General features: G+C 55.7%; 56 protein-coding genes (2 of these 56 cut by a window edge). 36 read left to right on the top strand and 20 right to left on the bottom strand.

The genetic code is table 11. The features are described from left to right. Both ACOT0L_RS09380 and ACOT0L_RS09375 read left to right on the top strand, forming a co-directional pair. Positions 1-2,158, top strand: the 3' portion of a protein-coding gene (locus ACOT0L_RS09380; protein ID WP_126503037.1) for a type I secretion system permease/ATPase. Its footprint begins 8 nt before the window's first position; only the last 2,158 of its 2,166 coding nucleotides appear in the window; its start codon lies off the left edge, out of view; it ends in the stop codon at positions 2,156-2,158. Further along, positions 2,155-3,330 (top strand): HlyD family type I secretion periplasmic adaptor subunit, encoded by a 1,176-nt coding sequence (locus ACOT0L_RS09375; RefSeq protein WP_126503036.1) that lies wholly within the window; start codon positions 2,155-2,157, stop codon positions 3,328-3,330. Before ACOT0L_RS09380 ends, ACOT0L_RS09375 begins: the two co-directional genes overlap by 4 nt. Positions 3,331-3,363: 33 nt before the next feature. On the opposite strand, the gene ACOT0L_RS09370 is transcribed toward ACOT0L_RS09375, so the two are convergent. Beyond that, positions 3,364-4,248: a hypothetical protein gene (locus ACOT0L_RS09370; RefSeq protein WP_048966891.1), complete on the bottom strand. Its 885-nt coding sequence runs from the start codon at positions 4,246-4,248 to the stop codon at positions 3,364-3,366. Positions 4,249-4,534: 286 nt separating this feature from the next. On the opposite strand from ACOT0L_RS09370, the gene ACOT0L_RS09365 reads away from it, so the two are divergent. Then, positions 4,535-5,992, top strand: coding sequence for an EAL domain-containing protein (locus tag ACOT0L_RS09365; protein WP_126503035.1), 1,458 nt, complete (start codon positions 4,535-4,537; stop codon positions 5,990-5,992). Between the two features lie 85 nt (positions 5,993-6,077). Here the strand turns inward: ACOT0L_RS09365 and ACOT0L_RS09360 are convergent, their stop codons facing one another. The 5 genes from ACOT0L_RS09360 to ACOT0L_RS09340 form a co-directional block, all read right to left on the bottom strand. After that, positions 6,078-6,356, bottom strand: coding sequence for a biofilm development regulator YmgB/AriR family protein (locus ACOT0L_RS09360; protein WP_075208094.1), 279 nt, complete (start codon positions 6,354-6,356; stop codon positions 6,078-6,080). 23 nt (positions 6,357-6,379) lie between these two features. Then, positions 6,380-6,679 (bottom strand): hypothetical protein, encoded by a 300-nt coding sequence (locus ACOT0L_RS09355; RefSeq protein WP_126489976.1) that lies wholly within the window; start codon positions 6,677-6,679, stop codon positions 6,380-6,382. Between the two features lie 112 nt (positions 6,680-6,791). Continuing rightward, positions 6,792-7,031 carry a regulatory protein YcgZ gene (gene ycgZ / locus ACOT0L_RS09350; protein WP_003857265.1) on the bottom strand — a complete coding sequence of 80 codons (240 nt, stop codon included), beginning with the start codon at positions 7,029-7,031 and terminating at the stop codon, positions 6,792-6,794. Between the two features lie 192 nt (positions 7,032-7,223). After that, positions 7,224-7,496: a DUF883 family protein gene (locus ACOT0L_RS09345; RefSeq protein ID WP_003857263.1), complete on the bottom strand. Its 273-nt coding sequence runs from the start codon at positions 7,494-7,496 to the stop codon at positions 7,224-7,226. 186 nt (positions 7,497-7,682) lie between these two features. Further along, entirely contained in the window at positions 7,683-8,288 is a 606-nt protein-coding gene (locus ACOT0L_RS09340) for a transporter (protein ID WP_126503034.1), read from the bottom strand. A 243-nt stretch (positions 8,289-8,531) separates the two neighbouring features. Between ACOT0L_RS09340 and ACOT0L_RS09335 the strand changes: the two genes are divergently transcribed. From ACOT0L_RS09335 to ACOT0L_RS09325, 3 genes are all read left to right on the top strand, one after another. Beyond that, entirely contained in the window at positions 8,532-8,807 is a 276-nt protein-coding gene (locus tag ACOT0L_RS09335; RefSeq protein WP_003857256.1) for a metal/formaldehyde-sensitive transcriptional repressor, read from the top strand. A 32-nt stretch (positions 8,808-8,839) separates the two neighbouring features. Then, positions 8,840-9,958, top strand: a complete 1,119-nt coding sequence (locus tag ACOT0L_RS09330; RefSeq protein WP_017693450.1) for an S-(hydroxymethyl)glutathione dehydrogenase/class III alcohol dehydrogenase — start codon at positions 8,840-8,842, stop codon at positions 9,956-9,958. A gap of 159 nt (positions 9,959-10,117) precedes the next feature. Further along, on the top strand, positions 10,118-11,806 hold the full coding sequence (locus ACOT0L_RS09325; RefSeq protein ID WP_126503033.1) for a methyl-accepting chemotaxis protein: 1,689 nt from the start codon (positions 10,118-10,120) through the stop codon (positions 11,804-11,806). Between the two features lie 41 nt (positions 11,807-11,847). Here ACOT0L_RS09325 and ACOT0L_RS09320 read toward each other — a convergent pair whose 3' ends face one another. Continuing rightward, complete coding sequence (locus ACOT0L_RS09320; protein ID WP_022648073.1) at positions 11,848-12,771, bottom strand: LysR substrate-binding domain-containing protein; 924 nt, start codon at positions 12,769-12,771, stop codon at positions 11,848-11,850. 227 nt (positions 12,772-12,998) lie between these two features. Between ACOT0L_RS09320 and hglS the strand changes: the two genes are divergently transcribed. Beyond that, a complete protein-coding gene (hglS, locus tag ACOT0L_RS09315) occupies positions 12,999-14,342 on the top strand; it encodes a 2-oxoadipate dioxygenase/decarboxylase HglS (protein ID WP_022648074.1) in 1,344 nt (447 codons plus the stop codon). A gap of 42 nt (positions 14,343-14,384) precedes the next feature. Further along, complete coding sequence (locus tag ACOT0L_RS09310) at positions 14,385-15,890, top strand: carboxylesterase/lipase family protein (protein WP_126503032.1); 1,506 nt, start codon at positions 14,385-14,387, stop codon at positions 15,888-15,890. Here ACOT0L_RS09310 and ACOT0L_RS09305 read toward each other — a convergent pair. Then, a complete protein-coding gene (locus tag ACOT0L_RS09305; protein WP_022648076.1) occupies positions 15,877-16,719 on the bottom strand; it encodes a LysR family transcriptional regulator in 843 nt (280 codons plus the stop codon). The two genes, ACOT0L_RS09310 and ACOT0L_RS09305, sit on opposite strands and share 14 nt — an antisense overlap. Positions 16,720-16,832: 113 nt before the next feature. Between ACOT0L_RS09305 and ACOT0L_RS09300 the strand changes: the two genes are divergently transcribed. The 4 genes from ACOT0L_RS09300 (at position 16,833) to rimL (ending at position 21,317) form a co-directional block, all read left to right on the top strand. After that, positions 16,833-18,002, top strand: coding sequence for a pyridoxal phosphate-dependent aminotransferase (locus ACOT0L_RS09300; RefSeq protein WP_023306171.1), 1,170 nt, complete (start codon positions 16,833-16,835; stop codon positions 18,000-18,002). 10 nt (positions 18,003-18,012) lie between these two features. Further along, the gene (locus ACOT0L_RS09295) at positions 18,013-18,786 is read left to right on the top strand and encodes an ABC transporter substrate-binding protein (RefSeq protein WP_038416033.1); all 774 of its coding nucleotides are present in this window, start codon (positions 18,013-18,015) and stop codon (positions 18,784-18,786) included. A gap of 230 nt (positions 18,787-19,016) precedes the next feature. Continuing rightward, complete coding sequence (locus ACOT0L_RS09290; protein WP_126503031.1) at positions 19,017-20,672, top strand: glucan biosynthesis protein D; 1,656 nt, start codon at positions 19,017-19,019, stop codon at positions 20,670-20,672. A gap of 105 nt (positions 20,673-20,777) precedes the next feature. Beyond that, positions 20,778-21,317 (top strand): 50S ribosomal protein L7/L12-serine acetyltransferase, encoded by a 540-nt coding sequence (gene rimL, locus ACOT0L_RS09285; protein WP_063152179.1) that lies wholly within the window; start codon positions 20,778-20,780, stop codon positions 21,315-21,317. On the opposite strand, the gene ydcK is transcribed toward rimL, so the two are convergent. Continuing rightward, the gene (gene ydcK, locus ACOT0L_RS09280; RefSeq protein WP_045308099.1) at positions 21,312-22,292 is read right to left on the bottom strand and encodes a YdcK family protein; all 981 of its coding nucleotides are present in this window, start codon (positions 22,290-22,292) and stop codon (positions 21,312-21,314) included. The two genes, rimL and ydcK, sit on opposite strands and share 6 nt — an antisense overlap. A 121-nt stretch (positions 22,293-22,413) precedes the next feature. Here ydcK and tehA point away from each other — a divergent pair, with 121 nt between their 5' ends. Both tehA and tehB read left to right on the top strand, forming a co-directional pair. Then, positions 22,414-23,409: a dicarboxylate transporter/tellurite-resistance protein TehA gene (gene tehA / locus ACOT0L_RS09275; protein ID WP_126503030.1), complete on the top strand. Its 996-nt coding sequence runs from the start codon at positions 22,414-22,416 to the stop codon at positions 23,407-23,409. Then, the gene (gene tehB / locus ACOT0L_RS09270; RefSeq protein ID WP_126503029.1) at positions 23,409-24,002 is read left to right on the top strand and encodes a tellurite resistance methyltransferase TehB; all 594 of its coding nucleotides are present in this window, start codon (positions 23,409-23,411) and stop codon (positions 24,000-24,002) included. Before tehA ends, tehB begins: the two co-directional genes overlap by 1 nt. On the opposite strand, the gene pepT is transcribed toward tehB, so the two are convergent. Then, entirely contained in the window at positions 23,999-25,228 is a 1,230-nt protein-coding gene (gene pepT, locus ACOT0L_RS09265; protein ID WP_023306176.1) for a peptidase T, read from the bottom strand. The genes tehB and pepT overlap by 4 nt on opposite strands. Before the next feature lie 111 nt (positions 25,229-25,339). On the opposite strand from pepT, the gene ACOT0L_RS09260 reads away from it, so the two are divergent. After that, the gene (locus tag ACOT0L_RS09260) at positions 25,340-26,935 is read left to right on the top strand and encodes an ABC transporter substrate-binding protein (RefSeq protein WP_022648085.1); all 1,596 of its coding nucleotides are present in this window, start codon (positions 25,340-25,342) and stop codon (positions 26,933-26,935) included. A gap of 134 nt (positions 26,936-27,069) precedes the next feature. Beyond that, positions 27,070-27,744: a DUF3313 domain-containing protein gene (locus ACOT0L_RS09255; RefSeq protein WP_022648086.1), complete on the top strand. Its 675-nt coding sequence runs from the start codon at positions 27,070-27,072 to the stop codon at positions 27,742-27,744. Between the two features lie 33 nt (positions 27,745-27,777). Here ACOT0L_RS09255 and ACOT0L_RS09250 read toward each other — a convergent pair whose 3' ends face one another. Beyond that, positions 27,778-28,674 (bottom strand): DMT family transporter, encoded by an 897-nt coding sequence (locus ACOT0L_RS09250; protein WP_022648087.1) that lies wholly within the window; start codon positions 28,672-28,674, stop codon positions 27,778-27,780. A gap of 174 nt (positions 28,675-28,848) precedes the next feature. On the opposite strand from ACOT0L_RS09250, the gene ACOT0L_RS09245 reads away from it, so the two are divergent. Further along, positions 28,849-29,721: a helix-turn-helix domain-containing protein gene (locus ACOT0L_RS09245; protein ID WP_022648088.1), complete on the top strand. Its 873-nt coding sequence runs from the start codon at positions 28,849-28,851 to the stop codon at positions 29,719-29,721. Here ACOT0L_RS09245 and ACOT0L_RS09240 read toward each other — a convergent pair. Then, positions 29,701-30,867: a benzoate/H(+) symporter BenE family transporter gene (locus ACOT0L_RS09240; RefSeq protein WP_126503028.1), complete on the bottom strand. Its 1,167-nt coding sequence runs from the start codon at positions 30,865-30,867 to the stop codon at positions 29,701-29,703. The two genes, ACOT0L_RS09245 and ACOT0L_RS09240, sit on opposite strands and share 21 nt — an antisense overlap. Positions 30,868-30,959: 92 nt before the next feature. Here ACOT0L_RS09240 and ACOT0L_RS09235 point away from each other — a divergent pair, with 92 nt between their 5' ends. Continuing rightward, on the top strand, positions 30,960-31,487 hold the full coding sequence (locus ACOT0L_RS09235) for a helix-turn-helix domain-containing protein (protein WP_032624275.1): 528 nt from the start codon (positions 30,960-30,962) through the stop codon (positions 31,485-31,487). A gap of 80 nt (positions 31,488-31,567) precedes the next feature. Beyond that, positions 31,568-33,532, top strand: a complete 1,965-nt coding sequence (locus ACOT0L_RS09230) for a peptidase U32 family protein (RefSeq protein WP_126503027.1) — start codon at positions 31,568-31,570, stop codon at positions 33,530-33,532. Here the strand turns inward: ACOT0L_RS09230 and ACOT0L_RS09225 are convergent. Next, a complete protein-coding gene (locus ACOT0L_RS09225) occupies positions 33,529-33,762 on the bottom strand; it encodes a DUF2554 family protein (RefSeq protein ID WP_126503026.1) in 234 nt (77 codons plus the stop codon). The genes ACOT0L_RS09230 and ACOT0L_RS09225 overlap by 4 nt on opposite strands. A gap of 242 nt (positions 33,763-34,004) precedes the next feature. Here ACOT0L_RS09225 and ACOT0L_RS09220 point away from each other — a divergent pair, with 242 nt between their 5' ends. Next, on the top strand, positions 34,005-34,367 hold the full coding sequence (locus tag ACOT0L_RS09220; protein ID WP_015570547.1) for a hypothetical protein: 363 nt from the start codon (positions 34,005-34,007) through the stop codon (positions 34,365-34,367). A 148-nt stretch (positions 34,368-34,515) separates the two neighbouring features. Here the strand turns inward: ACOT0L_RS09220 and ftrA are convergent, their stop codons facing one another. Next, positions 34,516-35,514, bottom strand: a complete 999-nt coding sequence (gene ftrA / locus ACOT0L_RS09215) for a transcriptional regulator FtrA (protein ID WP_368995259.1) — start codon at positions 35,512-35,514, stop codon at positions 34,516-34,518. Between the two features lie 73 nt (positions 35,515-35,587). On the opposite strand from ftrA, the gene ACOT0L_RS09210 reads away from it, so the two are divergent. The 8 genes from ACOT0L_RS09210 (at position 35,588) to zinT (ending at position 43,595) form a co-directional block, all read left to right on the top strand. Beyond that, a complete protein-coding gene (locus ACOT0L_RS09210) occupies positions 35,588-35,998 on the top strand; it encodes a rhodanese-like domain-containing protein (RefSeq protein ID WP_023300088.1) in 411 nt (136 codons plus the stop codon). A gap of 156 nt (positions 35,999-36,154) precedes the next feature. Continuing rightward, positions 36,155-37,258 carry a cobalamin-independent methionine synthase II family protein gene (locus ACOT0L_RS09205; protein WP_023306183.1) on the top strand — a complete coding sequence of 368 codons (1,104 nt, stop codon included), beginning with the start codon at positions 36,155-36,157 and terminating at the stop codon, positions 37,256-37,258. Between the two features lie 199 nt (positions 37,259-37,457). After that, positions 37,458-38,729: an urea ABC transporter substrate-binding protein gene (gene urtA, locus ACOT0L_RS09200; RefSeq protein ID WP_045622754.1), complete on the top strand. Its 1,272-nt coding sequence runs from the start codon at positions 37,458-37,460 to the stop codon at positions 38,727-38,729. Between the two features lie 22 nt (positions 38,730-38,751). After that, entirely contained in the window at positions 38,752-40,326 is a 1,575-nt protein-coding gene (gene urtB, locus ACOT0L_RS09195) for an urea ABC transporter permease subunit UrtB (RefSeq protein WP_023306185.1), read from the top strand. After that, positions 40,326-41,399, top strand: coding sequence for an urea ABC transporter permease subunit UrtC (urtC, locus tag ACOT0L_RS09190; RefSeq protein ID WP_045622751.1), 1,074 nt, complete (start codon positions 40,326-40,328; stop codon positions 41,397-41,399). Before urtB ends, urtC begins: the two co-directional genes overlap by 1 nt. Continuing rightward, entirely contained in the window at positions 41,399-42,196 is a 798-nt protein-coding gene (gene urtD, locus ACOT0L_RS09185; protein WP_022648099.1) for an urea ABC transporter ATP-binding protein UrtD, read from the top strand. Before urtC ends, urtD begins: the two co-directional genes overlap by 1 nt. Positions 42,197-42,205: 9 nt before the next feature. Further along, positions 42,206-42,904 carry an urea ABC transporter ATP-binding subunit UrtE gene (urtE, locus tag ACOT0L_RS09180; RefSeq protein WP_023300094.1) on the top strand — a complete coding sequence of 233 codons (699 nt, stop codon included), beginning with the start codon at positions 42,206-42,208 and terminating at the stop codon, positions 42,902-42,904. A 52-nt stretch (positions 42,905-42,956) separates the two neighbouring features. After that, entirely contained in the window at positions 42,957-43,595 is a 639-nt protein-coding gene (zinT, locus tag ACOT0L_RS09175; RefSeq protein ID WP_023306187.1) for a metal-binding protein ZinT, read from the top strand. A 46-nt stretch (positions 43,596-43,641) separates the two neighbouring features. Here zinT and ydeE read toward each other — a convergent pair whose 3' ends face one another. Continuing rightward, a complete protein-coding gene (gene ydeE / locus ACOT0L_RS09170) occupies positions 43,642-44,859 on the bottom strand; it encodes an efflux MFS transporter YdeE (protein WP_038416049.1) in 1,218 nt (405 codons plus the stop codon). A 193-nt stretch (positions 44,860-45,052) separates the two neighbouring features. On the opposite strand from ydeE, the gene eamA reads away from it, so the two are divergent. Further along, positions 45,053-45,952, top strand: coding sequence for an O-acetylserine/cysteine exporter (eamA, locus tag ACOT0L_RS09165; RefSeq protein ID WP_126503024.1), 900 nt, complete (start codon positions 45,053-45,055; stop codon positions 45,950-45,952). Positions 45,953-45,990: 38 nt separating this feature from the next. On the opposite strand, the gene marB is transcribed toward eamA, so the two are convergent. The 3 genes from marB to marR are packed head-to-tail and all read right to left on the bottom strand — an operon-like array spanning position 45,991 to position 47,074. Further along, a complete protein-coding gene (marB, locus tag ACOT0L_RS09160) occupies positions 45,991-46,206 on the bottom strand; it encodes a multiple antibiotic resistance protein MarB (RefSeq protein ID WP_003857184.1) in 216 nt (71 codons plus the stop codon). 32 nt (positions 46,207-46,238) lie between these two features. After that, complete coding sequence (gene marA / locus ACOT0L_RS09155) at positions 46,239-46,619, bottom strand: MDR efflux pump AcrAB transcriptional activator MarA (protein ID WP_001303241.1); 381 nt, start codon at positions 46,617-46,619, stop codon at positions 46,239-46,241. 20 nt (positions 46,620-46,639) lie between these two features. Next, positions 46,640-47,074: a multiple antibiotic resistance transcriptional regulator MarR gene (gene marR / locus ACOT0L_RS09150; protein WP_020884159.1), complete on the bottom strand. Its 435-nt coding sequence runs from the start codon at positions 47,072-47,074 to the stop codon at positions 46,640-46,642. 256 nt (positions 47,075-47,330) lie between these two features. Here marR and ACOT0L_RS09145 point away from each other — a divergent pair, with 256 nt between their 5' ends. Beyond that, the gene (locus tag ACOT0L_RS09145; RefSeq protein ID WP_022648105.1) at positions 47,331-47,996 is read left to right on the top strand and encodes a MarC family NAAT transporter; all 666 of its coding nucleotides are present in this window, start codon (positions 47,331-47,333) and stop codon (positions 47,994-47,996) included. A gap of 93 nt (positions 47,997-48,089) precedes the next feature. On the opposite strand, the gene ACOT0L_RS09140 is transcribed toward ACOT0L_RS09145, so the two are convergent. After that, positions 48,090-49,286, bottom strand: coding sequence for a sugar transporter (locus ACOT0L_RS09140; protein ID WP_046621560.1), 1,197 nt, complete (start codon positions 49,284-49,286; stop codon positions 48,090-48,092). A 176-nt stretch (positions 49,287-49,462) separates the two neighbouring features. On the opposite strand from ACOT0L_RS09140, the gene ACOT0L_RS09135 reads away from it, so the two are divergent. The 3 genes from ACOT0L_RS09135 to ACOT0L_RS09125 all read left to right on the top strand — a co-directional run bounded on the left by ACOT0L_RS09135 (position 49,463) and on the right by ACOT0L_RS09125 (position 51,631). Further along, the gene (locus tag ACOT0L_RS09135; RefSeq protein ID WP_022648107.1) at positions 49,463-50,251 is read left to right on the top strand and encodes a PhzF family phenazine biosynthesis protein; all 789 of its coding nucleotides are present in this window, start codon (positions 49,463-49,465) and stop codon (positions 50,249-50,251) included. Positions 50,252-50,273: 22 nt separating this feature from the next. Continuing rightward, entirely contained in the window at positions 50,274-51,086 is an 813-nt protein-coding gene (locus ACOT0L_RS09130; protein ID WP_126503023.1) for a PhzF family phenazine biosynthesis protein, read from the top strand. Positions 51,087-51,148: 62 nt separating this feature from the next. Beyond that, positions 51,149-51,631 (top strand): GNAT family N-acetyltransferase, encoded by a 483-nt coding sequence (locus tag ACOT0L_RS09125; RefSeq protein WP_032622224.1) that lies wholly within the window; start codon positions 51,149-51,151, stop codon positions 51,629-51,631. Here ACOT0L_RS09125 and ptrR read toward each other — a convergent pair. After that, positions 51,585-52,463 carry a putrescine utilization regulator PtrR gene (gene ptrR / locus ACOT0L_RS09120; RefSeq protein WP_045622741.1) on the bottom strand — a complete coding sequence of 293 codons (879 nt, stop codon included), beginning with the start codon at positions 52,461-52,463 and terminating at the stop codon, positions 51,585-51,587. The genes ACOT0L_RS09125 and ptrR overlap by 47 nt on opposite strands. Positions 52,464-52,562: 99 nt before the next feature. Between ptrR and sad the strand changes: the two genes are divergently transcribed. From sad to glsB, 3 genes are all read left to right on the top strand, one after another. Further along, the gene (gene sad, locus ACOT0L_RS09115) at positions 52,563-53,945 is read left to right on the top strand and encodes a succinate-semialdehyde dehydrogenase (RefSeq protein WP_126503022.1); all 1,383 of its coding nucleotides are present in this window, start codon (positions 52,563-52,565) and stop codon (positions 53,943-53,945) included. Between the two features lie 127 nt (positions 53,946-54,072). Next, positions 54,073-55,662, top strand: a complete 1,590-nt coding sequence (locus ACOT0L_RS09110; protein WP_126503021.1) for a methyl-accepting chemotaxis protein — start codon at positions 54,073-54,075, stop codon at positions 55,660-55,662. A 62-nt stretch (positions 55,663-55,724) separates the two neighbouring features. After that, positions 55,725-55,970 carry the start of a glutaminase B gene (glsB, locus tag ACOT0L_RS09105; RefSeq protein WP_003857165.1) on the top strand. Its footprint extends 681 nt past the window's final position, so only the first 246 of its 927 coding nucleotides appear in the window; the start codon lies at positions 55,725-55,727; its stop codon lies beyond the right edge, outside the window.

Raw genomic sequence — 55,970 nt, 5'->3', positions numbered from 1 at the left:
ACATCCACAGTACGAACCCTGGTTGCAGGGCATGCTCATCATCGCTAAGCACTATCGGCTGGATTTTTCGGCGGAGCATGTTCGGGTCACGATTAACCATGAAAGCCAGTCTTCGCGCCAGCTGGTGCTGGAGGAGATGGCGCGCCAGCTTGGGCTGGGGATGCGTTGGGTAGCGGCGGAAGCCGTATCGCTCGACCCGTGGCGCTTACCGCTGCTGGCGGAGTTCACCGGCGGGCAAATCGCGGTCATCAACCGTATGGACAACGAAGGGAACATCAGCGTGCAGTTCAGCGGCGACGGCGGCCTGGAGACGACGCTGACGCGTGACGAACTCGGTTCGCGGTTAAAAGGGCTGATGGTGCTGCGTCCCCTGGAGTCCACGCCGGATGCGCGCGTGGATGATTACATCAAACCCTATGAGAAAAACTGGTTCTGGCAGCTGGCGCTGAAAGACTGGCGTCGTTACAGCGATATTATGCTGGTGGCGCTGGTCGCCAACGTGCTGGCGCTCTCCGGCATGGTCTTTTCCATGCAGGTGTATGACAGGGTGGTGCCGTCCCAGTCGGAAGCCACGCTGTGGGTGCTGTTTGGCGGCGTGATGATCGCTATCGTGTTTGAATTCATCATGCGCATGCTGCGGGTGCATATTTCGGATGTGGTAGGGAAACGCGCCGACCTGCGTATTTCCGAGCGCGTGTTTGCCCACGCCCTGAGGATTAAAAACGGCGCACGGTCGAAATCGACCGGGTCGTTTATCGCCCAGATCCGCGAGCTGGAGTCGGTGCGGGAGCTGATCACCTCCACCACCATTGCGGCCATCTCCGATCTGCCGTTCTTCCTGCTGTTCGTCTTCATTCTGTGGATGATTGGCGGCCCGCTGGTGCTGGTGGTGCTGCTGGCCGTGCCGCTGCTGCTCATTCCCGGCCTGCTGGTGCAGCGCCCGCTGGGAAAACTCTCCAGCGAAGGGATGCGTGAATCGGCGATTCGTAACGCCACGCTGGTGGAAGCGGTGCAGGGGCTTGAGGACATCAAGCTGATGCGCGCCGAGCAGCGGTTCCAGAACCAGTGGAATAACACCAATGACGTTGCCGCCAGCGTCGGCATGAAACAGCGCTGGCTGACGGGGCTGCTGCTGACCTGGACCCAGGAGGTGCAATCTATCGTCTACGCCGTGGTGCTGCTGGTGGGCTGTTACCTGGTCATCAGCGGCGACATGACCACCGGTGCGCTGGTGGGCACCTCGATTCTGGCGTCCCGCACCATTGCGCCGCTGTCGCAGATTTCCGGCGTGCTCTCCCGCTGGCAGTCAGCAAAGGTGGCCCGCAAGGGACTGGATGACCTGATGCAGCGTCCGATTGACGATCCCCAGCACGGCAAAAAAGTGCATAAAGCCCACCTGCGCGGTGATTATCAGCTGGACGACGTCGGGTTTTATTACGACGAAGAAGAGAAGCTCACCGTGCTGAACGTCAGCAAACTGCACATTCGCGCCGGGGAGCGCGTGGCGGTGCTCGGGCGGAATGGTTCGGGGAAAAGCACCTTGCTGCACCTGCTGGCGGGAATGCAGGAGCCACAGCAGGGCAGCATTTTGCTGGACGATATTGCTCTCAATCATCTTGACCCGGCTGACGTACGCCGCGATATGCAGCTGCTCAGTCAGCAGGCGAGGCTGTTCTTCGGCTCCGTACGCGACAACATCCTGATGGGTAATCCGCTGGCGACAGACGAGGAAATCCATCAGGCGCTGGTCAACAGCGGCGCGCTGGAGTTTGTGCGCAAGCAGAAAATGGGGCTGAACACCATCATCAACGAGGGCGGAATGGGGCTTTCCGGCGGGCAACGTCAGGCGCTGCTGCTGGCCCGCGCGCTGATCACCTCGCCGAATATTCTGCTGCTGGATGAACCCACTGCCTGGCTGGATGAGGTCAGCGAGAAGCAGTTTATCCAGCATCTGCACCAGTGGCTCGGTAAGCGCCGGACGCTGGTGGTGGCGACGCATCGTCTGCCGATTCTGGACCTGGTTGACCGCATCATCGTGCTGGAAAACGGCAAAGTGGTGATGGATGGCCCTCGTGATGCCATTTTACGCCAGCACGGAATGGCCCCGCAGCAGGCGCCGCAGCGCACGGTTAAACTGAAAACGGAGGGCGTGGCATGAATGATTTCTCCCGCTTTAATAGCCGACTGAAGGAGCCCCGCCTGCTGCGATCGTCGCTGGTGGCATGGTCGCTGTTTGCCCTGCTGGTGGTGTTTATTACCTGGGCCAGCCTGTTCCAGCTGGATGAGGTCACTACGGGCAGTGGCAAGGTGATCCCTTCCTCCCACGAGCAGGTGATCCAGTCCCTGGAAGGGGGGATTATCCACAGTCTGATGGTGCGCGAAGGCGATATCGTCGAGCGTGGTCAACAGCTTGCCCAACTGGACCGGACGAAAACCGAGTCAAGCGTGCTTGAGAGCGAGTCTCGATTAAATGCTGCGATGGCGACAGCCGCGCGTCTGAATGCTGAAGTGAACGACACCGGGCTGACATTCCCGGCAGAGCTGGATGACGACGTTGAGCTGGTTAAACAGGAAACGGCGCTTTACCAGTCTCGTCGCGAAAGCCTTGAAAAAGGGCTGGCGGGTTTACGCCAGGGAGCGGATCTCGTGCAGCGTGAACTGGCATTAACGCGCCCGCTGGTGACGCAGGGGGCGGCCAGTAAGGTCGAAGTTTTACGCCTTGAACGCCAAAAAAATGAGCTGGAGAGCAAAATCACCGAGATGAAAAACCAGTACTACGTTCGCGCCCGCGAAGAACTGGCGAAAGCGAACGCGGAAATCGAAGCGCAGCGTTCGGTGATGAAAGGGCGCGAAGACTCACTCACCCGCTTAACGTTTAATGCGCCGGTGCGTGGCATCGTGAAAGACATTGACGTGACGACGGTTGGCGGGGTGATCCCGCCGAACGGCAAACTGATGAGCCTGGTACCGCTTGATGACCAGATGGTGATAGAAGCGAAAATCTCGCCGCGCGATGTCGCGTTTATCCATCCCGGGCAAAAAGCGCTGGTGAAAATCACCGCTTATGACTACTCCATTTACGGCGGGCTGGAGGGGGAGGTGACGATGATTTCACCGGATACCCTTCAGGACGAGGTGAAACGGGATGTTTATTATTATCGCGTTTATATCCGTACAGACAGTAACCATCTGACTAACCGGCAGGGCAAGGAATTCCCGGTGTTTCCGGGCATGATAGCTACGGTTGATATCAAAACCGGCAGTAAATCCGTCATTGATTATCTGCTGAAACCGTTAAATAAGGCAAAAGAGGCGCTGCGCGAGCGATAAAAAAGGCGCTCAGCAAGCCGAACGCCCGTCAGATCAGAGTGTAGACGTCATGTTGACAGCATGGCGTCGTTCTTTTGGCACCACATTGATGTAATGTGTGACATAGGCAAAATATAAACCGGCATAATTTTCGACAAGTTCGATAAATGCCGGGTAAATGGACATCCGGCCATCGCCGCGATCTTTAAGATAACCTGCCTCCTGTGCCGATTTGATAATGCGGTTGACGTGAATACGCGAGACGAAAAATTCTTTTGCAAGTGTGCTGGCTGAATACGCTATTATGGCACCGTATGCTGTTTTGTTTTTAATGGCCTGCAAATAGAGATAGAGCATAATCATTCGGCCACCATCCTTATCAATAAATAAACCCACCTCCGGAAGTACTTTACTGAATGTTAATCCGCGGAAAAGGTATTCTGCGGCGCGCCGGAAAAAGTTGTGCCTGAGAGTGTCATTGTCCAGAAGATTAACATTAATGTTGAATGTCGGATAAAGAATGCTAACAGGCGTGAACGCCCCGGACATATAGCGTTTAAGCTCATCCAGTCCTTTTTCCGTAGGCGCGATTTTTGTTTTTCGCCGATCTTCGGTACAGCGCCAGGTCTTAATTCGCCCGGTGGTTTTAAGTATGGTGATGATCGCAATAACGCTGTTAGGGCTGGCGATATTATAGCGTGAGCACAGTGCCTTAATCTCCGAGACCGACTCAGCCTGATTGCCAAAAACAAAACAACATATTGAGAGTATTATATTGAACCGTGATTCCTGAAGCATCGTTTTGTAGAACAGGGGTTGTTTTTTATAAATGGCGTCATTGATTCTGTAATGTTCTGTTATAGCTTCACTAAATCGCGGGTTGTTTTTAATGACATCCCGTCGATGTAGCAAAGCTCTGGATGAGATGTGATTATCCATAGCATTTTCTCTTTTTTGTCTGAGCCGATGAGAAGAAGTGTCCGGACTTCTTTTTCGGAATTTTCATTATACCTTGAGAAAGTCCTGGTTACTGTTGTTATATGAAAAGAAAATGATATTTATGCTGCATATGGATGAGTCGGTTGATTAACGCAAAGATGTTCATGTGCATAACATTGATAACGGTTTATTAACCAAATGGGGTGCGGTAAAATTATTCAATGCGACAAGAAATATTGGCTTTAATTACATATGGGAATGATGTTTGTATTCTCAGGAGCAGGTTATGTCTCAAAATTTACCTTCTGTGCAAGGTACTTCCTACAAGCAACGGTTTGTTATTTCAGCCTGCGGTTTCACCTTTGAAGGGTATAGCCTGCTTCTGAAATCTCGAGGCGTACACGCCACGCGACTCCATTTTGAAGAGGATGAAATATGTTCCGTTGACGTTGAAAAAATGATGGAAAATCAATCGCCCGAGGTTTCGGTTTTCCTTGGTCGTGACGTTGCTACTTTTCTTGAAAGCCTGAAGCGCTTGGTATCCGTTCTGAATGCACTGCCGGTGATTTGCAGGGTCACCCTGTATGGTGCACTACCTGAGCGATGGCTTAATGCAACATTGAGAAGTCTCGTTAATAATACAAAAAAGCTTTCCACGATCAGGGTAGAGAATATTACAGAAATAATGGGCTTTGTAAAAAATGAGACAGATGAGCGTGCTGGCCCTTCACGCTTGTTGCGTAACGTACCGGACAAGGAGGTTAAAGAAAATTTGCATGGGTTAACACATCGCGAGTTAACCGTGCTACTGAATTTCTATCGGGGTATTTCCATAAAAGAGCAGAGTAAGAGGTTAGGGCTGTCAGATAAAACTATTTATACCCATCGCAAGGTGGGTTTGGGTAAATTATATATTATCAGAGTATGGTTTAGCGACTCTCGCGTTTTCAGAGATGAGGTTTGTGCAGGAAAAAATAAAACAAAAGTGTTTTCGGAAACGGAAATAGATATATTACAAGCGTTACATAAACGGGAAATCTTTGCGGCTTATCAAATTATCACTGATAGTGATAAAAAAGGAGTTGGATTTGAAATCCTGCTGCGCTGGCATAAAAAAGGTGAGATCCTGAAGCCAGCCTATTTTCTGGGAGGGATAAAAAATAGTGAAATATGGCTCAAGCTAACGGCGTTAGTCATCCATGCGGCCGTATCAGGTATCAATAAATACAATGGAAAATATTATTTTTCAGTTAACATTCCTCCTCAACTTGCTTCGGGAAACGCGCTGCCGGGGATGGCCAAAAAGGCCGTCGAAATGTTACTCAAACCGCAGTGGGCCGGGAAACTAGTCTTTGAACTAGCTGAAACGATTGACGTAACAAAGGATAAAAATATTCCCGAAACACTCCAGCGTTTACGCGCCGAGGGATGTCGGCTTTTTCTGGATGACTGTTTTTCAAAATATCATGCTATGCTGCCCATCAGACTGATTAATGTTGATGGACTAAAGCTTGATCGCGATATTGTTGAGCACTTTGTGGCTAACGACAAAGACTATAGCATTATTAAAGCGATACAGGTTTACAGCGACATGACGGGGACCGAATGTGTTGCGGAAGGCGTCGATAGCGAAGAAAAATTTGAAAAACTTGTCGCGTTAGGGGTTAAGCGATTCCAGGGTTATTATCTTTCCCGCGCGGTTAAAGAAGAAGAGTTGGATCGAATGGTACGGCTATTTAGTTAACGGCTTCACTATGCTGGTGGTCCGACAGACTACAGTATTCGACCACCAGTAAAAAACACTCACTCACCGTCGCAATAGTGTATTCTCAGATATCATCACGCGTAAAGCCGACAACAATTTCAAGTGTGTTGCGAATGACATCGCAGGCTTCAGGCTCCTCGGTAATTTCAAGGGCGTGAATCAGTTGCAGGATGATCTCTTTATTCGAAAGGTTGTCACCGGTCAGCATAATACAGCGTATTGCCGAGCCTAACACTTCAACTTCACCACTGAGATGCTTTCCAGCATTAAGAAAGTGTTCCGCCAGTCCTTTATCGTGCAGGGCTTCAAAATTATACGTCTGGTGCATAGTCGCTTTACTCATGGTGGTCACCGTCTCGGTTAAAATTAGTGTTTCTTATTTGGGCTCAGAAGCGTGTTGTGAGTAAAGAGAGAGCGCATGCGGCCAATTTCATAATCGCTCATCACTCTTCCCCGGTCGTGCGATACGCCGGTTACACGCTGGCGCACTTCATCTTCAGCGGCAATCAATGCATTTTTACGCTCATCATTTGATTCAACGTTAGCCATCGCCAGCAGGCGATTAGCAAGAGACGCAAAGGTAATAGGCCCGTTCTCTTTCAGTATGGATAATACGGCCTCACCGATAAGGTCATCCTTAAGTCGTTCAAATTTAGTTCTATGCATAGCTTAATCTCACTCTGCTACACGCGGCTGTAGCATGGGGTTAGTCATCGCATCCAGATGCTCTATTCTCACTCAGCATGACTAACTTAGTAAGTTAAAAACAGTGTTCAGGTTAACGCTCGAAGAAGAGGGCTATCAAACCGTTATAGTGCGCTTTCTCAACGTCAGACGTTGATTCTTCAATTCTGCGCAACAGCTTTGTACAAATTGTCATTCTGCTCAGTTGTACATTTTCTTTGATGATCTCACTGACGATGGCACCAAGGGTTTCCTGCTGTGTTGGGACGTTATCCTTGTTAAAATACAAGGTTATAGCGCTTTCTGCTGTAGAGGGAGCATGGTTGCGACGCATAATTTTCCACCGTTGACAAACAATTTTGTAACATCACTGGCATCGAATTTATACTATCCGGTCAAATCTGTACATCTAAATTGTACAAGTTTTTCGTGCGGTTCGGGGATTTGTCATAAGAACTATCAAAATTAGGGGGGGAAGAGAGGGAGAAAAACGTGGGGCATAGAAAAGGCCCCGGAGGGCCTGAAATTATTTCCGTCCCAGCAGAAGTCCCAGAACGATGCCTACCGCACCCGCAGCGATTAAGCCCGTTAACGGGTTATTTCTGACGGCTTCAGTAACATCCGAGACGGCATCACTGGCCTGGGCTGCATATTTTTTCGCTGCACCTTTCACCTGATGTTTAGGGGAATCAACGAATTCACCAAACTGCTGCTGCGCAGAGCCGGATAATTCATCAAGTTTGTTTTTGGCTTTATCGCCAGCGTATTGTGCATTTTTATCAGTGTCGAAATCAGACATTCCAGCCTCCTTTTGTTGATAGTCTAAGGATAGACGCTGATGGCAAGAGTGAGAGAGAATTCGCTAAAATCGACGCCTGATTACCTCTTTTTAGGATATGTCTTTCTTACATGTCCACCATAACGCCCTAAGGATGGAGTGGATAAATATTTCCCTCGCCGTCTCTGTCTACGTAGCGGGAAGAGACTATTTCTCTCGTGCGTTAGCGCGAAAGGTAATGTAATAGCCAAGGGATGCGGCCAGGCACAGCATATAGCCGAACGATTCCGAACCTTCCTCCACGGCGTTTTTCAAGACACGCATATAGCCATGCTCCAGGATGGCGTGCCACAGCACCTGCATTCCAAAGAGGCGGGAGAAGACCAGTACAGCCAGCAGGCCGCTCAACAGAATACCGTACCAGGGGGATTGGGTATATTTTGCCAGCTGTTCCAGGGTAGCGCGAAAATGCATAACGGGGCGAATTAACGCCAGCAGAGCGGTAATCAGCGCGAACCACACCCAACTCCCATGAGAAATGAGATCAAAAAGCGCGTCCAGCTCACGAATTAGCATTGTCAGGAAAAATCCACCCACCAGAATATTGCAGTAACGCATGGATTCGTTCATTTTCGCCAGACGAAAATGGAGAAAAACGATAGTCGCTAATACCGTTTCCTGCATAATTTCGGTCAGTGATAATTCCGGAATATCATGGCCGACAAACCGCATATCAACCCAAAGACAAAGTATAATAAGCGCGCATGCGACCGCCGCGCCAACAAAGAATAAAAAGCTCTTTAGTACAATCATTAACACCACCATTTTGTTTGTAGCAGTATGTTAGGTGACGAGAATGTTATTTCTGTTCACATCGTGCCATATAAGTGCGGAATTTTAACATTACGAGCTAAATAGGATTCGTAGCGGCCAGAATAAACCCTAAATATCTTTTGTTCCTTGCCGGCGATGTGCTCATTGCAGCGTCTCTATCTTGTGGTTTACAGAGCAATAACATACGAGGTACCATACCCCCCTATAGTATCAGGAGGGCGTATGCCGCATTCACCCGAAGATAAAAAACGTATTCTGACCCGCGTCCGCCGCATTCGAGGCCAGGTTGATGCCCTTGAACGCGCCCTGGAGTCGGGCGATCCCTGTCTCGCCATTCTGCAGCAAATAGCCGCCGTGCGCGGTGCTGCCAATGGCCTGATGGGTGAAATGGTTGAAATTCACCTCAAAGATGAGCTGGTGACGGGGGAGACCACCCCGGATCAGCGGGCAGTGCGGATGGCGGAAGTCGGCCATTTGCTGCGCTCTTATCTAAAATAAACCCACACACCTCACAACAAGGGAAAGACATCATGAAATCTCGCGCAGCTGTCGCGTTCGGCCCAGGCCAGCCGCTGAAAATCGTTGAAATTGATGTTGCTCCGCCGAAGAAAGGCGAAGTGCTGATCAAAATTACTCACACCGGCGTCTGCCATACCGATGCGTTTACCCTGTCCGGTGACGATCCGGAAGGCGTATTCCCGGCGGTGCTCGGCCACGAAGGGGGCGGTGTGGTGGTGGAAGTGGGTGAAGGCGTTACCAGCCTGAAGCCCGGCGACCATGTGATCCCGCTCTACACCGCAGAGTGCGGCGAGTGTAAGTTCTGCAAATCCGGCAAAACTAACCTCTGTCAGGCCGTGCGCGCCACGCAGGGCAAGGGTCTTATGCCGGACGGCACAACCCGCTTCTCCTATAACGGCGAGCCAATCTATCACTACATGGGGACCAGCACCTTCAGCGAATACACGGTGTGCGCCGAGATCTCACTGGCGAAAGTGAATCCGCAGGCCCCGCTGGATAAAGTCTGTCTGCTCGGCTGCGGTGTCACCACCGGTATCGGCGCGGTGCATAACACGGCGAAAGTGAAAGAGGGTGACACCGTGGCGGTGTTCGGCCTGGGCGGGATCGGTCTGGCGGTCATACAGGGCGCGGTACAGGCGAAAGCTGGGCGTATCATTGCTGTGGATACCAACCCGGAGAAATTTAAGCTCGCAGGTGAGATGGGTGCGACCGACTTCATCAACCCGAAAGACTACGACAAACCGGTTCAGGACGTGATCGTTGAGCTGACCGACGGCGGCGTGGATTTCAGCTTCGAATGTATCGGCAACGTCAACGTAATGCGCTCAGCGCTGGAGTGCTGCCACAAAGGCTGGGGCGAGAGCATCATTATCGGTGTGGCCGGCGCGGGTCAGGAGATTAAAACCCGTCCCTTCCAGCTGGTGACAGGGCGCGTATGGCGCGGGTCGGCATTTGGCGGCGTGAAAGGCCGTACACAGCTGCCGGGCATGGTTGAAGATGCGATGGTCGGCAAAATTCAGCTCGACCCGTTCATTACGCACCGCCTGCCGCTGGAGCAGATCAACGAAGCTTTCGATCTGATGCACGAAGGAAAATCCATTCGTACCGTCATCCATTTCGGCGACAACTGATTATTCTGCCAGCGGTTTTTCCCGCTGGCATTTCTTCCCTGATCTTCTCTAAAGTGTGACCTGTCTGGCGCTTTTAGGCGTAATCTAATTCCCCGCTGTGCCGATGACTCTTTTACAGGCGTGTTTTTACGCATCTTACCTATAAGAGAGTCGACGGTCATGGACAACACAACATCGATGCAGGCGCAGCACAAGCTGAGTTTCTTGCATCACATCCGGCTGGTTCCGCTGTTTTCCTCCATTCTCGGTGGCATTATTCTCCTGTTTGCCTTGAGCTCGGGTCTGGCAGGCTATTTCCTGCTCCAGGCCGATAACGATCAGCAGGATGTCACAGCAGAAATCCAGGTGCGCACCGGTCTGTCAAACAGTTCCAACCATTTACGCACCGCCCGTATCAACATGATCCACGCGGGGGCGGCGAGCCGCATCGCGGAGATGGAGGCGATGAAGCAAAACATCGCTGAGGCTGAGACCCGCATCAGGCAGTCGCAGGATGGATTTGCCGCCTATATGAAGCGCACCGTTCGCACTCAGGCTGATGAAGCGCTGGATGGCGATCTGAAAGCCCGCTATGACGCCTACATCGCCGGTATGCAGCCGATGCTGAAATATGCCAAAAACGGCATGTTTGAAGCCATTATCAACCATGAAAATGAGACCGCGCGTCCGCTGGACGATGCCTATAACGCGGTGTTGCTGAAGGCGATAAAAATCCGCACCGAACGCGCGAACGCACTGACGGCGCAGGCTCACACCCGCACCCGGCTGGGGCTGATGTTTATGTTCGGCGCGTTTGGCCTGGCGCTGGCGCTGGCGGTGATCACCTTTGTGGTGCTGCGCCGTACGGTGATAAACCCGCTTCAGCGAGCCGCTACGCGTATCGAAAATATCGCAAAAGGCGATTTGACCATGCCGGACGAACCGACCGGGCGCAGCGAAATTGGCCGCCTGACGCGCGATCTGCAAACAATGCAGCACGCGCTGGTGACAACCGTGGGCACAGTGCGGCAGGGGGCGGAGGAGATCTACCGGGGAACCAGTGAGATCTCCGCGGGTAATACCGATCTCTCATCCCGAACCGAACAGCAGGCGGCGGCCATCGAACAGACGGCGGCCAGCATGGAGCAGCTCACCGCGACGGTGAAGCAAAACGCCGATAACGCGCATCATGCGAGTAAACTTGCAGAAGATGCCTCCGGTAAGGCCAGCCGCGGGGGGCAGATGGTCTCCGGCGTGGTGAAAACCATGGGTAATATTTCCACCAGCTCGAAGAAGATCTCTGAAATTACCGCCGTGATTAACAGCATCGCGTTCCAGACCAATATTCTCGCGCTCAATGCGGCGGTCGAGGCGGCGCGTGCGGGTGAACAGGGACGCGGCTTTGCGGTCGTGGCGAGTGAAGTCCGCACCCTGGCAAGCCGCAGCGCGAACGCGGCGAAAGAAATTGAAAGCCTGATTAATGAATCGGTGTCGCTTATCGATCAGGGTTCCGGGGAGGTGGTTGCGGCGGGCAATACCATGAATGAGATCGTCGAGGCGGTTAAACGCGTCACCGATATTATGCTGGAGATTGCGGCCGCGTCTGATGAGCAGAGCCGCGGCATTGTTCAGGTGAGCCAGGCGATTTCCGAGATGGATAAGGTGACGCAGCAGAATGCCTCGCTGGTGGAAGAAGCCTCTGCGGCGGCGGCCTCGCTGGAAGAGCAGGGCGCGCGTCTGACGGAAGCCGTTGGCGCGTTTCGTCTCAATGGGGCACGAGCAAGAAGGACTGCTGCCGCAACCGCAGCAAAACCCGCGCCTTTAACCCCGGCGGCGGCTGTCTCAGGTGATAACTGGGAAACGTTCTGAGTAAGACAGACCCGCCCTCGCGGCGGGTTCTGCGTTTAGGGTCAGAGAGGCATTGACTTACGAATGGCGCTTAACAGCGTTTGGGCGCCTTCAGAGAGCGGGGCATCTACCCGCGTCAGGATCCCAATGGGTTCTCCTGCGCCGGGTGAGGTTACCGGCAGCGCGGTGAGCACGCCGCGTCGCAGATCGTCCTTCACCGCGCCGGACGGCACAAACCACACGTAGTCATAATCCACCGTCAGCTGGCGCGAAAGAGACGCCGAGAGCGTTTCAATACACCCTGAAGGCAGCGTGCAGCCCTGCATTTGCAGCAACGCTTCCGCATTCTGACGCGGAACCGTTCCTTTCGGGGAGACTACCACCGGCCACTCCATTACGCGGCTTAAGGTGACGGTATCCTGCAGCAGGGGATGATTCGGACGCACGACCAGCTTCAGTGATTCCAGGAACAGCAGCTCGTAATTCAGGCCGCTCATCAGTTCCGGATCGGACATCCGGCCAATGCCCAGATCCAGCTCGCCTGACTTCAGGCCCGCCAGCAGCATGGTGTTATTCATGGTCGCGACCTGAAGCGTGGCGTGCTTTTGCTGGCGGTGGAACTGGCCAATCGCCGCAGGCAATATGCCCAGCGCCGCCGTTGGCAGTGCCCCCACGCGCACGATGTCGCTGGCCTGCTCTTCTTTACGGTTTAAGGCCTGACCGGCGGTATTGAGGGCATCAAGAACTTTAACGGCATGCGTCAGGAACTGTTCGCCTACGAGCGTAAGCTGAGCGCCCAGACGGCCGCGGTCGAACAGACGGGTTCCGGTAAGCTGTTCCAGTTCGTTCAGCGTTTTGGATAGTGCAGGCTGACTAAGGTTAAGGGTTTCAGCCGCTCGCCCCAGCGTTCCCTGTTGAGCGACGGCCACAAATGTATGCAAATGGCGCAAGCGTATGCGCTGACTGAACAGACCATTTTTTTCCATAGGCGATGTTAAAAACAGAGCGACGCGGGTGACAAGTTAAGTTGTTTGAATTTGATAACCTGATAGCAAAATATTTTTAACATTTGATCTGTTTGAGTTACAACTGTTTTTCGAAAACGCCCATGCTTTGACCACTCGTCTGCCTGGATCACAATTTGTAAATTCTTCCCAACGAAAAGAACGGGCTTCTCTACACTCCAGGTAGTATTCACTGGAGGCATGACATCATGGCGAACACCATCACGGCTGATGATATTCGGGAACACTTTTCACAGGCTATGTCGGCGATGTACCAGCAGGAAGTTCCGCAGTACGGCACCTTGCTGGAACTGGTGGCGGACGTTAACCTGGCGGTTCTGGAAAATAACCCACTTTTACATGAACAACTGGCAAATGCAGACGAACTGGCGCGCCTGAATGTTGAACGTCACGGTGCGATCCGCGTTGGCACCGCGCAGGAGCTTTCCACCCTGCGCCGGATCTTCGCCATTATGGGCATGTACCCGGTCAGCTACTACGATCTCTCCCAGGCGGGCGTGCCCGTCCACTCGACGGCGTTTCGTCCGACTGACGATGCGGCGCTCTGCCGTAATCCGTTTCGCATTTTTACCTCGCTGCTGCGCCTGGAGCTGATTGAAAACGTTGCGCTGCGCGAAAGGGCGGCAGAGATCCTCTCCCGGCGCAACATCTTTACGCCGCGCTGCCTGGACCTGATCGACCTGCATGATGTACAGGGACACTTTACCGAGGCACAGGCGCGCGAATTTGTGCAGGAAGCCTTAGAAACCTTCCGCTGGCATCGCCATGCGACGGTCGATCAGGAAACCTATCTGGCGCTTAGCAACGAACATCGCCTGATAGCCGACGTGGTCTGTTTCCCGGGGTGCCATATCAACCATCTCACGCCGCGCACGCTGGATATCGACCGGGTACAGGAGCTGATGCCGAAGTACGGCATTGAGCCGAAAATCCTGATTGAAGGCCCGCCGCGCCGCGAGGTGCCGATCCTCCTGCGCCAGACCAGCTTTAAGGCGCTGGAAGAGCCGGTGCTTTTCGCGGGAGAACACAAGGGTACGCATACCGCGCGTTTCGGTGAGATTGAGCAGCGGGGCGTGGCCCTTACGCCGAAAGGACGCGAGCTGTACGACCGTCTGTTAAATCAGGCCGGGACCGGCAAAGACAACCTGACCCATCAGCTTCACCTGCGCGAGATCTTCAGCACCTTCCCGGACAGCGAAATGTTCCTGCGCCGTCAGGGGCTGGCTTATTTCCGCTACCGTCTGACTCCGACAGGTGAGGCGCATCGCCACGCGTTTCGTCCCGGCGACGATCCGCAGCCGCTGATCGAACGCGGCTGGGTTGTGGCGCAGCCGATCACCTATGAGGATTTTCTGCCCGTCAGCGCGGCGGGGATTTTCCAGTCGAATCTTGGCAATGAAACGCAGGCGCGCAGCCACGGCAATGCCAGCCGCAATGCCTTCGAAGCCGCGCTCGGCTGTGCGGTGTACGACGAGTTTACGCTTTACGAGGAGGCGGAAGCGCGCAGCAAACAGCGTTGCGGTTTGCTCTGAAACCGTTACTCTGCAGGGGTGTGATGGAAAAAGAAGGTTGGTATGGAAAATCCCTCCGCCCCTGTAGTTGAAACGCGCCAGGGCGCACTAATTGGTTCTACTGAAGGCGATACCCATGTGTGGTGTGGCATTCCTTATGCGGCACCGCCGGTTGGCCCGTGGCGCTGGCGCTCCCCACGCCCCCCTGCACGATGGGATGGCGTGCGTCCGGCGACGGCGTTCTCCGCCTCCAGCTGGCAGAGCAGCGAAAGCTGTCAGGAGCTGGGCGGCGGCGATCCCGGCCAGTTCTCTGAAGACTGCCTGTACCTTAACGTCTGGTCGCCAGTCGCACGCGCCGATCCGCTTCCGGTGATGGTCTGGCTGCACGGCGGAGGATTTACCCTCGGCGCTGGCGGTCTGCCTCCGTATAACGGCAGGGCGCTGGCGAAGCGCGGCACGGTGGTGGTGACAATTAATTACCGTCTCGGCCACCTCGGCTTTTTTGCCCATCCGGCGCTGGAAGGGGAAGAAGAACGCGTGGTGCATAACTTTGCGCTGCTCGATCAGATCCAGGCCCTGGAATGGGTGCGCGATAACATTGCCGCGTTCGGCGGCGATCCTGAGAACATCACCGTATTTGGCGAGTCGGCCGGTGCGCGCAGCGTGCTGTCGCTGATGGCTTCTCCGCTTGCGGGAGGACTGTTCCATAAAGCCATTGTGCAAAGCGGGTACACGCTGCCCGACACCCCGCGCGAGCAGGCCATGCATAAAGGCGAAGCGATTGCTGCCCATTTTGGCCTGCAAAATGCCACCGCGGAACAGCTTCGCGCGATCCCGCCTGAGGCGTTCTGGCCGCTGACCTCGCCACTGAATATCGCCCCTGCGCCCATCGTGGGTGACTGCGTTTTGCCTGAGGCCATGCTCGATGTCTTTTTCGCTGCCCGTCAGCATTCAGTACCGGTGATGATTGGGTCAAACAGCGACGAAGCCAGCGTGATGTCGGTGTTCGGGGTCGATCTTGCCGGGCAGATCCAGAAGCTCCGTCGCGAGCGGCGCTTTGGCCTGGGGCTGATCAAGCTGCTTTATCCTGGCGTGAAGGGCGATGAGGAACTCGGCAGGCAGGTTTGCCGCGACATGGCCTTTACCACCATGGGATACGTGGTGATGCAGGCGCAGCAGCGGGCAGGCGGCCTGTGCTGGCGATACTGGTTTGATTATGTGGCCGAAGCGGAGCACGCGACGTATACCAACGGCGCCTGGCACGGTAACGAAGTGCCCTACGTGTTCGATACCCTTGGGCAGGTGGAACCCTCGCGGAAGTATGTAAACGAACGCGATCTGGCCTTCGCCGCTCAGGTGGCGGACTACTGGGTGAGCTTCGCCCGGGATGCGGGAGCACACGATAGCCTGGTGGGGCCCACGCGCTGGCCCGCCTGCCGGAAAGGGCGGGACGTGTTGTTGCGCATCGGTGTGAATAAACATGCAGGTTTTCGGCTTGAAAACCGTTTTATGCGTGCCCGTATGAGCCTCTTCAAACGGGTAATGAAACACCACGTCAGCCTCGACTGAGCAGACAGGCACGAAACGCATCCAGCCCGTTCTCCGGGTCGGGTGCGTCGCGTAACACCAGCCGGTAGCTCGCCCCCGTCTTTATGCTCGTATCATAAGGCCGCATCAGCCGTCCGGCGCGCACGTCCTCCTCCACCAGCGTTTCATCCGCAATGGCGATGCCCAGCCCCTGAATGGCGGCGGTAATGGCCAGATCCATGGTTTCAAAGTGTTGATTTTTGAGCATAGCTGGCGCCGGACGCGGCTGTTTCGCCAGCCACAGCGTCCAGTCCGTTTTGTCCCGCGTGGGGTGAAGGAAGGTGAGTGTTTCCAGCGCAGAACCGGCCCGCAGCGGGCTCATCACCGGGGTTAAGGCCTCTTCGAACAGCAGATCGCCGGCGCTCATGTGCGTTCCAAACACAATCGCCGCGTCATAGGATTCGGTTTTGAAATTGACGTTATGATCGGTGGTAGTGGTCAGCGCAATCTGGAGTTCCGGCTGTTCGCGCTCGACCTGTAACAGACGCGGTACCAGCCAGCGCATCGCGCAGGTAGGCGCTTTCAGACGAATTACGGTCTGGTGCGTCCGCGCCTGTTCAGCAACGTTAAGCAGGTGCTCAAACGCAGATTGCAGTTCCGGCAGCAGGGCGCTTCCCTGTGAAGAAAGACGCAGGCCGCGAGCATGGCGTTCGAACAGCGGGAAGCCGAACCAGCTTTCCAGCGAGGCAATTTTGCGGCTTACCGCCCCCTGCGTCAGACAAAGCTCCTTCGCGGCATGGGTAAGATTCAGGTGACGCGCGGTCACGATAAACGTCTCTACGGCATTAAGCGGAAATGAACGACGCGACATATCTCACCTTAGCTATGCGTTTTTGTCATGGCTATTATGACAACAATTCGATTGTCCCGGCAATCAAGTTATTGTTTGAATAGTTATGCATTCACCACGAGAAGGGACAGAGGATGACTTTGAAAACGCCGGTGCAGACCCGCTCCAAATTGCCCGATGTAGGAACCACCATTTTTACCGTTATCGGCCAGCTTTCAGCCCGGCATAACGCCATCAACCTTTCTCAGGGTGCGCCGAATTTTTCCTGCGACCCAAAACTTATCTCCGGCGTCACTCGCGCCATGGAGTCAGGGCATAACCAGTATGCCTCCATGACCGGGCTGCAACCGCTCAGAGAGCGCATCGCGGACAAAATTGCCACGCTCTATGGCACCCGCTATGACCCGGCGAGTGAGGTACTGGTGACCGCCAGCGCCAGCGAAGGGCTTTACTCAGCCATCAGCGGGCTGGTTCATCCTGGCGATGAGGTGATCTATTTCGAGCCCTCCTTTGACAGCTATGCGCCGATTGTCCGTCTGCAGGGGGCGACGCCGATCGCTATTAAGCTGACGGTACCGGATTTTGCCGTGAACTGGGATGAAGTACGCGCGGCTATTACCCCACGCACGCGGATGATCATCGTCAATACGCCGCACAACCCGAGCGGACAGGTGTTTTCAGCCGCCGATCTGCACCAGCTGGCAGCGCTGACGCGCCACACCGACATCATCATTTTGTCTGACGAAGTGTACGAGCACGTCGTTTTTGATGGCGAACCGCATCACGGGATGGCAACGCACCCGCAACTGGCGGAGCGCAGCGTGATTATTTCTTCTTTCGGAAAAACCTATCACGTCACCGGCTGGCGAGTGGGTTATTGTGTGGCGCCCGCGGAGCTGATGGATGAAATATGTAAGGTCCATCAATTTTTAATGTTCTCGGCCGATACGCCGATGCAGTACGCGTTTGCCGAACACATGACCGATCCGCAAACCTGGCTGTCGCTGGCGGCGTTTTATCAGCGCAAGCGCGATCTGCTGCAAAGTTTGCTCGCCGACTCACCGTTCAGGCTGCTTCCGAGTGCCGGTTCGTTCTTCCTGCTTGCGGATTACAGCGGCTTTAGCGACGAGCGCGACAGCGAGATGGTGAAAAGGCTGATTGTTGAGTACGGGGTTGCCACCATTCCGCTGTCAGCGTTTTATGCCGATGGCACGGACAATAAACTGATCCGTCTCTCTTTTGCGAAAGATGAGGCGACGTTACGGGCAGGTGCCCAGGCCCTTTGTCGGGTTACACCACGTTAAGGAATTTGAGATGAAATTACGCGCGTTAGTTGTCGGCATAGGACTGCTGTGTTCATTCTCGTCGTTTGCTGCTACCGAGTTGCGATACGGGCTGGAAGCGGAATATCCGCCGTTTGAAAGCCGCAATGCCTCAGGGGAGCTGGAAGGATTTGACGTAGAATTGGGAAATGCCATCTGTAAAGCCGCCGCGCTGAAGTGCAGCTGGGTAGAAACCTCGTTTGATGCGTTGATTCCCGGTCTGGTGGCGAAAAAGTTCGACGCCATAAACTCGGCGATGAACATCACCGAACAGCGTCGTAAGAGCATTGATTTTACCCAGCCCATCTACCGTATTCCCTCCCAGCTGGTGGGCAAAGCCGGTTCTGCGGTAGAGGCCACGCCGGAAGGGCTGAAGGGCAAAACCATCGGCGTTCTCCAGGGTTCAATTCAGGAAACCTACGCCAAAGAGCACTGGGAAAAGCACGGTGTCACCGTGGTGTCTTATAAAGATCAGAATATGGCCTGGGGAGATCTGCTGAATGGCCGCATCGATGCCTCGCTGGTCATGTCAGCGGCCGGGCAGGCAGGTTTCCTCAGCAAGCCGCAGGGTAAAGGGTTTGGCTTTATCGGCAAACCGGTGTCGGACGACACCATCCTCGGCAGTGGGATCGGCTTTGGGCTGCGTAAGGGGGATGAGGCCACCAAAAAGCAGCTTGATGCCGCAATTGATAAAGTACGTGCCGACGGCACGATCGCTAAACTGGCTGATAAGTACTTCCCGGGTATCGATGTCAGCGTAAAATAACCGCCTCGTTGGTCCCGGCTGTTGATGTCCAGCCGGGACACTTTTATACATAACTTTACCCCTTTTTCAGGCCGTTCTGGTCGACAGAAAATATTTCTCGGTTTGTTCAGATAATCACCCGCCAACAATTGGATTCTTAACCGTTTTTGTTTAGGCTGTGCGTTCTTTCTTGCCGTCATTTCGCTGCGCGCGAAACTCATTCACACGACCATAAGGACGTTTTCTCAGGCATGAATCGCAGACGTTTTCTCAAAGGTTCCCTGGCAATGGCTGCCCTGAGCGGCACTTCTGGCCTTGCTTCTCTGTTTTCCCAGGCGGCGTATGCTGCTGACTCCGACATTGCCGACGGTCAGAGCCGTCGCTTTGACTTCTCTGTTCTGCAATCCATGGCGCACGATCTGGCGAAAACCTCGTGGGGTGGTGCGCCGCGTCCGCTGCCGGAAACGCTGGCCACCATGACGCCGCAGGCGTACAACGCCATCCGTTACGATGAGAAACAGTCGCTGTGGAATAACATTGAAGGTCGCCAGCTGGACGCCCAGTTCTTCCATATGGGGATGGGATTCCGCCGCCGCGTGCGCATGTTCTCGCTGGATCAAAGCACCTCTCAGGCGCGTGAGATCCACTTCCGTCCAGAGTTGTTCAGCTACGGCGATACGGGCGTGGATACCAAACAGCTTGAAGGTCAGAGCGACCTCGGCTTCGCCGGATTCCGCGTCTTTAAAGCGCCCGAACTGGCGCGACGCGATATCGTTTCGTTCCTGGGCGCGAGCTACTTCCGCGCAGTGGATGATACCTACCAGTACGGCCTTTCCGCGCGCGGGCTGGCGGTGGATACCTTTACTGACACCCCGGAAGAGTTCCCGGATTTCACCTCCTTCTGGTTTGAAACCGTTAAGCCGGGCGATACCACCTTTACCGTCTATGCGCTGCTGGACAGCCCGAGCATTACCGGTGCCTATAAGTTTGTGATCCACTGTGAGAAGAGCCAGGTGATCATGGACGTCGAAAACCATCTCTATGCGCGCAAAGACATCAAGCAGCTCGGCATCGCGCCGATGACCAGCATGTTCAGCTGCGGCAACAACGAACGCCGCATGTGCGACACCATTCATCCGCAGATCCACGATTCAGACCGCCTGGCAATGTGGCGCGGTAACGGAGAGTGGATCTGCCGACCGCTGAACAACCCGCAAAAGCTGCAATTTAACGCTTATCTGGATAAAAACCCGAAAGGCTTTGGTTTGTTGCAGCTTGACCGTGACTTCTCCCATTACCAGGACGTCATGGGCTGGTATAACAAGCGACCAAGCCTGTGGGTCGAGCCGCGCAACAACTGGGGTAAAGGATCCATCGCCCTGATGGAGATCCCGACAACCGGCGAGACGCTCGATAACGTGGTCTGCTTCTGGCAGCCGGAGAAACCGGTGCAGGCGGGTGATGAACTGGACTTCAAATACCGTCTCTACTGGAGCGCGCAGCCGCCGGTGCGTTCACCGCTGGCAAACGTCTACGCTACCCGTACCGGTATGGGCGGCTTCCCGGAGGGCTGGGCGCCGGGTGAGAATTACCCGAAAGTGTGGGCCCGTCGATTTGCCATTGACTTCGTCGGGGGCGATTTGAAGGCCGCCGCACCGAAGGGCATTGAGCCGGTGATCACCCTGTCCAGCGGTGAAGCGAAGCAGGTGGAGATCCTCTACGTCGAGCCGTTCGACGGGTATCGCATTCTGTTTGACTGGTATCCAACCTCTGACTCCACCGAGCCGGTCGATATGCGTCTGTTCCTGCGCTGTCAGGGCGACGCCATCAGCGAGACCTGGCTGTACCAGTATTTCCCGCCCGCGCCGGACAAACGTAACTACGTTGACGATCGGATCATGCGTTAGTCCTTATGGGTTTGTGCCGGGTGGCGGCTTCGCCTTACCCGGCCTGATTCGGACGCATTTGTAGGCCGGGTAAGCGTTAGCGCCACCCGGCAATTAAGAGGCACTATGTCTTCAGAAATTATCCCCGTAACCCAGGAAATCGAGCTTCGCGCCGTCGAAGAGCGCTATACCACCGATCTGCATAACCTCGTTGTTAAAAACAAAACTTGGCTGCAAACCGCCTTCGACTGGGCGCAGCATGTCGGCACTGAAGAGGACACGCGCCGTAACGTTCAGAGCAATCAGATGCTGCACCAGCGCGGCTACGCCAAAATGTTCCTGATTTTCATGAAGGACGAGCTGGTGGGCGTGCTTTCTTTTAACGCGATAGAGCCTGCGAATAAGGCCGGGTACATCGGCTACTGGCTTGACAAAGCGCATCAGGGGCAGGGCATTCTCTCTCAGGCGCTACAGGCGTTTATGCGCTATTACGTTGAGCGCGGCGAGATCCGCCGCTTTGTGATCAAATGTCGCGTGGCTAACCATAACAGTAACCGCGTGGCGCAGCGCAACGGTTTTACGCTGGAAGGTTGTTTGCGGGAAGCGGAAATGCTCAACGGCCGCTTCGATGACGTAAACCTGTACGCCAGGTTATTCCCGCTATAGCGCCCCCAGCAGCGGCGTCCGGGTGATCCGCGTGTCACCGTTGATCACTTTGGCTCCCCGGACGTGAATGCTTTCACCCTCCAGCGCCTCGATCGCCGCATCGTCTGTCATCTCCACCTGATGCTCAATCAGGACATCGCCGCTGATACGCGCTCGCCCCTGAATAACGACCTTGTCATCAATCAGGATCGGCCCGCCGCGTAACCACGCCTCGCCACCAATCAATACGTGGTGTTTGATAACGCAGTTACCTTCGACGAGGGCGTTTTCCGCGACCTGTGAACTGTACCGCACGGTCGGGATGGCATCATCCTCTAAACCGGCCAGCAGGCGGGCGTTGCCGTACACTTTGGCGCAGTCGCACACCCAGACGTTATTAAGCGCGTTGCCCTCAAGAATGGCGCGGTCGAACACCTCCGCGCGGTGCTCAACAAAGGCCCAGGTCACCATGGCATCGCCGTAGATTTGCGCCTGATGCACAATACGCGACTGGCTGACCGTGGCTCTGTCGTAAATCTGCAGGATCTGCTCACGGTCGGGTGTCAGCCCTTTGGCTGCAATCACCATGCTATTATGCAGCACCCGCGCGTCACCCGCGATACGGCATTCCCCGCGTACGGTGGAGTGCTGGATAGTGACGTTGTCACTTATTGCCGCGCCGTGACTTACCTCTGCCGCGTCAAGCCAGCTGTTGCCGCCTACGTGTGCGCGGTGGCTTACGATGCAGGGTTGGGTGAGGCGGGCGTTGCCGGATATCCTGGCCCCGGCAAACACCACGCTGTTTTCATCATAAACCCAGCAATCCCCGTCCTGGGCGAGCGCGTGTTCATCCTCAACCCAACCACCTTTTGTCCCGCTGGTCACATCGTTAAAATCCTTTGCGGCAATAATCTGTCTGAGTAGGGTTGTGCACGGCGTTGATCCATCCTGCCAGCGCCAGAGACGCGTTTCATTGCCAAGCCTGTATTTTGTCATCGTGTTTTCCCTGAAAAGCCATTCACTAAACGTAGCAAACTTTTGGCGTTTCGAAGTGCTGGCGTCTGCACGGTAAACCCCTTAAAATGGCATTTAAAATACATTTTAAAGTTTAAAAAAAATGCATAACCAAGACCAACGCGTTCTTAACTTGCCCGCCGGTTATTTCGGTATGGTTCTGGGTACCATAGGTATGGGGTTCGCCTGGCGTTATGCCGGTACTATCTGGCCGGTGACGCGCTGGACGGGCGAGATCCTGGTGGCGCTGGCGGTGGCGATCTGGTTCCTGCTGAGCGTGGCGTTTCTTACCCGTGCGGTACGGTTTCCACATAGCGTGCTGGCCGAGATGCGGCATCCGGTAATGAGCAGTTTTGTCAGCCTGTTTCCTGCCACAACGCTACTGGTGGCCATTGGCTTTGTGCCGTGGTGCCGACCGGTGTCGCTGGTGCTGTTTAGCGTAGGCGTGGTGATCCAGCTTGCGTATGCCGCCTGGCAAAGCGCCGGGCTGTGGCGCGGTAAGCATCCGGAAGAGGCCACGACGCCGGGACTGTATCTGCCGACGGTAGCGAACAATTTTATCAGCGCCATGGCCTGCGGTGCGCTGGGTTTCCACGATGCGGGGCTGGTGTTCCTTGGCGCCGGGGTCTTTTCCTGGCTGAGCCTGGAGCCGGTCATTTTGCAACGCCTGCGCAGCGCGGGCGAACTGCCCGCGGCGCTTCGTACCTCGCTTGGGATCCAGCTTGCGCCTGCCCTGGTGGCTTGTAGCGCCTGGTTTAGCGTCAACGGCGGCGAAGCGGACACCTTCGCCAAAATGCTTTTCGGCTATGGTCTGTTGCAACTCCTGTTTATGCTGCGTCTGATGCCGTGGTATCTGTCACAGCCGTTCAACGCGTCGTTCTGGAGCTTCTCGTTCGGGGTGTCGGCGCTGGCGACCACCGGTTTGCATCTTGGGCAAAGTAGCCCGTCAGGGTTCTTTCACGCCCTTGCTGTTCCCCTGTTTATTTTCACCAACGTCATCATCGCGATGCTGCTGGTCCGTACTTTTATCTTGCTGATGCAGGGCAAACTTCTGGTGCGCGCTGATAAGGCACTGCTAATGCAATCTGAGGAAAAATAATGACTGTCGATGAAAACTACTTTACTGAGAAATATGGGCTGACCCGCACGCACTCAGAGGTCCTGCTCAGCGCGGACATTGTTAAGCCGGGAAAAACGCTCGATCTCGGTTGCGGAAATGGCCGTAACAGCCTCTACCTCGCTGCCAACGGCTATGACGTGACGGCGTGGGATAAAAACCCGATGAGCATCGATAACATCGAGCGCATTAAGGCGGCGGAAGGGATCGCGAATCTGCAAACGGCGATAAAGGACTTGAACAACCTGACTTTTGACGGCAAATATGACTTTATTCTTTCCACCGTCGTGTTGATGTTTCTCGAAGCGAAAACCATCCCTGGTCTTATCGCCAATATGCAGCGTTGCACTAAACCAGGCGGCTATAACCTGATCGTTGCCGCCATGGATACGGAGGACTATCCGTGTGCCGTCGGTTTCCCGTTTGCCTTCAAGACCGGTGAACTGAGCCACTACTACGAAGGCTGGGAGCTGATCAAGTACAACGAAGAGGTGGGGGAACTCCACCGTACCGATGCCAACGGGAACCGTATCAAGCTGCGCTTCGCCACCATGCTCGCACGCAAGCCCGCTTAACGCGCGGCCAGCAGACAGAGTTGCAGGGCCGTGCGACAGGAGGCCTCGAACGACGACAGCGGTAAAAACTCAAACTTTGAGTGGAAGTTATGGGCGCCGGTGAAGAAGTTCGGGGTGAGCAAGCCTTTGGCTGACAGGGCCGCCCCGTCCGTGCCACCGCGCATGGGGATCGGTTTTGGGGTGATACCGAGCGATTCCATCGCCTCGAACATCAGGTCGATCGCGCGGCGGTCTTCGCCAATCGCATTGCTGATATTGCTGTAGGTATCTTCAATGCGATACTCCACGTTTGCCGTGGGATGCTGCGCAGCAATCCGCGCTGCCACATCGGCAATTTGCTGCTTGCGGGCGGCAAAACCCTCTTTGTCAAAATCACGAATGTTGGCTTTCAGCACCGCTTCGTTTTGCCCGGCCTGGATGCCGTTAAACCAGATATAACCTTCGCGCCCCTCGGTGCATTCCGGGGTTTGCTGGCGATCGAAATGGCTGATGAAATCCGTTGCCATCAGTAGCGGGTTGACCAGCACCCCTTTGGCGGACATCGGGTGCGCCGTGACGCCGGTAAAGCGAATTTCAGCCGCCGCCGCGTTAAAGTTCTCGTAAACAATTTCCCCCAACTCGCAGCAGTCGATGGTCCAGGCAAAATCGACGTCGAAGCGCTTCAAATCCAGCGCTTTCGCGCCACAGAGACCAATCTCTTCATCGGGCACAAACGCCACCACAATATCGCCATGCTTATGTTCAGCGGTGAGGTTTTCCAGCACCGTCATGACCACGGTGACGGCCGCTTTATTATCTGCGCCTAATACGCTGGTTCCGTCGCTGAAAATAATCTCCTCATCAGGATAAGCCAGAATTTCCGGGTGCTCATTTACGCGCAACCAAATATCTTTTTCTTTATTCAGGCAGAGATCATCTCCCGTAAAGGTTAATATTTGTGGATGAATATCCGGGGATAAACCGACGTCAACGGTATCGATATGGGTAATAAAACCAATCCGCGGCGCGCCGGGAATATTGCCTTTTTTCACGGCGGTAACGGTGGCGAACTCATCAATCACAATATCGTCTAACCCCAGCGTTTCCAGCTCCTTCGCCAGCTCCCGCGCCATGTCGTGCTGGCCCGGGGTGGAGGGCAGGGTTTTGACTTTCGGGTCGCTCTGGCTGGTGATGGCGAGATAGCGGAAAAAGCGTTGGGTTAATTGTCTGGAGAGTTCTGAGCCCATAGTGTTTCCTTCTGTATTTATTTTTCATGTGTTTGCGCCATCACTTTAATGTTATTTATGAAATGGCAAAAGAAGTAATTAGCCGTCGAATTAAAAAGACAGGAATAAATGATGAAAAGCACATTCACAATGATAACGCTGGCGCTTGCTGCGCTGACGGTCAGTTCCACCGTCGCGGCAAAAACGCTGGTGTATTGCTCCGAAGGATCGCCGGAAAATTTCAATCCTCAGCTCTATACGTCGGGGACCAGCGTGGACGCCAGCGCCGTACCGGTTTATAACCGTCTGGTCGATTTCAAACCGGGCACTACCGAACTGGTGCCGAGCCTGGCGGAAAGCTGGGAGGTGAGCGAGGATGGTAAGGTCTACACCTTCCACCTGCGCAAAGGGGTGAAATTCCACAGTAATAAACTGTTCACGCCGACGCGCGACTTCAACGCGGATGACGTGATTTTCTCGTTTATGCGCCAGAAGGATGTGAATCATCCCTACCATAACGTCTCCAACGGCAGTTATTCCAACTTCGAAAGTCTGGAGTTCGGCAGCCTGATTACCGCCATTGATAAGGTTGACGATCGCACCGTGCGCTTCACCCTGGCGCACCCGGAAGCGCCGTTTGTTGCCGATCTGGCGTGGTATTTTGCCTCCATCCTGTCGGCGGAGTATGCCGATGCCATGCTTAAAGCGGGCACGCCTGAAAAGGTCGATATGCAGCCGATTGGCACCGGGCCGTTTAAGCTGGCGCAATATCAGAAGGATTCCCGCATCCTTTTTACCGCCTTCCCGGACTACTGGCAGGGAAAATCGAAGCTGGATCGACTGGTGTTCACCATCACGCCGGACGCCTCGGTGCGTTTTGCCAAAGTCGAGAAGAATGAGTGCCAGGTGATGCCGTTCCCAAACCCGGCGGATCTGCCGCGTATGAAGGCTAACAAAGACATCAACCTGATGAGCAAGGCCGGTCTGAATACCGGTTTCCTGGCATTTAACACGCAAAAGCCGCCGCTGGATAACGTAAAAGTGCGCCAGGCGCTGGCGATGGCGATTAACAAACCGGCCATCATTGAGGCGGTCTTCCACGGCACCGGCACGGCGGCGAAAAACCTGCTGCCGCCTGGCGTCTGGAGTGCCGACAGCGAGCTGAAAGACTACGATTACGATCCAGAAAAAGCGAAAACGCTGTTAAAGGAGGCGGGATTTGCCAACGGCGTAAGCATCGATCTGTGGGCTATGCCCGTGCAGCGGCCGTATAACCCGAACGCGAAGCGTATGGCTGAAATGATCCAGGCGGACTGGGCGAAAGTAGGCGTGCAGACCAAAATCGTGACCTACGAATGGGGCGAATATCTGAAGCGCGTGAAGGGCGGGGAGCATCAGGCTGCGCTGATGGGCTGGACAACTGCGACGGGCGATCCGGATAACTTCTTCGGACCACTGTTTACCTGTACGTCCGCCAACGGCGGGTCGAACTCGGCCAAATGGTGCTATAAGCCGTTTGATAACCTGATTGCCGAAGCAAAATCGATAACCGATCGCGAAAAACGCGTGGCGCTGTACAAGCAGGCGCAGCAGATGATGCACGATCAAATGCCGGCGGTTATGATTGCCCACTCGACCATTTTTGAGCCAGTCAGAAAAGAGGTCACGGGCTATGAAATCGATCCCTTCGGCAAACATCTGTTCTGGCAGGTAGATATAAAACAGTAATATTTTTCTGCCCGGATCCGGTCCGGGCACTATTTTCACAATTTGTGCCTTCCCCGTCATTTTTGCCACAACATTTCCCTCTGTTTTTTGTTATAACTTCAAGTGCATACTTGCAGATAACTCGGAACTCCATCATGCGTACTTCCACTTTTTTTAAAGTTGCAGTGCTTTCTGGCCTGTTGGCCCTTTCTGGCTGTGCGTCAAAAGTCGCAGCCCCCGATCAATATTCAGGCTTTTTAAAAGATTACTCTGACTTGCAGGAGATGACATCAGCAACCGGGAAACCAACCTTGCGTTGGGTCGATCCTTCCTATGATCCGGCGAACTACGACAGTATTATCTGGACCCCGATAACCTATTATCCGACACCAAAGCCAACCACACAGCTTGGGCAAAAAACGCTTGATGAATTGTTGAGTTACACCAATAACACATTAAAAAACGCGATTGGCCAGCGTAAGCCAATTGTGACGACGCCGGGCAAACACAGCCTGATCTTCCGCGGCGCCATCACGGGTGTGAGCTCAGAGAAAGAAGGTTTGCAGTTCTATGAAGTGGTGCCCGTCGCGCTGCTGGTTGCGGGTACGCAGATGGCAACTGGCCATCGCACCATGGATACGCATCTTTTCTTTGAAGGTGAGCTGATTGATGCGGCCACGAACAAACCGGTAGTTAAAGTTGTTCGTAAAGGTGAAGGTAAAGAGCTTGCCAACGAGAACACGCCGTTGGGATTCGCCACACTGAAACAGGTTGTGGATGATATGGCGACCGATGCCACCATGTTTGATGTCCATCAGACAGCAAAATAATAAAAACGGCCTGCATCTACGCAGGCCGTTATTTTATGCCGTCAGCAGGCGGCGGAACCAGGTTTCCGGTTTCGTAAACATCACCATATTTCCCCCCAATATCAACAGCAGGCCGACGATCCCGTTGATATGCCACACGTAACCCTCGTACACCGTTGAAATCGACAGCGCCACCAGCGGGAACAGCAGGGTGCTGTACGCGGCCTTACCGGGACCAATGCGGCCTACCAGCGTAAAGTAGGCGCCGAAGGCAATCACCGAGCCAAACAGAGCAAGATAGAGCAGCGCCCCCATATAGCTCACCGTCCATTCCGGCATAAAGCTTTCGCCCCTGAATAGAGCGATAAGGCCCATCACGACGGTGCCATACAGCATCGCCCAGGCGTTGGTGGTCATGGTTTCCAGACCGTTTCGCTGATGACGCATGCTGATCATATTCCCCAGCGAGAAGCCGTAGGTGCCGAGGGCGGAAAGCCCGATGCCCGTAAGCAATGACGCGCTCCAGCCGCTGGCGAGCAGATCGTTCCAGAACAGGGTAATGATCCCGATAAGCCCCAGCGCTGCCGCCGTCCAGAAGCGCGCGGGTGGACGCTGGCCGAAGAAGATAAAGCTGTTGATGGCGTTATACAGCACGGCCATCGAGAAAATCACCGACTCAAGGCCGGTATTGATATGGGCGGCGGCGGTGTAAAAGCACCAGAAGTTGAAACAGAAAACGCAGCAACCCTGAAGCATGCAGTAGAGATGATCCCGCAGCGCCAGCCTGCGCAGGCGACGAAGGGCGACCAGGACGATCATCATCGTGGCGCTGGCCACGGCGAAGCGCCAGAAAATGGAGACCGGCGCTGCAACCGGCCCCTGTTGTAAAAAAATGGCGATCCAGGTCGTGCCCCAGATAACAACAACCAGCCCATAGAGTAATGCGTTCATGGTGTCTCTCTTCTCATACCGCGGAAAACAACAGTGTGGCGAAAGAAGGGGGCCCCGGCTTTCATCGCCTTGCGCCGGACTTGCAAATTCTTGCGCTTTTTTCTCGCACAATGGCTGGTAACAGGCTGCAACACTTCTTAGACTGACAGTCTGATTAATCACCTGTTTACGGCCATGTCTCTCGTTTACGACACCTTTGAAACGTTACGCCAAAAAAATGCAGTGCTGCGGGAAACCGTCGCGCTCAATACTGGCATTCAACTGGCGGCGTGGTACAACAAGCACGACACGATCACCGTGAAAAGCAACCATCACACCCTTAGCCTGTACGTGGCGGATGGCTATGAAAGCTATCAAAAAACGCCGGGTGGCTGGAAAAATGGCGGCGGGCCGGACCGTTTTTGTCTGATGCCGGAAGAGAGCGAATCCACATGGGATATTCGTGATGACCTGTCGTTCGTGCACCTCTACTGCACCGATGAACACCTGCGGGACGTGGGGGAGAAAATCTGGGATAAACGACCGCTATCGCTGACGCTGGAGGAAAAAATCTTCGGCAGCGATCCGAAAATCACCGCCCTTTATCGCCAGTTTTTGCTCGGCTGCGACTGGCAGCAAAACGCCAATCAGCTCACCCTGAGCACTGCGTCGACCTTATTACTGACGCATTTGGTCCAGCACTATTCCAGCGTCCAGTGGAAGTTACCGGTGGTCACCGGCGGGCTATCGCCGTTTGTGCTGCGCAACGTGCTGGCCTTTATCGAGGAAAATCTGGCGCAACCCTTAACGCTGGCGGAACTGGCGGGCCAGGCCGCACTCAGTGAGTATCACTTTGCGCGGATGTTCCGCCAGTCGATGGGGCTGGCGCCGCATCAGTACGTCATGCAGCGCCGCATGGAGAAGGCCAAAGCGCTGATTCAGCACACGACCACGCCGCTCACCGACATCGCGCTTGCCTGCGGATTTAACTCCGCCAGCCATTTCAGTAACCGTTTTCGCAGCATGACCGGCATCACGCCGTCACAGCTACGCGCGGCGAAGGCGTGAGAAGACAGCGTAACAGATCCCACCCAGCACCAGCCCCCAGAAAGCGGAGCCAATTCCCAGGAGCGTGACGCCGCTGGCGGTCATCAGGAAGGTGACGATCGCCGCGTCGCGCTCTGCTTCATGATTCAGTGCCTGATACAAACTCCCGCTGATAGTGCCGAGCAGGGCCAGCCCGGCCAGCGTCTGGATGCCGCTCAGCGGCAGGGCGGCCATCATCCCCGAAATCGACCCGCCGAACACCCCCGCCAGCAGATAAAACCCACCTGCGGCCGCCGCTGCCAGCCAGCGTTTACTGGCATCCGGGTGGGCGTCCGGGCTCTGGCAGATGGCGGCGGTGATGGCGGCGATGCAGATGGAATAGACGCCGAAGGGGGACAACAGCAGCGCCAGCCCGCCGGTGGCAACGATCAGCGGTGAGACCGCCAGCGGATAGCCCGATGCCTGCATGGTGGCGAAGCCGGGCGCATTCTGCGACGCCATGGTCACCAGGAAGAAGGGTAAGCCGATGCTGATCAGGCTGGTGAAGGTGAACGCAGGGGCAATGAATTCCGGCATGATCACCGATAACGTCATTTTATTCGTGACAACGTCACCTCCAGCCCAGGCCACGAACACCCCCACCAGCAGCGTGGCGACAATGGCGTACCGGGGCGCTACGGCTTTAGCCATCAGCCAGGCGCCCAGCATACTGCCGCAAAGAAGCACGTGTCCCTCAAGATTGCTGAATGCCTTCAGGCCAAACTGTAACAGCACGCCTGCCAGCATAGCGGCGGCAAGCGAGTGCGGGATCAGTTTCATCAACCGGGCAAACAGGCCAGTGACGCCGCACAGCAGAATCAGCGCATTCGCAAATATAAATACCCCTATGGTTTCCGCCAGCGTCACGCCTTGCAGGCTGGTGGCGAGCAGCGCCGCGCCAGGAGTCGACCAGGCGGTCAGCACCGGGGCTTTATACCACCACGACAATGCAAGCGTGCTGATCCCCATCCCGAGCCCCAGCGCGGTCATCCATCCGGCGATTTGCTGTGTACTGGCGCCCGCCGCCGCAGCCGCCTGCCAGATAATGGCGGCAGAGCTGGCGTAGCCCACCAGAACGGCAACAAAACCAGCCAGCACGGCAGGAAAGAGAGAGGCAGTCGATCGCATGTGAACTCCGTTGTGCGTTATAACGTCCGGGATAAGGTATCACTGTGCGCTATAGCGTACAAGTGGTATGCTTTGCCCCAACAGGAGGAACTATGGATATCACTCAACATCTGGCAACCACACTGAAAGCGCTGCGTCAGGCGCGGGGCTGGAGCCTGTCGAAACTGGCGGAAGAGACGGGCGTGTCGAAAGCGATGCTTGGGCAAATCGAACGCAATGAGTCCAGCCCGACGGTCTCAACCTTGTGGAAAATTGCCACCGGGCTGAACGTACCTTTTTCGGCGTTTATCACTCCAGAGAGCGAACCGCAGGCGGTGTTCGATCCGCAGCAGCAGGCGATGGTGGTGAAACCGCTTTTCCCCTGGGATGAACAGCTTAAGTTCGACCATTTCTCCATCACCCTGTCGCCCGGCGCGCTGAGTGAGTCCACGCCGCACGAAGCCGGGGTGATTGAACACGTGGTGGTGATAAGCGGTGAGCTGGATATGCATATCGACGGTGTCTGGCGCACTCTATACGCTGATTCCGGCGTGCGTTTTGCCGGCGATAAACCGCACGCGTACCGCAACAGCAGCACCCGGACGGTGCATTTTCACTCTCTGATCCATTATCCCCGCTAAAGCGTCGCAAAACGGTTTCACTGGCACAGACTTCTGACTACAATAGCCGCCATTTTGACCATAACGGATAACGACGAAGTATGCGCCTGCACCCCCATCATCTTGAACTGCTAAGCCCGGCCCGCGACGCCGCCATTGCCCGTGAAGCCATTCTTCACGGTGCGGATGCCGTCTACATTGGCGGCCCAGGCTTTGGTGCCCGTCATAACGCCAGCAATAGCCTGCGCGACATTGCCGAACTGGTACCGTTCGCCCACCGTTTCGGGGCGAAGGTGTTCGTGACCCTGAACACCATTCTTCATGATGATGAGCTGGAGCCCGCGCAGCGTCTTATTACCGATCTCTACCAGACCGGCGTTGACGCTCTGATCGTTCAGGATATGGGTGTTCTGGAACTGGATATCCCGCCAATTGAGCTGCACGCCAGCACCCAGTGCGATATCCGCACCGTTGAGAAGGCGAAGTTTCTTTCAGACGTCGGGTTTACGCAGATTGTTCTGGCGCGTGAGCTGAACCTGAACCAGATCCGCGATATCCACCAGGCCACCGACGCGACCATTGAATTCTTTATCCACGGTGCGCTTTGCGTGGCCTATTCCGGGCAGTGTAATATCTCTCACGCCCAGACGGGGCGCAGCGCTAACCGCGGCGACTGCTCTCAGGCCTGCCGTCTGCCGTATACCCTGAAAGACGATCAGGGCCGCGTGGTGGCATTCGAAAAACACCTGCTGTCGATGAAAGATAACGATCAGACGGCAAACCTCGGCGCGCTGATCGATGCCGGCGTACGCTCCTTCAAAATTGAAGGCCGCTACAAGGACATGAGCTACGTGAAAAATATCACCGCCCATTATCGTCAGATGCTGGATGCCATCATCGACGATCGCGGTGACCTGGCGCGCGCGTCCGCCGGTCGTACAGAGCATTTCTTTATTCCATCGACGGACAAAACGTTCCACCGCGGCAGTACGGATTATTTCGTTAATGCGCGCAAAGGGGATATTGGCGCGTTCGATTCACCGAAGTTTATTGGTCTGCCGGTGGGTGAAGTGCTGAAAGTGGCGAAGGATCATCTTGACGTTCAGGTTACAGAGCCGCTGGCGAACGGCGATGGTCTCAACGTGATGATCAAACGTGAAGTGGTTGGTTTTCGCGCCAATACGGTGGAGAAAACCGGCGAAAATCGTTATCGCGTCTGGCCGAACGAAATGCCTGCCGACCTTTGCAAAGCCCGCCCGAATGCGGCGCTGAACCGTAACCTGGATCACAACTGGCAGCAGGCCTTGCTCAAGACCTCCAGCGAGCGTCGCATTGCGGTGGATATCGCGCTGGGTGGCTGGGAAGAGCAGCTGATCCTGACCATGACCTGCGAAGACGGCATCAGCGTGACGCATACGCTCGACGGCCTGTTCGAGGTGGCGAACAATGCGGAGAAAGCGCTCAGCAACCTCAAGGATGGCGTAGCGAAGCTCGGGCAGACCATTTATTATGCGCGCAATATTGAGGTGAATCTGCCGGATGCGCTGTTCGTGCCGAACAGCCTGCTGAACCAGTTCCGCCGTGAAACGGCAGAGATGCTGGATGAAGCACGCCTGGCAAACTATCCGCGCGGCAGTCGTAAGGCCGAAGCGGTGCCTGCGCCGGTCTACCCGGACACGCATCTCTCTTTCCTTGCGAACGTTTACAACCACAAAGCGCGTGCGTTTTACCATCGTCACGGCGTGCAGCTGATTGACGCCGCGTATGAAGCGCATGAAGAGAAGGGCGATGTGCCGGTGATGATCACCAAACACTGCCTGCGGTTTGCCTTTAACCTTTGTCCGAAACAGGCGAAAGGCAATATTAAAAGCTGGAAAGCGACGCCGATGCAGCTGGTGAATGGCGATGAAGTACTGACGCTGAAGTTTGACTGCCGTCCGTGTGAAATGCACGTTATCGGCAAGATGAAGAATCACATCTTCAAAATGCCGTCTCCGGGCAGCATTGTGGCCTCCGTCAGCCCTGACGATTTGATGAAAACCCTGCCGAAGCGTAAAGGCAGCTAACCCGCAGAATGGGTATCCGGTTTGCGCGATTTCTGCCATACATGGTGCTCGCGCAACCCCTCCGCAGACTCCTCTGCCGCGCTGCGTAACTCGTCGCTGTCAGCTTCATGACGAAGCTGATGGTCGGCGTTTTTCACGTAAAGAAATTCATGTCCTTTGTGCTCCGCCATAATCTGCCCTGAGAACAGGGCGCTAATCACCAGCAGTAGCGAAAAGCCTTTTCTGAACATCTTTTACCCCCGAAAATACGCTACGGTCATCGTAGGGATAATTTCATAGAGTAATTATTCGACTCTTTAAATTTGAGAAAATAGACTGTCAAAAATTGTGGTCGCCATAAAACTCACTTAAGACTATTCTTAAAAGCAATATCGCCGTTGTAAACTCCCATTTCTGGTATGCAAAGAGAAGCTAGATTTATTGGGAAATCATTTACAATAAGATTTTTCTGGCTAAGGATTGGATCGAATAAATGAAAAAAATAATCGTGCTATCACTTCTGGGCGTAGTGGTTGCGGTGGGTGCTGCGGCCAGCATCTATTCAAATGAAGAACCAGAATATATTCAGTCAGCAAAAAGCCGTGTCGGATCGTATTTAACCAGCGATTACGGACGTGTCGAATGTAATAGCACCCAGGTAAGTGAAGATCGCTGGGAGCTGGGCTGTACCAATAAGGCGAGGGGCAAAACCTTCCAGTTCGCTGTTTACCCATCCGAGCAGGCGCCGTATGGGGTCTCTCGTGCGTTTTATCTCGAAGCGATTAATGATGATGCCCGCCAGAGTGCAGAGCAGGGGCTGATGCGTTATCTGCAAATTAATACCAAAGCGGGTTAATCGATTCGTTTATGCTTCGTTGAGGCTCACAGTGGTAGATTGCAGGTGATCCACATCCCGGTATGGAATACCGGAACGTAGATACCAAAATACAAATCTATCCATGCAAGCATTTACCGCCAGATTATGGCGGTTTTTTTTTGCCCATTTATCGTACCGGCTGTAAAAATTGTTTGCGATATTGCGCGGGTGAAAGCGCAAATTGCTGCCGGAAATGGTGGCGCAGCGTGGCGCTTTGTCCAAATCCGGTTTGTTCCGCAATATTGTCGATGCTGAGCCGACTGTTTTCGAGATAATCTTTTGCCCGGTGCAATCGCGCAGTCAATAACCAGCGCGCGGGCGTTGTTCCGGTCGCGTCCTGGAAACGGCGCAGAAAGGTGCGCTGACTCATACCCACCCGCAGAGCCAGCGATTCGACGGTATGGGAAACGGCCAGATGCTGGTGAAGATAATCAAACAGCTGGCCGAGGCGCTGGCTCTCCCGCAACTGAGCCACCGGTCGGCTAAGCTGCTGGGTTTGCGAGCCGTCCCGATGGGGCGGGATCACCAGCCGACGCGCCACGCGGTTTGCCACTTCCATACCGTAATTCCGGCGCACCACGTGCAGGCACAGATCAATCCCCGCGGCGCTTCCGGTGGAAGTGAGAATATCGCCTTCGTCCTGGTAGAGCACATCTTCGACCACGGTAATGGCGGGATAGCGTGTTTTCAGCGCTTGCGTATAGCGCCAGTGGGTGGTCGCCTTCCGCCCGTCAAGCAGGCCTGTGGCTGCCAGAACGAAAACGCCAGAACAGATCGAGAGTAGCTGGCAGCCGCGGGCATGCGCCGCGCGGAGCGCCTGGCAGAGCGCTTCCGGTACGGGTTCGTCCAGCCCTCGCCAGCCGGGAACGACAACCAAATCCGCCGTCTCCAGCAGACCCAGATCGCCATCGGCCAGAATACGGATCCCGCCCGTTGCCCGGAGTTCGCCATCATCCACGCTCGCCACGGCAAACTGATACCAGTCATCGCCCATCTCCGGGCGCGGCAAGCCAAAGATTTCTACCGCCACGCCAAACTCAAAGGTACATAAACCGTCATATGCCAGCACGATCGCGCGCGGCGAGGGATGTCTTAAGTTTGTCATCTTTTTGCTGTTTTCTGGCATAGGCGGACGCATTCATGGGCTGAATTAAGGGATAGAGTAGTGTTAACACAAACACCACAAATGAGGAAGATTCATGAGCTATGTTACTGAATTTCCGGCTGCTGAGCCGCAGGAAGCTGTGGGGCATTTTCTGCGTCGTCTGAGTGTCGAGACGGACTGCGCCGATGTCCATCACGCGGTATCCAGCGGTGAGCAGGACTTTGTTCTGCTGCACGTTGTCGGAAAGCCTGAACATTTTGCCCGGCGGCATCTGCCCGGCGCGCTGCATTTACCCTGGAGCCAGATCACCGCAGAGCGGATGAAAGCGTGGCCGGAGGGCACGCTGTTTGTCGTCTATTGTGCAGGTCCGCACTGCAACGGGGCGGACAGGGCGGCCCTAAAGCTGGCGCGTCTGGGTCTGCCGGTTAAGATTATGCTCGGGGGCATGACCGGCTGGGAAGATGAGCGGTTCGCGTTTGCAGGATCTTCATCACCCGCTCTGTGAACATGAATTTATTTCAACACAGATGAAATTTTCTCGTTTGTCGGCGGCGAGCCGGTATGACATCTTTTCAGGACGTTTAGACATCCAGAAGTCTAAAGATTCAAGAGATGAATTATCACTGTGGGCAATTAACGCCGACAGACAGAGGAGATTTCCATGCAGCGACACCATGCCCCGTACCGCGCCGATGTAGTCGGCAGTTTTTTACGCCCGGATGCTATTAAACAGGCCCGTCTGCAATTTGCCAGCGGTGAAATCGATGCCGGGCAGCTTCGCGCGGTTGAGGACGAGGCCATTCGTCATGTTGTCGAGCAGCAGTGCGCCTGCGGTCTGCATGTGGTAACGGACGGTGAATTCCGCCGCGCCTGGTGGCACTTTGACTTCTTTGACGGGCTACAGGGCGTGGAGCGTTATGATTCCCAGCAGGGCATTCAGTTCAACGGGGTGCAGACTAAAGCCCATGGCGTGCGCGTAACGGGCAAACTGGGCTTCGGCGATCATCCTATGCTGGAAGATTTCCGCTACCTCAAAAGCATTAGCGGTAATGCACAGCCGAAGATGACCATTCCGAGCCCGAGCGTGCTGCACTTCCGCGGTGGCCGCAAGGATATTGATGCTACGGTCTACCCGGATCTGAAGGATTACTTTGACGATCTGGCGACCACCTGGCGCGATGCCATTCGGGCCTTTTACGATGCAGGCTGCCGCTATCTGCAGCTGGATGACACCGTCTGGGCCTATCTTTGTTCGGAGGACCAGCGCCGCCAGATCCGCGAGCGTGGTGACGATGCAGACGAACTTGCCCGAACTTATGCCCGGGTGCTGAATAAGGCGCTGGAGGGCAAACCGGACGATCTGACCGTCGGGCTGCACGTCTGCCGCGGCAACTTCCGCTCAACCTGGATTTCCGAGGGCGGCTATGAGCCGGTGGCGGAGGTGCTGTTCGGCACGGTGAACGTCGACGCGTTCTTCCTGGAGTACGACAACGACCGTAGCGGGGACTTCGCGCCACTGCGTTTTGTGCGCCCGGGTAAACAGCAGGTGGTTCTGGGGCTGATCACCACCAAACACGGTGAACTGGAGAACCCGGAAGGGGTGAAAGCGCGTCTGGAAGAGGCTGCGCGCTACGTGGCGAAAGAGCAGATTTGCCTCAGCCCGCAGTGCGGATTTGCTTCTACGGAAGAGGGTAACAGCCTGAGCGAAGCCCAGCAGTGGGATAAAGTTCGCCTCGTGACGAAAATCGCCAGCGACGTCTGGTAACGCCGTTTACAGCGCTGCATTATTACAGTGCAGCGCTGTACCATTCTGAGTCGTTTCCCGTCACTCCTCTCTTCGATCCCTTTAAAATCCTGTCTCTGCAACCTGGCACTGTTTTTGCTCTCCTGAAACTGGCGTTACTTTTTTCTGCGTCCGGCGGTAACGGACGTCTTCGCACAGCTTTCTTTTCAGGAGTGAAAATATGCACCGTCGTACCTTTATTAAAGCGTTCACCTTGTCCGCCTCCGTCATCGCCATGGGAATGAGCTTTGGCGTCCAGGCCGCAGAGACCATTAAAGTCGGGATTATGCACTCTCTCTCCGGCACGATGGCCATTTCAGAAACGCCCCTGAAAGATGTCGCCCTGATGACCATCGATGAAATCAATGCTAAAGGCGGCGTGCTCGGGAAAAAGCTGGAGCCGGTGGTGGTTGACCCGGCATCCAACTGGCCGCTGTTTGCCGAAAAGGCCCGCCAGCTTCTGAGCCAGGATAAGGTCGCCGTGGTGTTTGGCTGCTGGACCTCCGTATCGCGTAAATCGGTTCTGCCGGTTTTTGAGGAGCTGAACGGTTTGCTGTTCTATCCGGTGCAGTATGAAGGTGAAGAGATGTCACCTAACGTCTTCTATACCGGCGCGGCGCCTAACCAGCAGGCGATCCCGGCGGTGGAGTACCTGATGAGCGAGGACGGCGGCAGCGCGAAGCGCTTCTTCCTGCTGGGTACGGACTACGTTTACCCGCGCACTACTAACAAGATCCTGCGCGCCTTCCTGCACTCGAAAGGCGTTGAAGATAAAGATATTGAAGAGGTCTACACCCCATTTGGACATAGCGATTACCAGACCATCGTCGCCAGTATCAAAAAGTTCTCCACAGGCGGCAAAACGGCAGTGGTCTCCACCATCAACGGTGATTCCAACGTGCCTTTATATAAAGAACTGGCGAACCAGGGGCTGAAAGCCACAGACGTGCCGGTGGTGGCGTTCTCGGTGGGCGAGGAAGAACTTCGCGGCATTGATACCAAACCGCTGGTGGGTAACCTGGCGGCGTGGAACTACTTTGAATCCGTCGACAACCCGACCAACCAGTCCTTTGTCGCGGCTTACAAAGCCTACGCGAAAGCCCATAAGCTGCCGAATGCCGATACCGTGGTCACCAACGATCCGATGGAAGCGACTTACGTTGGCCTGCATATGTGGGCGCAGGCGGTTGAAAAAGCGGGAACAACCGACGTGGACAAAGTGCGCGCGGCAATGGCGGGCCAGTCGTTCAACGCGCCGTCCGGCTTTACGCTGACCATGGACGCCACCAACCACCACCTGCATAAGCCCGTCATGATTGGTGAAATTGAAGGCAACGGCCAGTTCAACGTCGTCTGGCAAACCGAACAGCCGGTACGCGCTCAGCCGTGGAGCCCGTTTATCGCCGGGAATGACAAAAAGCCTGACCAGCCGATGAAAACCGCCAGCAACTAAGCCACCACCAGGGAGAGACGTCATGAACGCCATACGCATGATGATTGCGATTGTGTGGCTTACCGGACTGCTGCCAGGGATGGCGCAGGCATCGGATGCCGATGATTTCGTTGCCGCTAGCCGCAGCCAGCAAACCGCCATGCTGACCCGCTGGGCAGCCACGCCGGAACCTGCACGTTTGCCGCTGCTTAAGGCGCTGCAACAGGAGAACCTTTATACCGACAGCCAGAAGAAGGCATTTACCCGCATCGACGGCGAAATGGTTGCCCTGGGCGCGGCAAAAAGCGCTGAAGGCACGACCAAAGCCGTGCGGCTGACCAACCGACTGCGCGTGTTAACCGTCACGGCGCTGGCGACGCATCAGCTTGTCAGTGACAGTGTCACCGAAAGGCGTCATGCCGCGCGGCAACTTCAGCGTGACGCCCGGCCGGATATGCTCGGCTTTCTGCAACAGCGGGCCAGTAGCGAAACGGACGACGTCACCCGACAGTCGCTGATGCTGGCGCTGGCAAACCTCCAGCTGACGAGCCCACAGGCTGAAGTACGGCTCAAGGCTGTTGAGCTGTTGGGACAGTCTGACGATCCGGACGTGCAGGCCACGCTGACGCCGTTCACCCAAACGCAAACCGAGCCGGACGCACGGGTACGTGCCGCCGCCGCTGAGAGCCTGGAGCGTATTCAGCACCGGCTGATGTGGGGCGAACTGCTGGGGCAGGCCTTCATGGGCCTGTCGTTGGGGTCGGTACTTTTGCTGGCCGCGCTCGGGCTGGCTATCACCTATGGTCTGCTGGGGGTGATAAACATGGCTCACGGTGAAATGCTGATGCTCGGGGCGTATGCCACCTGGATGGTGCAGCAGGTAATGGCGCAGTGGATGCCTCAGTGGCTGGCGCTTTATCCGGTGGTGGCGCTGCCGGTGGCGTTTTGCCTGACCGCAGGCATCGGGATGGTGCTGGAGCGCACGGTGATCCGCCATCTTTATGGCCGCCCGCTGGAAACCCTGCTCGCCACCTGGGGGATAAGCCTGATGCTTATCCAGCTGGTCCGCATGACCTTTGGCGCTCAGAACCTTGAGGTCGCTAACCCGGCATGGCTGTCCGGCGGGGTGCAGGTTTTCGCCAACCTGACGCTGCCCTGGAACCGTATTGTGGTGCTCGGCTTTGTACTGCTGGTGCTGTTCTTCACCTGGCTCATTCTGAACAAAACGCGTCTGGGTCTCAACGTGCGGGCGGTGACGCAAAACCGCAGCATGGCGGCCTGCTGCGGCGTTCCCACCGGACGGGTAGATATGCTGGCATTTGGCCTCGGGTCCGGCATTGCCGGGTTGGGCGGCGTGGCGTTGTCCCAGCTGGGGAACGTGGGGCCGGAGCTGGGCCAGGGATACATCATCGATTCGTTCCTGGTGGTGGTGCTCGGCGGCGTCGGCCAGCTGGCCGGTAGCGTCGCGGCGGCCTTTGGTCTGGGGATCTTCAATAAAATTCTTGAACCGCAGATGGGCGCCGTGCTGGGCAAGATCCTGATTCTGGTGGCGATCATTCTGTTTATCCAGAAACGTCCGCAGGGGTTATTCGCACTTAAAGGGAGGGTGACAGACTGATGAGCCAGCCATTGACCTTAACACTGGCGCGCAGGGCACCGCGCACCGCGCAAATCTTCGGCAGTCTGCTGGTTGCGGCGCTGCTGGTGCTGCCTTTTCTCGCGCTGTTACCCGCCACCCATCCGCTGGCCGTTTCGACGTGGATGTTGACGCTTATCGGCAAGATCCTCTGCTACGCAATTGTCGCCGTGGCCCTCGATCTGGTCTGGGGCTATGCCGGTATGCTCTCGCTGGGGCACGGCATATTCTTCGCCCTGGGCGGCTATGCGATGGGCATGTACCTGATGCGCCAGGCGGCCGGGGACGGGCTGCCCGCGTTTATGTCGTTTCTCTCGTGGAGCGAACTGCCCTGGTTCTGGTGGGGAACGCAGCATTTTGCCTGGGCGCTGGTGTTAATCGTGACGATCCCCGGCCTGCTGGCGCTGGTCTTCGGCTGGTTTGCTTTCCGCTCGAAGATCAAAGGGGTCTATTTCTCCATCATGACCCAGGCGCTGACCTATGCGGGCATGCTGCTGTTCTTTCGCAACGAAACCGGCTTTGGCGGCAATAACGGCTTTACCGGCTTTACCACGCTGCTCGGGTTTTCCGTTACGGCGACTACCACGCGGATCGCGCTGTTTCTCGCAACGGTCATGCTGCTGCTTCTGGCCCTGGGCACAGGCTACGCCCTGGCGAAGAGTAAATTTGGCCGCATTTTAACGGCGGTGCGCGATGCGGAAAACCGTCTGACGTTCTGCGGCTACGATCCGCGCGGCTTCAAGCTGCTGGTCTGGACGCTTTCCGCCGTGCTGTGTGGCCTGGCGGGAGCGCTGTACGTTCCGCAGGTGGGCATTATCAACCCGGGTGAAATGTCGCCGACCAACTCGATTGAAGCGGCCATCTGGGTGGCGCTGGGCGGGCGCGGCACCCTGGTAGGCCCGGTGATTGGTGCGGCGCTGGTCAATGGTGCGAAGAGCTTTTTCACCGTGGCGATGCCGGAGTACTGGCAACTGTTTCTTGGGCTGATTTTCATCGCCGTGACGCTCTTTTTACCGCGCGGCGTGTTCGGTCTGTTTCGTAAGGGAGAGAATTAATGCAGCCCTCTGAAGGACTCTTTACCCGCCAGCTACCGGGCGATCGTTACCGTGAGCAGACCGATCCGGTGTTACAGCTTGAGGCCATTAACGTCAGTTTCGATGGTTTTCAGGCGTTGACCGATCTCTCACTTAATATCGGCGTCGGTGAATTGCGCTGCATCATTGGCCCTAACGGCGCCGGTAAAACTACGCTGATGGACGTGATCACCGGCAAAACCCGGCCAAAAAGCGGGAAGGCTATTTACGATCAGTCCATCGATCTGACAGCCCTTGAACCGGCGGCCATTGCCCGTCAGGGCATTGGCCGTAAGTTCCAGAAACCGACCGTGTTTGAAGCGCTGACCGTAGGGGAAAACCTCGAAATCGCCATGAAAGCCGACAGGTCCGTCTGGGCGAGCCTGCGGGCAAAACTCAGCGGCGAGCAGCGCGACCGCATTGACGAGATGTTGGTTTTGCTGCGGCTTGGCAGCGAGCGCGATCGCCGCGCCGGGCTGCTTTCCCACGGGCAGAAGCAGTTTCTGGAGATCGGCATGCTGCTGGTGCAGGATCCGCATCTGTTGCTGCTGGACGAACCCGCCGCCGGTATGACCGACGCAGAGACGGAATACACAGCCGAGCTGTTCCGAACTCTGGCAGGCAAGCATTCGCTGATGGTGGTTGAGCACGATATGGGCTTCGTCGAGACCATCGCCGACCACGTCACGGTGCTGCATCAGGGGCGCGTACTGGCCGAAGGCTCGCTTCGCGAGGTACAGGCCAATGAGCAGGTGATTGACGTCTATCTGGGACGCTAAGGAGAGGGGATGTTACAGGTTAACGAGCTGAATCAGTACTACGGCGGAAGTCATATTCTGCGCGGGGTGAGCTTTGAGGCGGTGGTCGGGGAAGTTACCTGCCTGCTGGGGCGCAACGGGGTGGGGAAAACCACGCTGCTGAGGTGCCTGATGGGGCTGATCCCGGTGAAAGCCGGGGAGGTGGTCTGGCAGGGAAAGACCATCACTCACAGTAAACCGCACCAGCGGGTGCAGTCCGGCGTGGCGTATGTTCCGCAGGGGCGGGAGATTTTTCCGCGTCTGACCGTAGAAGAAAACCTGCTGATGGGACTGTCGCGCTTCTCCGCGGGAAACGCAAGGAGCGTGCCGGAGGAGATTTGGCAGCTTTTCCCGGTGCTGAAGGAGATGAAACACCGTCGCGGAGGCGATCTTTCCGGTGGTCAGCAGCAGCAGCTGGCGATTGGTCGCGCGCTGGCGAGCCGTCCACGGTTACTGATCCTGGATGAACCCACGGAAGGTATACAGCCGTCGGTGATTAAAGAGATTGGGCAGGTGATCCGCAGCCTGGCGAACCGGGGGGATATGGCGATCCTGCTGGTGGAGCAGTTTTATGATTTTGCGGCGGAGCTGGCCGACAGCTATCTGGTGATGTCGCGCGGCAGCATCGTCCAGCAGGGGCGCGGCGAGAACATGGAGCAGGAGGGGGTTCGCGGACTGGTTGCGATCTGAAATGTTATACTATAACATCCTCATTCTTATAACACGGAATGAGGGTTTTGCTGTGGCTGCACAACTTGGAAAAATTGCGCTGACTCTGGGAACGCTGCTGGTAAGCGGCTCGCTTTTTGCCCATTCGCACGGTCATCAGATGACGGAGGCGGAACAGAAGGCGGCAAACGGCGTCTTTGAGGATAAAGACGTCAGGGACAGGACGCTGTCTGACTGGGACGGGACCTGGCAGTCTGTTTACCCGTTCCTGCTTGATGGTTCGCTGGATCCGGTTTTCGAAAAGAAAGCGCAGAAGGGGGAAAAATCCGCTGCCGAGGTGAAAGCCTACTACCGTAAGGGCTACGCGACGGACGTGGACGCCATCGGCATTGAAAACAACGTGATGGAATTCCACAGAGGCAAAACGGTGAGCAGCTGCCGCTACGACTACAGCGGCTATAAAATTCTGACCTATGCGTCGGGGAAAAAAGGCGTGCGCTACCTGTTTGAATGTAAGGATAAGGCAAGCCAGGCGCCTAAGTTTGTGCAGTTCAGCGATCATACCATCGGGCCGAAAGCCTCTTCACACTTCCATATCTTTATGGGCAACACCTCCCACGAGGCGCTGCTGAAAGAGATGGATAACTGGCCGACCTACTACCCGAACGAGATGTACAAAGAGCAGGTGGTGGAGGAGATGTTGCACCACTAGGCTGTTGGATTTGCCGGGTGGGGGCTTAGCCTTACCCGGCGTGGGATTAGGGTTTCGTAGGTCGGGTAAGCGCAGCGCCACCCGACACGCTATCTTCACTTTTCACGCGCATCCCGCGCAAAACCATCAGCCACGCCGCAATAATGGCGGCCATCATAATAATAAATAACGACCAGTGCGGCAGATGGGTCAGGATGAGCCCGGTGATCATCGGGTTCGCCGCTGCGCCCAGCCAGCCCAGCGCCTGGGCGGAGAAGTAGCTCGCCTTCATGCCCGGCGGGGCGATATTGTCGATCAGCATGTATTCACCCGGGGCATAAATAATTTCACCCAGGGTGAAAATCGCCGCCGCAATCCCCCAGTAAAGCAGGTTCTCGCCGGAAAGCATAAACCCGCCCAGCCCGAGGATGAAAAAGAGCGTTGCGGCTGTCATTAGCGGGCGGATGTTGCTGGCGGAGATCTTGCGGCCAAGCGCGTATTGCAGGGTGACCACCACCACCGCGTTGACGGGCAACACAACGGCCACCACCTTTTCTGCGAAATCGCTGTCCGCATACGCGGCGAGGACATACTGGGAAATGCAGCTGGCGAACGATCCGCCCACATAGGACGCCAGCAGGCCGGAGAGCGTGTACCAGAACAGCGCCCGGTCCTTCAGCAGCACCGAGGGCTGCCACGGCGCTTTTTCCTCCACACTGTCAGACGCTACGCTTTTCTGCACAAAGAAATGGATAAACCCGAGCGGCAGTGCGGCGCAGAAGGCCGCCAGCCAGAACGGCAGTTGCAGGCTGTACATCACCAGTAGAGTGCCAACCGGCGGCCCAATCGTCCAGCCGATGTTCAGGAAACTGTAGTTGAGTGAGAAAACGCGCGCCTTTTCGCTGGAGGTCAGCACGTCGGCAAACCACGCTTTCAGCACCGTTGAGAAGACGGAATAGGCGCAGTTAATCAGGGCAAAGAACAACACCACCAGCGTCACGTTATTCACCAGCGGAATGGCCACAAACCCGGCGATAAAGGCCACGATGGCGACCAGCATATAGCGTTTTTTGTCGAACTTGTCCGCCAGGATGCCAAACCCCAGGCTAAACACCACGCCAATGGTCAACGCCACGGTAAGGGCATAGCCAATATTCTCCACGCTCATATCGTACACGCGTGTGAGATATATGGTCATAAAGGGCAGCGTTGCCCCGCGGCCAATTGTTAATAACAATGACGATGCCAGTAGCGCTGCGGTTGAGCGCCTGATTGATGGTTTCATTTTCCTGCCCGACAAATGCTTATGCTTTTTTTGTTGTGTTATTACAGGATTATCATGGGATCGGCAGCTTGTATAGCACCCAATTTATCCGCAAGTGCTTCTCCTCAGTACCAGAATTAATGATCTTCTCGCGGGGGTATTTTTTCTGTTACCTTGAAGTGTTTACAAAAATTTAATAATTCAGGGGCGGAAAATGACGCGGAAAGACGGGCTGTTAGCGTTACTGGTTGTCGTGGTGTGGGGACTCAATTTTGTGGTCATCAAAATGGGGTTGCACAACATGCCTCCACTCATGCTGGCGGGTCTGCGCTTCCTGCTGGTGGCCTTCCCGGCGCTGCTTTTCGTTGCCCGCCCAAAGATTCCCCTGAAGCTTCTGCTGGGCTACGGCCTCACCATCAGCTTTGGTCAGTTTGCGTTTCTTTTTTGCGCTATCAAATTCGGTATGCCTGCGGGTCTGGCTTCGCTGGTGCTTCAGGTGCAGGCTTTCTTTACCATTATTCTCGGCGCGTTTGTCTTTGGCGAACGTTTGCAGGGCAAACAGCTTGCGGGCATTAGCCTTGCGGTCTTTGGCGTGCTGGTGCTGATAGAAGGCAGCCTCAACGGTCAGCATGTCGCGCTGCTGGGCTTTATGCTCACCCTGGCGGCGGGGCTGAGCTGGGCGTGCGGCAATATCTTTAACAAGCTGATAATGCAGCATGAGTCGCGTCCTGGGATCATGTCGCTGGTGGTCTGGAGCGCGTTGATCCCCATTGTGCCGTTTATGGTCGCGTCGTTTATTCTGGATGGACCGCAGGTGATGCTGAAAAGCCTGGTGAAGATCGACCTGACGACCATTTTGTCGCTGATCTACCTGGCATTAGTCGCCTCAATCATTGGCTACGGCATCTGGGGATCGCTGCTCGGACGCTATGAAACCTGGCGCGTGGCGCCGTTATCGCTGCTGGTACCGGTAGTCGGGCTTGCCAGCGCCGCACTGTTGCTGGATGAAACGCTCAGCGCGCTGCAACTGTGTGGCGCAGGGCTGATTATGGCCGGGCTGTATATCAACGTCTTTGGCTTGCGGGTGCGTCGGGCGACGCGGGTGCGGAGTTAAGGCAGAAAAAAGCCCCGCATTAGCGGGGCAAAAACGAATTACAGGTCGTGATTATAATACGGCACGCCTAATTCGTCGGATTTGTCGCTGCCAGCGCCCATGTGATTGAAGTCCCAGGGCGACTGGTTTTGCGTGGACGGCATAATCATGGTGTCACGATTATTTTGCTGCCCCGCACTGGGGGTTTGCTCCGCGAAGCTCTGGCCGGAAACCAGCACCAGCAAGGTGAGGGCGGCGGAGGCGATAAATTTCATGATTTCCTCGGTTACGTCTTAACAGGCGATGATTAACTGCAATGTTTTAGCGGATACAGATAACGGGATTCACCCGGCATACTGGTAATACGGTACTTATGAGGCGGCACGTCAAAGTAGTTCTTGAACGTACGCGTCAGGGTTTGTTGCGATTCAAATCCGTAGCGTTCCGCCAGATAGAGGATCGGCTCATTGCTTTCTTTCAGTTTTTGGGCAATCTCCGTCAGCTTACGGCTGCGAATATATTGTCCTAATGAATGGCCGGTCTCTTTTTTAAACATCCGTTGCAGGTGCCATTTTGAGTAACCTGAACGCTCAGACACTTTCTCAAGGGAAAGTGGAGATTCCAGGTTATCTTCGATCCAGTCCAAAATGCTATGAATGGTGATAGCGTCAGTATTGCGTCTGGACATCGTCATACCTCTTTTTCTGTTTACGGCAGGATTTTCTTGAGTAAAAGCTCAAGCGTTGCCACTTCATCTGCCGTTAAGTTTTTTGTCAGTTCCTGGTGCAGTGTTTGTCCTACTAATTGATGACATTGCTCACACATGGCCGCGCCATCGCTGGTCAGTTTCACCAGTACGCCACGTTTGTCATTCGGGTTAGGGCTTCGTTCTATCCATCCTTTGCAGACGAGACGATCCAGCATGCGGGTTAACGCACCCAGATCGACAGAGAGCACCTTTTTCAGCTCAACCGGCGTGATACACACTTCGCAGCGAATGGAACACAGCACTTTGAACTGTGTTGCGGTGATATCCAGCGGTGACAGGTAGTCATTGAGCAGGCGATCTTTTTTCTGGTTAACCATATGAATAAGACGACCCAGTGGGATTATGTCGTTAAAGAGATCACTGGTGCTTTTCACGATGGTTGCCCTGGCAAGTAGTTTAGTCACGGCAGATATTATTGCTCAGGCAAGTATAAGTCAACTGAATGGATCAGCCGATGCCACGAAATGCTAAAACGCTTCAGGAACTTTTTCTGTACGCTTTTAAATCATATAGATAATCTGGGGTTATTAGTTACGCGGGACAATTATGGTTACGTTGCGCGGATAGCTCAGGACGAGACTTTCCCCCTATAATTGCGGTATTGAATAAGGATAAGGACTGCGGTGCATTATGTTGGATTTGATTAAAGCAGTGGGGCTTGGGCTGGTGGTGTTGCTTCCGCTGGCGAACCCGTTAACGACCGTGGCGCTCTTTCTGGGGCTGGCGGGTAACATGAACAGCGCGGAGCGCAACCAGCAGTCGAGGATGGCCTCCGTCTACGTCTTCGCGATTATGATGGTGGCTTATTATGCCGGACAACTGGTGATGAATACTTTTGGTATTTCGATTCCCGGTCTGCGTATCGCCGGTGGGCTGATTGTGGCGTTTATTGGTTTCCGGATGCTGTTCCCGGCGCATAAAGCGCATGAATCTCCGGAAGCCAAAAGCAAATCGGAGGAGCTTGAAAGCGAACCGAGCGCCAATATCGCGTTTGTGCCGTTAGCCATGCCGAGCACGGCGGGGCCGGGAACGATTGCGATGATCATCAGTTCCGCCTCAACGGTGCGTGATGGTGTTACTTTTCCGCACTGGGTTATTACCGTTGCGCCGCCGATCATTTTTGCGCTTATCGCCATTATCGTCTGGGGGTCATTGCGCAGCTCCGGGGCGATTATGCGCTGGGTGGGCAAGGGGGGGATTGAAGCTATCTCCCGTCTGATGGGCTTCCTGCTGGTCTGTATGGGCGTGCAGTTTATTATTAACGGCGTGCTGGAGATCATTAAGACGTATCACTGAGGACATTGCCGGGTGGCGCTGCGCTTACCCGGCCTACAAGTCCGTAATAACCTGGGCCGGGTAGGCCGAAGCCGCCACCCGGCACAACTAACGTCAACCGTGGCTGGTCTGTTCTTCCATCGCGACCGGCCATTTACGGAAGATAAGCACCGACCAGATCAGCGCAATCAGCGCGGGAATCGCCCCGAGATAGCCAATGGCCGACATCGATACATGCAGGCTGATCTGATTTCCCACCAGCGCACCGGCCCCAATTCCCAGATTAAAAATTCCCGAGAACAGCGACATTGCCACGTCCGTGGCGTCCGGGGCCAGGGCCAGCACTTTGACCTGCATTCCCAGACCAATAATCATGATCGCCACGCCCCAGAACAGACTGAGGATCGCCAGATGACTCTCGCTGCCTGCCGCAGGCACCAGTAACAGCAGGCACGCCAGCAGCAGGCCAATCGCACTGCTTACAAGCGCAGACGCGTGCTTATTGCCCAGCTTCCCGAACAGGATACTGCCGATAATCCCCGCGCCGCCCAGGATCAGCAGCAGAACGGTGGCGAAGTTAGCGCTAAAGCCCGCCACAACCTGAACAAACGGCTCAATATAGCTGTAGGCCGTGTAATGGGCGGTCACCACAATCACGGTCAGCAGATAGATGCTCATCAGCGCCGGTCGACGCATCAGCAGCGGCAGACTTTTCAGCGAGCCGGAGTGTTCGCTGGGCAGTTTTGGCAGCAGTTTGATCAGACACACCAGGGTGATCAGCGCCCCCATGCCGATGGCAAAGAAGGTGGTGCGCCAGCCGAAGTATTGACCCACAATGCGCCCGATCGGCAGGCCTAACACCATCGCCAGCGCCGTTCCGGTGGCAATCAGGCTCAACGCCTGGGCGCGTTTCCCCGCCGGGGCGAGACGAATGGCGAGCGATGCGGTGATCGACCAGAAAACGGCATGGGCAAACGCGATGCCGACGCGGCTGATCACCAGCACCGTAAAGTTCCATGCCATAAATGACAGCACATGGCTGGCTATGAACACCACAAACAGCCCAATCAGCAGCTTACGACGTTCCATCTGGCTGGTCAGCAGCATAAACGGCAGCGACATCAGCGCTACCACCCATGCATAGATGGTCAGCATAATGCCAACCTGTGCCGTTTCCATATGGAAGCTGGCTGCAATGTCGGACAGCAGCCCAACCGGAACAAATTCCGTGGTGTTGAAAATAAACGCTGCGATGGCGAGCGTGACCACGCGTAGCCACGCGACCCTGCGGGAAACCGTGTGTGTTGTCATAGGGATATCTGGGATTCGTTGCCTGAAAGATGAGGAGACGATCTTAAAGCCTTAAACGGCGAAAACTCAACCGTTATGTGATGTGAATCACAAAATTTACCTTCATGCAGCGGTAGCGAACGCGGTTGTTTTCATTGAAGATAAAGAACAACACAACAAAAACAGGCGGTAACACAATGCAGGAGATTGATTTTTATCTGGTAGATGCGTTCAGCGAGTCCTCCTTTGGCGGCAACCCGGCGGCGGTGTGCCCGCTCGACGCGTGGCTGCCCGATGAGACGTTACTGCGGATGGCACAACAGCATAACCAGTCGGAAACCGCGTTTTTTGTGTGCACCAAAGGGGGGATTGAGCTGCGCTGGTTCACCACGCTCACCGAGGTTAATCTGTGTGGTCACGCGACGCTTGCCGCGGCGTATGTTCTGTTTAACGAACTGGATTATCCGGACTCACGCCTTCATTTTGACACCGCCTCTGGTCGCCTGACCGTCAGCCGTGAAGGTGACTGGATGACGCTGGACTTCCCGGCCTGCCCGACGCAGGCACAGACGCCGCCACCGGAGATGCTCACCGCACTCGGTATCAGCCACTACGTCGAGGCGCGAAAAGGCCGCGCCTGGGTGCTGGTACTTGAGAGCCGCGAGCAGGTGGAAGCCATTAATCCGGATTTCTCCGCCATGACGCCGGGGGAGCATAAAGTGGCCGTCACCGCCCGGGACGAAGGGGAATACGACTTTGTCAGTCGTTTCTTCTCGCCGGGCGTGGCCGTGCCGGAAGATCCTGTCACCGGCTCCGCGCACACCATGCTGATCCCTTACTGGAGTGAACAGCTTGGCAAAACACAGATGTTTGCCCGTCAGGTTTCTGCCCGTGGTGGCGACGTACGCTGCGAACTGAAAGGCGACCGCGTGCGGATGGGCGGGCAGGCGGCGCTGTATCTGAAGGGCACAGTATTTCTGCGCTGAATAAATCTAAGAGGAACCAACGATGCAGGAAATTGATTTTTATCTGGTGGATGCCTTCAGCGACAGGGTGTTCGGCGGCAATGCGGCGGCGGTGTGTCCGCTGGAAGCGTGGCTGCCGGATGAGACGCTGCTGAAGATGGCGAAGCAGCATAATCAGTCAGAGACGGCGTTCTTTGTCCGAACGGATAACGGGTTTGAACTGCGCTGGTTTACCACGCAGGATGAAATTAACCTCTGCGGCCACGCAACCCTCGCGGCTTCTCACGTTATTTTCGAATACCTGGATTATCCGCATACGGAAATCACCTTCACCACGCGCTTTGTCGGCGAACTGACGGTACAACGCAGCGGCGACTGGCTGACGCTGAATTTCCCGGCGTGGTCAACCGAGGTTGTCGATACTCCACCCGCAGTGCTGTTCAGCGCGCTGGGCATTAACGCGGCAAAAGAGGTGCGTGCAGGGCGCGATTACATGGTGGTGCTCGACAGCCAGCGGCAGGTGGAGGCGCTGACGCCGGATATCACAGCCATGCTCCCGCTGGGGAAAATGGTCTGCGTTACGGCGCCGGGGGATGAGTATGATTTCGTCAGCCGCTTCTTCTGCCCGGGGGAAGGGGTACCGGAGGATCCGGTGACGGGATCAGCGCACAGCATGCTGATCCCGTACTGGAGCGAAAAGCTTGGAAAAACGCAGATGTCGGCCCGCCAGGTCTCCTCCCGTGGCGGGGATCTGCGCTGCGAGCTGAAAGGCGACCGCGTGCTGATTGGCGGGCAGGCCACGCTGTATATGAAGGGGAAAATTTTCCTTCGTCTCCAGGATTACGGTCATCATTAAAAACTATGACGCCGGTATACAGGGCGGGCGGTATGTTGAACGAAAACGACAAGGAGCCTGCCATGTATTCTATTACCGCTGAATCCGCCCATCATCCAGATATTCTCGCCCTGATTACGGCGCTGGACCGTTATCAAAGCGTTCTCTATCCCGCGGAAAGTAATCATCTGCTGGATTTAACCGAACTGCCGGACGACTCGCTGATCCTGATGATTATTCGTGACACTCAGCTTAACGCCGTCGGGTGTGGCGCTGTTGTTTTGAACGGGGACGGGACCGGGGAAATGAAACGGGTCTATATTGATCCAACCCATCGCGGGCAACGGCTGGGTGATAAATTACTGGCGGCGCTGGAAGATGAAGCCCTCAGCCGCTGCTGCCACACCGTCCGGCTGGAGACGGGGATCAAACAACACGCCGCTATTCGTCTGTATCAACAGTGTGGATACGAACGGCGCCCCGCGTTTGCCCCCTACAACGAGGATCCGCTGAGCCTGTTTATGGAGAAGACACTGGTGGCTGACGTTCGTTTAGCAGCCCTATAAACGCCTCAAGCTGGCGGGTCATCGCCCCGCGTCGCCACACCAGCCAGGTGGTGAGCCAGCGCCAGTTTTCCGCCAGCGGCCACGCCGCCACCTGATGATGCCCCGGCATACTCTCCAGCATGGAGCGGGGCATCAGCGCAATGCCTGCCCCGGCAATCACGCAGGCGAGCATCCCGTGGTAGGACTCCATCTCGTGGATCCTTCCCGGCGTTACGCGGTCAGCATGAAACCAGCTCTCCAGATGACGCCGGTAGGAACAGTTGGCGCGAAAGGCATACACGTCGCTACCGCTCACCTGCGTGGCTTTTGACACTTCCGCATGGCCCGCAGGGGTGACCAGCATCATCTCTTCCCGGTAAACCGGCATTCCTTCCAGTTCGGGGTGTGAGAGCGGCCCGTCGACAAAGGCGGCGCTGAGCGTCCCCTCAAGCACACCGTCAATCATCGTACCGGAAGGCCCGGTGGACAACGCAAACTGAATGCGCGGATAGCGCTGATTAAACCGCGCCAGACTTTCCGGAATGCGTACGGCGGCGGTACTTTCCAGCGCGCCGAGCGAGAATAATCCCTGCGGTTCATCCCCGGCGACGACCATTCGCGCTTCGTCGACCAGCGCCAGGATCTGTTTGCTGTAGCGCAAAAAATTGTGCCCGGCGGGGGAAAGCCGCAGGCGCTGATTCTCGCGAATAAACAGCTCCACGCCGAGATCCGCTTCAAGCTGTCGGATGCGGGTGGTGAGGTTTGACGGCACCCGGTGTACCTTCTGCGCCGCCTGGGTAATGCTGCCGGTCAGTGCGACGGCGTTAAACATCTCAAGCTGTGTTAAGTCCATACCATTCTCGATTCGTGAACAAGGTGGTGAGTATTATTCATTTTTAAGAAATAGCAGAGTGGGCCACAATCAATCAACTGTTATTACATGGAGAACTTCATGACGTATTCATCTGCTACCCATGCCTACTCTGTCAACCCGGCTACCGGCGAAACGCTGGCTGCTTACCCGTGGGCAACGTCCGGTGACGTTGAGCGTGCCATTGCGCAGGCGGATACCGGTTTTCGTCAGTGGCGACGCGAAAGCGTGGCGCACCGGGCGCAAAAACTTCGCGATCTGGGTGCGGCGCTGCGTAGCCGTGCGGAAGAGATGGCGCAGACTATCTCCCGGGAGATGGGCAAGCCCATTGTGCAGGCGCGTGCGGAGGTGGCTAAGTCCGCCAGCCTTTGCGACTGGTACGCTGAATACGGCCCGGCAATGCTGCGCCCGGAATCTACCCAGGTCGACAATGCGGTGATTGAGTACCGTCCGCTGGGGCCTATTCTGGCGGTGATGCCGTGGAACTTCCCGCTCTGGCAGGTGCTGCGCGGTGCGGTGCCGATCCTGCTGGCAGGGAACAGCTATCTGCTTAAACATGCGCCAAATGTGCTCGGCTCGGCGGAGCTGATCGGGAAGGTGTTCGCGGATGCCGGTTTCCCGGAGGGGATCTTTGGCTGGGTGAACGCGACAAATGACGGCGTCAGCCAGGCGATTAACGATCGGCGTATCGCGGCGGTGACCGTAACCGGCAGCGTTCGGGCTGGTGCGGCAATTGGCGCGCAGGCGGGCGCGGCGCTGAAGAAATGCGTGCTGGAGCTGGGCGGCTCCGATCCGTTTATCGTTCTGAATGATGCCGATCTGGATCTGGCTGTCAACGCGGCCGTGGCCGGACGTTATCAGAATACCGGACAAGTTTGCGCGGCGGCGAAACGCTTTATTGTGGAAGCGGGCGTGGCGGACACCTTTACCCAACGCTTTGTTGACGCGGTCAAGGCGCTGAAAATGGGCGCACCGGATGAGGAAGATAACTATATTGGCCCGATGGCGCGATTTGATCTTCGCGATGAACTGCATCAGCAGGTACAGGCTACGCTGGCGGAAGGGGCGACCCTGCTGCTCGGCGGCGAGAAGCTTGCCGGGACCGGTAACTTTTATGCGCCAACCGTACTCGGCGACGTCACCCCACAGATGACGGCCTTCCGTCAGGAGCTGTTTGGCCCGGTGGCCGCGATTACCGTCGCCAATGATGCGTCGCACGCGTTGCAGCTGGCTAACGACAGCGACTTTGGCTTATCAGCGACGGTCTTTACCGCGAACGATGCGCTGGCTGAAACCTTCTCTCGCGAGCTGGAGTGTGGCGGAGTCTTTATCAATGGCTACAGCGCAAGCGATGCGCGCGTTGCGTTTGGCGGAGTGAAGAAGAGCGGCTTCGGGCGAGAGCTTTCACATTTCGGTCTGCATGAGTTCTGTAACGTTCAGACGGTCTGGAAGGATCGCGTGTAATGTTGATGCCGGGTAGGGCAAGGCCGCTACCCGGCAATTCACGTTTCCTGTCATTATTTTGCAATGGTTCTGTCATTTTCGTTTCGTAGACTCGCTCGCGTCTAACGTATTGTTACAGAAGAAAATTATGAACCTAACGCAAATTTTTCGTCGTCTTGCGCAGCGCTTTTTTCCTCGTCAGTTTGGCCTGCTGACCGGCATCTTTTGTATTATCGGCCTTTTCTCCGCCCTGCAACTTTCATCCTCCTTCCTGCTTACTGCCTCCCTGAATCAAGCCCAGCGTAACGAACAGCGCAATCAGCTGGTCTGGCAGCAACAGAGCAGGCTGGATCAGGCACGTATTTCGCTGCTTGCGGCGAGCGATCTGCTCAACCGCTCCGGGGTGTACTTTATGCAGGATAAAGAGACCGGTTCGGAAGGGAGCTGGCATAGCCTGATGGACGAGGCGCAAAAATCCCTGGCGGCGTCTCAGCAGGCATGGCAAGCCTGGCTCGCGCTTAATCCTACGCAGGACGAGGGGCTTGTTAATAGCTATCAGCTGTTCTTCGGTGCCATTAGCGAGCAGGCGGAAGGGCTGGTGAAAACCAACAGCATCGACCTCTTTTTCGCCGTACCCGCCCAGGCGTTTCAGACCGATTTTAATGACAACTTTGCACGTTATCAGCAACGGAGTGAGAAGCAGGCGATACAGGGGCGTCAGTCGCTCATGGAACAACTCTCAGGCCTGCAACGGCTGTTCCTGTTTGCGCCGCTGGTGCTGCTGGCTATTGCCATTGCCGTCTGGTTTGCAATGGCGAAATGGGTGATATCCCCGCTACGCCGTCTGATTGTCCATATTAACCAGCTTGCGGCAGGGGATTTGTCGGGAATACCCCCTGACGTTGTGCGTTTTAACCGTGAAATCAGCCAGCTCAGCGGCAGTATTACCGCCATGCAGCGCGGGCTCCAGCAACTGGTGACTCAGGTCAGCGAGGCCACTACCTCTATGGTCGAAAATATCGGGTCACTTGCGCAGGGGAACCAGAAGCTTTATCAGCAGTCCACGCGACAGGCCAAAGAGCTGGAGGAGGTGACCGCGCATATCGCCGATCTCGAAACCCACGTTGAGGGGAACACGGGTTATGCAAAACTCGCCCGCTCGCGCGCGGATGAAGCCCGACAGGCTGCCGTCGGCGGGGAGCAAATGATGACAGCGGTGAATGGCTCGATGCAGACGATCGTCGACCGATCCTCAGAGATGCGTGGGATCGTCGCCATGATCGACAGCGTGGCGTTTCAGACCAATATTCTGGCCCTCAACGCTGCCATTGAAGCCGCCCATGCGGGAGAACAGGGGCGCGGGTTCGCGGTGGTCGCCCGTGAAGTGGGGCTGCTGGCCAGAAAAAGCAGTCACTCTACGCAAACCATCCAGTCGCTAATTAACCACTCGCTACAGGGCATTGAAGAAGGTTCTCAGGTGGTAAACCGTCTGGAAGAAAATCTCCAGCAGGTCACCGGGCTGGTGGCCAATCTGAGTAGCCTGCTGAATGATATTTCGCTGGCCACTCTAAATCAGGGGGAAAGCATTCATCAGATGACGCGCCAACTTCAGGCGCTGAATCAGGTATCGCGTCAGACAGATGTGCTGGTTAGCGAAGCGTCGAATGCCTCTGAGCGCCTGCATCGGGAGTCAGATCTTTTGTTGCAGGCCGTCTCGCGTTTTCGTCTCCCTGCCTGACGTGACGTATAAGCCTCTGTTATACTCGCAGCCCGTTTTAGCCTGAGGGCAAGGAGCAAAGTGTGGCTGCGGTCATCCATAATGAGATGCTGGACGAGATTCTGGCGCAGGTTCGTCCGTTACTGGGGCAGGGTAAGGTTGCCGATTACATTCCCGCGCTGGCCTCGATCAGCGGTAATAAGCTCGGCATCGCCATTTGTACTGTCGACGGGCAGCGTTTTCAGGCGGGAGATGCACTGGAGCGCTTTTCAATTCAGTCGATCTCAAAAGTGCTTAGCCTCGTTGCCGCCATGCGCCAGTATGACGAG

This window comes from Enterobacter cloacae complex sp. XAL002 (assembly GCF_049236805.1).
Taxonomy (GTDB): Bacteria; Pseudomonadota; Gammaproteobacteria; order Enterobacterales; family Enterobacteriaceae; genus Enterobacter; species Enterobacter intestinihominis.
The sequence above is the reverse complement of the archived record's forward strand: the minus strand, read 5'-3'. Positions and strand labels throughout refer to the sequence as shown.

Bases quoted from the DNA above. Each gene is read 5' to 3' on its own strand.
- ACOT0L_RS09245 (WP_022648088.1), top strand. From the start codon at position 28,849: ATGTCTCTCGTTTACGACACCTTTGAAACGTTACGCCAAAAAAATGCA.
- ACOT0L_RS09360 (WP_075208094.1), bottom strand. From the start codon at position 6,356: ATGAGTAAAGCGACTATGCACCAGACGTATAATTTTGAAGCCCTGCAC.
- ACOT0L_RS09325 (WP_126503033.1), top strand. From the start codon at position 10,118: ATGGACAACACAACATCGATGCAGGCGCAGCACAAGCTGAGTTTCTTG.
- ydeE (WP_038416049.1), bottom strand. From the start codon at position 44,859: ATGAAACCATCAATCAGGCGCTCAACCGCAGCGCTACTGGCATCGTCA.
- urtA (WP_045622754.1), top strand. From the start codon at position 37,458: ATGCACCGTCGTACCTTTATTAAAGCGTTCACCTTGTCCGCCTCCGTC.
- marA (WP_001303241.1), bottom strand. From the start codon at position 46,619: ATGTCCAGACGCAATACTGACGCTATCACCATTCATAGCATTTTGGAC.
- ptrR (WP_045622741.1), bottom strand. From the start codon at position 52,463: ATGGACTTAACACAGCTTGAGATGTTTAACGCCGTCGCACTGACCGGC.
- ACOT0L_RS09235 (WP_032624275.1), top strand. From the start codon at position 30,960: ATGGATATCACTCAACATCTGGCAACCACACTGAAAGCGCTGCGTCAG.
- tehA (WP_126503030.1), top strand. From the start codon at position 22,414: ATGCATAACCAAGACCAACGCGTTCTTAACTTGCCCGCCGGTTATTTC.
- ACOT0L_RS09145 (WP_022648105.1), top strand. From the start codon at position 47,331: ATGTTGGATTTGATTAAAGCAGTGGGGCTTGGGCTGGTGGTGTTGCTT.
- ACOT0L_RS09305 (WP_022648076.1), bottom strand. From the start codon at position 16,719: ATGTCGCGTCGTTCATTTCCGCTTAATGCCGTAGAGACGTTTATCGTG.
- ACOT0L_RS09255 (WP_022648086.1), top strand. From the start codon at position 27,070: ATGCGTACTTCCACTTTTTTTAAAGTTGCAGTGCTTTCTGGCCTGTTG.
- ACOT0L_RS09345 (WP_003857263.1), bottom strand. From the start codon at position 7,496: ATGTCTGATTTCGACACTGATAAAAATGCACAATACGCTGGCGATAAA.
- pepT (WP_023306176.1), bottom strand. From the start codon at position 25,228: ATGGGCTCAGAACTCTCCAGACAATTAACCCAACGCTTTTTCCGCTAT.
- urtD (WP_022648099.1), top strand. From the start codon at position 41,399: ATGCAGCCCTCTGAAGGACTCTTTACCCGCCAGCTACCGGGCGATCGT.
- ydcK (WP_045308099.1), bottom strand. From the start codon at position 22,292: ATGACAAAATACAGGCTTGGCAATGAAACGCGTCTCTGGCGCTGGCAG.
- urtC (WP_045622751.1), top strand. From the start codon at position 40,326: ATGAGCCAGCCATTGACCTTAACACTGGCGCGCAGGGCACCGCGCACC.
- ACOT0L_RS09110 (WP_126503021.1), top strand. From the start codon at position 54,073: ATGAACCTAACGCAAATTTTTCGTCGTCTTGCGCAGCGCTTTTTTCCT.
- eamA (WP_126503024.1), top strand. From the start codon at position 45,053: ATGACGCGGAAAGACGGGCTGTTAGCGTTACTGGTTGTCGTGGTGTGG.
- ACOT0L_RS09355 (WP_126489976.1), bottom strand. From the start codon at position 6,679: ATGCATAGAACTAAATTTGAACGACTTAAGGATGACCTTATCGGTGAG.
- sad (WP_126503022.1), top strand. From the start codon at position 52,563: ATGACGTATTCATCTGCTACCCATGCCTACTCTGTCAACCCGGCTACC.
- ACOT0L_RS09140 (WP_046621560.1), bottom strand. From the start codon at position 49,286: ATGACAACACACACGGTTTCCCGCAGGGTCGCGTGGCTACGCGTGGTC.
- ACOT0L_RS09225 (WP_126503026.1), bottom strand. From the start codon at position 33,762: ATGTTCAGAAAAGGCTTTTCGCTACTGCTGGTGATTAGCGCCCTGTTC.
- ACOT0L_RS09260 (WP_022648085.1), top strand. From the start codon at position 25,340: ATGAAAAGCACATTCACAATGATAACGCTGGCGCTTGCTGCGCTGACG.
- rimL (WP_063152179.1), top strand. From the start codon at position 20,778: ATGTCTTCAGAAATTATCCCCGTAACCCAGGAAATCGAGCTTCGCGCC.
- ACOT0L_RS09250 (WP_022648087.1), bottom strand. From the start codon at position 28,674: ATGAACGCATTACTCTATGGGCTGGTTGTTGTTATCTGGGGCACGACC.
- ACOT0L_RS09310 (WP_126503032.1), top strand. From the start codon at position 14,385: ATGGAAAATCCCTCCGCCCCTGTAGTTGAAACGCGCCAGGGCGCACTA.
- ACOT0L_RS09290 (WP_126503031.1), top strand. From the start codon at position 19,017: ATGAATCGCAGACGTTTTCTCAAAGGTTCCCTGGCAATGGCTGCCCTG.
- ACOT0L_RS09210 (WP_023300088.1), top strand. From the start codon at position 35,588: ATGAGCTATGTTACTGAATTTCCGGCTGCTGAGCCGCAGGAAGCTGTG.
- urtE (WP_023300094.1), top strand. From the start codon at position 42,206: ATGTTACAGGTTAACGAGCTGAATCAGTACTACGGCGGAAGTCATATT.
- ycgZ (WP_003857265.1), bottom strand. From the start codon at position 7,031: ATGCGTCGCAACCATGCTCCCTCTACAGCAGAAAGCGCTATAACCTTG.
- hglS (WP_022648074.1), top strand. From the start codon at position 12,999: ATGGCGAACACCATCACGGCTGATGATATTCGGGAACACTTTTCACAG.
- ACOT0L_RS09370 (WP_048966891.1), bottom strand. From the start codon at position 4,248: ATGGATAATCACATCTCATCCAGAGCTTTGCTACATCGACGGGATGTC.
- ACOT0L_RS09130 (WP_126503023.1), top strand. From the start codon at position 50,274: ATGCAGGAAATTGATTTTTATCTGGTGGATGCCTTCAGCGACAGGGTG.
- ACOT0L_RS09365 (WP_126503035.1), top strand. From the start codon at position 4,535: ATGTCTCAAAATTTACCTTCTGTGCAAGGTACTTCCTACAAGCAACGG.
- marB (WP_003857184.1), bottom strand. From the start codon at position 46,206: ATGAAATTTATCGCCTCCGCCGCCCTCACCTTGCTGGTGCTGGTTTCC.
- ACOT0L_RS09375 (WP_126503036.1), top strand. From the start codon at position 2,155: ATGAATGATTTCTCCCGCTTTAATAGCCGACTGAAGGAGCCCCGCCTG.
- ACOT0L_RS09300 (WP_023306171.1), top strand. From the start codon at position 16,833: ATGACTTTGAAAACGCCGGTGCAGACCCGCTCCAAATTGCCCGATGTA.
- ACOT0L_RS09230 (WP_126503027.1), top strand. From the start codon at position 31,568: ATGCGCCTGCACCCCCATCATCTTGAACTGCTAAGCCCGGCCCGCGAC.
- ACOT0L_RS09330 (WP_017693450.1), top strand. From the start codon at position 8,840: ATGAAATCTCGCGCAGCTGTCGCGTTCGGCCCAGGCCAGCCGCTGAAA.
- ACOT0L_RS09295 (WP_038416033.1), top strand. From the start codon at position 18,013: ATGAAATTACGCGCGTTAGTTGTCGGCATAGGACTGCTGTGTTCATTC.
- ftrA (WP_368995259.1), bottom strand. From the start codon at position 35,514: ATGCCAGAAAACAGCAAAAAGATGACAAACTTAAGACATCCCTCGCCG.
- ACOT0L_RS09340 (WP_126503034.1), bottom strand. From the start codon at position 8,288: ATGATTGTACTAAAGAGCTTTTTATTCTTTGTTGGCGCGGCGGTCGCA.
- ACOT0L_RS09205 (WP_023306183.1), top strand. From the start codon at position 36,155: ATGCAGCGACACCATGCCCCGTACCGCGCCGATGTAGTCGGCAGTTTT.
- ACOT0L_RS09240 (WP_126503028.1), bottom strand. From the start codon at position 30,867: ATGCGATCGACTGCCTCTCTCTTTCCTGCCGTGCTGGCTGGTTTTGTT.
- ACOT0L_RS09220 (WP_015570547.1), top strand. From the start codon at position 34,005: ATGAAAAAAATAATCGTGCTATCACTTCTGGGCGTAGTGGTTGCGGTG.
- tehB (WP_126503029.1), top strand. From the start codon at position 23,409: ATGACTGTCGATGAAAACTACTTTACTGAGAAATATGGGCTGACCCGC.
- ACOT0L_RS09320 (WP_022648073.1), bottom strand. From the start codon at position 12,771: ATGGAAAAAAATGGTCTGTTCAGTCAGCGCATACGCTTGCGCCATTTG.
- ACOT0L_RS09135 (WP_022648107.1), top strand. From the start codon at position 49,463: ATGCAGGAGATTGATTTTTATCTGGTAGATGCGTTCAGCGAGTCCTCC.
- urtB (WP_023306185.1), top strand. From the start codon at position 38,752: ATGAACGCCATACGCATGATGATTGCGATTGTGTGGCTTACCGGACTG.
- ACOT0L_RS09335 (WP_003857256.1), top strand. From the start codon at position 8,532: ATGCCGCATTCACCCGAAGATAAAAAACGTATTCTGACCCGCGTCCGC.
- ACOT0L_RS09125 (WP_032622224.1), top strand. From the start codon at position 51,149: ATGTATTCTATTACCGCTGAATCCGCCCATCATCCAGATATTCTCGCC.